Raw genomic sequence first — 57671 nt, forward strand, 5'->3', positions numbered from 1 at the left:
TTCAGCAACCGCGCATCCAGCGAACCCGCGTTCACACCGATCCGGATCGGCGTCCCCGCATCACTCGCGGCCCGCGCGATCTCCTTCACCTTGTCATCGAACTGCTTGATGTTCCCCGGATTCACCCGCACCGCCGCACAGCCCGCATCAATCGCCGCGAACACATACTTCGGCTGGAAATGAATATCCGCAATCACCGGAATCTGCGACTTCCTGGCGATCGTCGCCAACGCATCCGCATCATCCTGCGTCGGACACGCCACCCGCACGATCTGACAGCCGGACGCCGTCAACTCCGCGATCTGCTGCAACGTCGCACCGACGTCCGACGTACGGGTCGTGGTCATCGACTGCACCGACACCGGCGCATCCCCACCGACCGCCACAGACCCGACCTGGATGCGCCGCGAGTGGCGGCGCATCGCGAGGGGCCGGGCCGGCAACTCGGGGAGACCCAGTGCGACTGGTTCTCCAGCGGTCATGACGTCACCGGTTCCCGGAGGCGGTTTCCCGCGCGGCGCGCAGGGATTCCTTCAGCGACCCCATCGTGGCGAGGACCGCGGTCGGCTCGTAGCCGCAGTGCGCCATGCAGTTGGCGCAGCGCGGGTCCTTGCCGCGGCCGTACTTGTCCCAGTCGGTCTCCTCGATGAGTTCCCGGTACGTCGGGACGTACCCGTCGCTCATCAGATAGCACGGTCGCTGCCAGCCGAAGAGCGAGTAGTTGGGGATCGCCCAGGCCGTGCACGGGAAGTCCGCCTTGCCCTCCAGGAAGTCCAGGAAGAGCGGGGAGTGGTTCAGCCGCCAGCGGGCCCGGTTGCCGCCCGCGAAGGACTTCTTGAAGAGCTCGCGGGTCTGCTCGACTCCGAGGAAATGCTCCTGGTCGGGCGCCTTCTCGTACGCGTAGGCGGGCGAGATCATCATCTCGTCGACCTTCAGATCGTCATTGAGGTAGTTGAGGACCTCGATGACGGTCTGCGGGGTGTCTGTGTTGAAGAACGTGGAGTTCGTGGTGACCCGGAAGCCGCGCCGCTTGGCCTCCTTGATCGCCGCCACCGCCTCGTCGAACACGCCTTCCTTGGCGACCGATTCATCGTGCCGCTCGCGCAGGCCGTCGATGTGCACGGCGAAGGCGAAATACGGCGAGGGGGTGAATTTCTCGATCTTCTTGCGGAGCAGCATCGCGTTGGTGCAGAGGAAGACGTACTTCCTCCGTGCGACCAGTTGCCTGACGATTTCATCGATCTGAGGGTGCATCAGGGGTTCGCCCCCCGCGATGGAAACCATCGGGGCACCCGATTCCAGCACCGCGCCGACGGCCTGGGCCACCGGCATACGCTGTTTCAGGACTCCGGCCGGATGCTGGATCTTTCCGCAGCCCTCGCACGCCAGATTGCAGGCGAACAAAGGCTCCAGCTCGACAATCAGCGGGAACTTTTCCCGCTTGCGGAGCTTTTGTTCAATGAGGTACGTCGCAACCTTGATGGTCTGACGAAGCGGCATGGCCATCTAGCTCACCTCCTGGGGAGCAGCAAAGATCGGTGCCATTCATAGAAAGCCGGAAGGACGGCACGAAGAACACGGAAGGCTGATATTCCACCGCTTACTGTGCCGATGCGGACGAGCTCATGCTTTGGGGCGTCCACGACCACCCGTACAGCCGCAACCGGGCGCGGCCCGGTGCGCAGGGCGGTGCGAAGAGTGGCGGCGGACTCCATGTCCACCGCGATTGCCCCGGTGGCCCGCAACTCGGCCCGCTCATGTCCGCGTACGACATGGTCGGAACCGGTGAGCGGACCGGTGTGGACGGTGCGGCCCGGCACCGCCCTGGCGAGGGCCTCGGCGAGCAGACCCACGCCGGTACAGGCCGTCGAGTCCCCGGTGTCCCGGGTCTCGTCGGCGACCACCAGGTCCCCGGGGTGCATGTCGGGTGCGAGCCCGGCACAGAACCCGGAGGCGATGACCGCGGAGCCGTGCGCCCAGTCCTGGGCGAGCGCGCGTTTCACGGCCGTCTCGGCGGCTTTCGGGCCCATGCCCGTACGGAGCACGGTCACCGGGCCCGGGGCGTCGCCGGCCTTTCCTCTGCCGCTGCGCAGGGCGAGTTGCTCGATACCGAGCGCGCAGGCGATCAGCAGAGGTGCTGCGAAGCCGGGCGGCGGTCCCGGGGCATCGCCCATCAGGCCCCCTCGCGGGTGGCCGTGCGGGCGGCGAACGGGTCACCGTACACGTACCGCCCGAGCGCGGTGAGAGGGAAGACCTGACGGTAGAGGTGGTAGTTGATGGAGAAGTCCCAGGGGAACCCGGTGCCGGTGAAGTACGGCTCGTCCCAGGAACCGTCGGCCTGCTGATTCTCGGCCAGCCAGGCAATGCCGCGGGCCACCGCCGTGCTGTCCCGCCGGTCGGCGGCGAGAAGGGCGAGGAGGGCCCACGCGGTCTGGGAGGCGGTGGACGAGCCGTGCCCGATCCACTTCTCCTCCCGGTACGAGCGCAGGTCCTCACCCCAGCCGCCGTCGTCATTCTGCACGGACTCCAGCCAGCCGACAGCCCGGCGGATCGCCGGATGGGTGGTGCGCAGCCCGGCGGCGATCAGGGCGGGCACCACCGACCCTGTTCCGTAGACGTAGTTGACGCCCCAGCGGCCGAACCAGGCACCGCTCGCCTCCTGTTCGGCGAGCAGCCACTCGACGCCGCGCCGGGCGGCGGGGTGGTCGGACCGCCCCTCCATGGCGAGCATCTCCACCACGTGTCCGGTGACATCTGCGGACGGCGGGTCGATGACCTCTCCGAAGTCGCAGAACGGCAGCCGGTTGGGGAACGGGCTGGTGTTGTCGGCATCGAAGGCGCCCCAGGCGCCGTTGCGGGACTGCATGCCGACGTTCCAACGCACCCCGCGTTCGATGGCGGCCTCGATACTGGCCGGGTTGGGGTGCCGGACCCGCCGCAGCGCGAGAACCACCTCGGCGGTGTCGTCGATGTCCGGGTAGTTGTCGTTGTGGAACTCGAACGCCCATCCGCCCGGATCCAGTTGAGGTCGACGCACGGACCAGTCGCCGGGCCTGACGATCTCCTCACCGAGCATCCAGTCCGCCGCTTTCACGAGCGCGGGATGGTCGGGGCTGACTCCGGCATCGGCGAGCGCGATGGTGGCGAGGCAGGTGTCCCAGACCGGTGACTGGCAAGCCTCGATCATGCGGGCACCGTCCTCGCGCCAGACGGCGAACCGGTTCAGCGAATCCAGGCCGGCCCGCATCACCGGGTGGTCGAGGTCGTAGCCGAGGAGATGCAGGGCGATGACGGAGTACACGGCGGGCGGCTGGATGCCGCCCCAGCAGCCGTCGTTCTCCTGACGTTCGATGATCCAGCGGGCCGCCACGTTCATGGCGATCCGGCGCAGTCGGCGCGGGGCCACCTTGTGGTAGACGTGCAATGCTTTGTCGAGGCGCTGGAAGACGCCGTCCCAACTGGCCGCCGGGGCGGGGCGCTTGGGCGGGTTCGGGACGAGCGGGTCGGTGTGCAGTTCGTCGAGGGCGAAGGGCGCGGGCCGTACCGGCCGCTTCGCCGAGACCACGGTCAGCGGCACAATGGTCTGCCGGGCCCAGCAGCCGAAGTCGTAGATGTTGAGCGGGAGCCACTTCGGGAAGAACATCAGCTCCGGTGGGAGCTCCGGCAGGTCGTCCCACTTCCACCAGCCGAAGAGGGCCAGCCAGATGCGGGTGAAGACGCGGCTCTCCGCAATGCCGCCTTGCTCCCGGATCCATCCGGAGGCGCGAGCCATGTGCGGCTCGTCCGGCCGGTCTCCGGCCAGCCGCAGCGCGACGTAGGCCTCAATGGTGGCGGAGAGGTCTCCCGGGCCGCCGTAGAAGGTGGCCCAGGTGCCGTCGGCGAGCTGCTCGCCGCGGATGAAAAGTCCGGCCGCCTCGACGGTGGCCGGATCCTGAATGCCGAGGAACTGACGGAGCAGCAGATCCTCGGCGTCCATCGTGACGTTGGTGGCGAGGTCGCCCTTCCACCAGCCCTCGGCGTCCTGCCTGCCAAGGAGATGCTCCGTCGAACGTTCCGCGGCCCGCCGCGCGGCGGTGAGCACGTCGATTGCGGAGGTGGTTGATTCGGTCGGTTCGCTGGCCGAGGGTGCGCGGGGGTTCACAGCCCCGGTGCTTCCGTCGGTCGTCGCTGTCATGGCTTCCCCTTCGTGCAGTTGGTCCTCTGCTGTGCTGGGGTCTCCGTCGGCCGGCGCCCGGTACGGGCACCGGCCGGCGACTGCGAGTCATATGCGGATGGTGATCATCTCTTTCGTACGACGACGAAGTCCGCGAGCGCCGTGAGCTGCGCCCGCACGGTTTCCGGCATGGCGACAGCGTGCAGCGCCTCGATGGCGATCGCATGCTGCCGACGGGCCTCCTGGGCGGTCCACTCCCGGCCGCCCGCCTCCTCGATGAGCGCCGCCCGGGCGGCGAACTCCTCCTCGGAGAAACTGTCGAAGTCGCTGCTCTTGGCGTCCGCGGCGAGCAGTTCGCCGAGGCGCTCCGAGGCCGGTCCGCCCGCAGCGAGCGCGGCAACGACCGGCAGGGACTTCTTGCGCTGACGCAGATCGCTCCAGGTCTGCTTGCCGGTGGACTCCGGGTCGCCCCAGATACCGAGCAGATCGTCGACGGCCTGGAAGGCGAGGCCGAGGTGGTAGCCGTAGGCCTCCAGAGTGTCGGCGGTACGGTCGTCGGCGCCGCCGAGCACCGCGCCGATGGACACGGCGCAGGCAAGCAGGGCACCCGTCTTGTTGCCCTCCATCTCCAGGCACTCCTCGACGGTGACCCGCTCGCGGTGCTCGTAGGAGATGTCCTGGGCCTGCCCATCGATGAGCTTGCGGCTGGCGGTGGTCAACCGGCGGGCCGCGCGGCCCGCCTCGACCGTGCCGAGCTCCAGCAGGATCTCGTTGGCCAGCGCGAAGAGCGCGTCGCCGACCAGGATCGCCTGGGCGGGGCCGTGCACCTTCCACACGGTGTCGCGGTGACGGCGCTGCTCGTCGCCGTCCATCAGGTCGTCGTGCAGCAACGAGAAGTTGTGCACGAGTTCGACGGCGACGGCCCCGGGGATGCCGGCCTCGGCGGCGGCGCCCGCCGCCTCCGCGGACAGCAGGGCGAGCGCGGGACGGACGGCCTTGCCGCCGTCACCGTCGGCGGGGCGGCCCTGAGCGTCGATCCAGCCGAAGTGGTAGGCGGCGACGGTGTCCATGGGCGGTGCGAGCCGGTCAACGGCGGCCCGGAGCACCGGAGCGGACATGGCCCGTCCGCGCTCCAGAAGCGCGTTGACGTCCGCGGTGTCTGCCACGGTGTCGAAAGCCGGATTCGCCGGGGTCACTGACTCTCCTCTTGTTCCGGTGGTACTGCTCATGCCGCCTCCTGCAGCGGATGTTCATGGGTGCGGCCGAGCGAGGAGAGCGCGGCGCCTGCGGCGCTGAACCCACTGCGGACAGCGCCCTCCATCGTCGCGGGCCAGCCCGTGGCCGTCCATGCTCCGGCCAGGTGGAGGCCGGGCATACGAGTGCGGGTTCCGGGGCGCAGCCTGCCGACGCCGGGGGCAGGGGCGAAGGTCGCCGTCCGCTCCCGGGTCACGAAGAAGTCCCTGATGCCGGCTCCGCGGGCGGCGGGGAGCAGCCGCTCCAGTTCGGGCAGGTAGCGGCTGCGCAGTTCGGCGACGGGCAGGTCGATCTCGTCGTCGGCTGCGGACTGGGAGATCGCGAGGTACTGTCCGGGCCCGGTGAGCCCGGAGGCGTCCGTGCGGTCGAAGACCCACTGGACCGGGGAGCCGAGTGCGGCGAAGAACGGGCGGCGCAGCACCTTGCGGTCGTAGACGACGTGCACGTTGAGGATCGGCGAGGTGCCGATGTCGAGCAGCCTGTCCGGCGCTTCGAGTGCGCCCTCGGGCAGCAGGCCGTGGGTCTCGCGCTGCGGGACGGCGAGGACGACGGTGTCCGCCTCGATCCGTTCGGCGCCGGTGTCGACGATCCAGCGTCCGTCGTCGGTACGGGAGAGGCTGTCGGCCTTTGTCCGCAGCTCGGTTCGTACACCTGCGGAGTCGAGCGCCTTGCGGGCCAGGGTGTCGTGGACCTCGCCGAGCGGCACGCTCGCCCAGCCGATGTCGGCGGCGCCGGGCTCGGAGAGAAGTCCGGTCTTGAAGACCTTCGCGGCGAGGGCCAGCGAGGAGTTCGGTGCGGTGGCGTTGAGTGTGGCGACGCCGACCAGGTCCCAGAGGGCCTCGATGGTGCGCGGGGACTGTCCGTGCCGGGCCAGCCAGCTGCCGAAGTCGATGGTGTCGAGCGCCGGGTCGTCCGGGTCGAGGCGGCCGAGTGCCAGCGCGGCGCGCCCGACGGACGCCCGCTCGGCGAGCGAGAGGTGCGGATAGCCGGCGAGACCGGCGGCGAGGTGGAACGGGACGGGAAGCGCATTGCGGCGCAGCCGTCCGAGCCGGGGCCCCGAGGGGCGTCCGACGTCGAGAACGGGCACGTCCAAACGGTTTTGCAGGGGTGCCAGACGGGCACCGTCGACCCGGTCCAGGAACCAGCGGTAGGCGGTGCAGCAGCGCAGATAGACGTGCTGTCCGTTGTCGACCGTCAGTTCGCCGCGACGGAAGGAGAAGGCGAGTCCGCCGAGCCGGGGCCGCCCTTCGAGCAGGGTCACGTCAAGCCCGGTGTCGGCGAGACGGAGGGCCGCGGTGATGCCGGCGAGTCCGCCGCCGATCACGACGGCGTGGGAGGAGCGCAGGGCCTCGTCGGTCATGCGTCCCCCCTCCGCTTCCGCCGGGTCGAACCGGCCGGGCTGGTCATGTCGGTCAGGCACGTCGTTTCAGTCAGGGACGCGTCATCCCGTCGGAGGGTTGCCCGCCGCAGGGACCGATTGTCCGTGTCACACATGTTGCGCGAGTTGTCCGCGATACGCATCAGACACGCCCCCGGGCCGTCCGGCGCGAAATGTACCGCGCGTCCAGACCCGACAGGCCACGCACCGCGACGTACGCCTTCTCGTGGCCCGGCAGCGAGACCCGGCCGCGCAGCACCGCCTCGGGGTCGCGCTCGATCCGGTCGAGCAGCCGCCGGTAGATACCGGCCATGGCGGCGACGCAGGCGCCGCTGCGGCGGTCCAGCATCGGCAGCAGCCGGTACCCCTCGGCGAAGAGGGCGCGGGCGCGCCGGACCTCGAAGTGGACCAGGCCCACGAAGTCGGAGCCCGGCGGCGGTGTGGCCCGGTGGAAACCGGCGGAACAGCCGAACTTGGCGAGGTCGTCGGACGGCAGATATGTGCGCCCGTTGCCCGCGTCCTCGCGGACGTCGCGGAGGATGTTGGTGAGCTGCAGGGCGAGGCCGAGCGTGTCGGCGTACTCCGCGGCCCGGTCCGCGCCGGGCGCACCCGGTTCCGTCCCGAAGACCCCCAGGCTGAGCCGCCCGATGGCTCCGGCGACACACCGGCAGTAGACCTTGAGATCGTCCCACGTCTCGTACGTCGCGCCGCGCACATCCATCAGCACGCCGTCGATCAGCTCGTCGAGCCCACCGAGCGGCAGCGGAAACCGGCGTGCGGCGTCGGCGAGCGCGACAGCCACCGGGTCGGTGTCGTCCTCGTCGACCGCGCCGTCCCGGATCCGGTCCAGGAGTGTGCGGGTGCCCTCCAGCCGGGTCCGCTTGGTCTCCCGGTCCAGCTCTCCGTCGCCGATGTCGTCGACCCGGCGGGAGAAGGCGTACAACGCCGACATGGCCTGCCGCTTCTCGGCAGGCAGCAGCCTGATTCCGTACGCGAAGTTACGTGCCTGCTGTCCGGTGACGGCCTCGCAGTAACTGTATGCGGCCTGTACCGGCGCCGACATGTACGTCGTCTGTCCCTCCACGGTCCGGCTCACCCCTCTCTCCGCGCTCTTCGCAAGACAACTCCCACCTCGCGCAGCAGGCTGGGCTTGGCGGGCTTGGGCGGTCCGGGCAGTACGTCGAACCCGGCGGCCGCGATCGCGGTGAGGGCGGCACGCCCCCCTCCCACAAATCCGGCGAGAAGCAGCTTGAGCCTGCCGTGGACGCTACCCACCAGGAGGGTGCCTTCATTCAGCAGGTTCCGGGCGCGTTCTGCTTCGTATGCAACGAGTGCGCGCACCGATGCGCCCCCGGAGGGGGCTGCCAGGTCGGCCTCGGTGACATGGAACCGGGCCATGTCCTCGGCCGGCAGATAGATCCGGTCGCGGCCGAGGTCCTCGGTGACGTCCTGGAGGTGCTCGACGATCTGCAGGGCGGTGCAGACGGCGTCGGAGCGACGGATCCGCTCGGGGCTCGCGGTCCCGGTGATCTGGAGGACCAGCCGGCCGACGGGATTGGCGGAGAGCTCGCAGTAGGCGAGCAACTCCTCGTAGGTCCCGTACCGCCGGACCTTCTGGTCCTGCCGGTTCGCCTCGATGAGCCCGAGGAACGGCTCGGGGGTGAGCGAGCAGCGCCGCACGGTGGGGCGCAGTGCACGCAGCAGTGGGTGGCGCGGGCCGTCGCCCGCGGAGTCGAAGACGCGGTGCAGATCGGCCTCGAAGGCGTCGAGCATCGCGAGCCGGTCACCGGTCTGCGCCGGGTCGAGTCCGAGGTGGCGGGCGTCGGCGCCGCCGGCGGCGAGGTCGCCGTCGCCGATGTCGTCGACGAGGCGGGCGTATCCGTACACGGCCATCAGATCGTTACGCCACACGCGTGGCAGAAAGAACGGGGCCACAGGGAAGTTCTCGTCCGCGGCCTTGTCGAGCGTGGCGGGTACGGCGGCGTCATGGCGCGCCTGCCGGGCACGAGTCACCACGGACCGCCCGGCGCGGGGACGGCATATACACGTCGGAGCTGGAGATTTTCCGTCATTGCCGTCACATCTCCCGTTCTACACTGCTGACCTAAAACATCCCATTCCGGACACGCCGCCCGCTCTCCCGAGTGCGGTGGACCGTCTAGGGTCGGTACTCCCAGGCGGTATCGCCCCACTTGCCACGAATCAGCACCGGTACAGCTTACGTTGTACAACCTTCAGCCATACGCGCGGGTGCAGTGCACACTGCAACAACGCCGTCCTTCCCGCCAACCTTCCCCGTACGCAAGGAAATTGACGTCATCCGGCGGGAGGAGATCGCCCCTGGCGTGGCGCAGAGCCCGCTGCACGCCCGCCGGGTGCCCACGATCCGGACATCGCAGCGGCCCCTGCCGGAGTGCTCCGGCAGAGGCCGCTGCGATGAGGGAGGATGGCGGAGGTCCTACTTTCCGGTCTCCCGCTCGTACGCCTTGAGGACCTCGTCGGTCGGGCCGTCCATCAACAGCTCGCCCTTTTCCAGCCAGAGCACCCGGTCGCAGGTGTCCCTGATGGACTTGTTGCTGTGGCTGACCAGGAAGACCGTGCCGGCCTCCTTGCGCAGTTCGCGGATGCGCTTCTCGGAGCGGATCTGGAACTTGCGGTCACCGGTGGCCAGCGCCTCGTCGATCATGAGAACGTCGTGGTTCTTGGCGGCGGCGATGGAGAACCTGAGCCGGGCGGCCATACCTGAGGAGTACGTCCGCATCGGGAGGGTGATGAAGTCGCCCTTCTCGTTGATGCCCGAGAAGTCGACGATCTCCTGGTAACGCTCGCGGATCTCCTCGCGCGTCATGCCCATCGCGAGCCCGCCGAGCACCACGTTCCGCTCGCCGGTCAGATCGCTCATCAGCGCCGCGTTCACACCGAGCAGCGACGGCTGGCCGTCCGTGTACACCTTGCCGCTCTCGGTCGGCAGCAGACCGGCGATGGCCCGCAGCAAGGTCGACTTGCCGGAGCCATTGGTGCCGATGAGGCCGATGGCCTCGCCCCGGTAGGCGGTGAAGGAGACACCGCGTACGGCGTGCACCTTCCGGACTCCCCGCACCTCGCCCTTGCCGCGGCGCAGTATCCGGCTCAGCGCCGCGGTGGCACTGCCCTTGCCTCCGCCGGCGCCGTTGACCCGGTACACGATGTGCACATCGTCGGCGATGACGGTGGGGATGCGCCCCGACGTGTTGTCCTCAGCCACGGCCGTACCGTTCCTCTGCCTTCCAGAAGTACACAAAGCCCGCGAGGCCGATGAAGACCGCCCAGGCGAGCCCGACGATCCACACATGCGGCGGCAGGTTCTCGGAGCCGTAGCCGTCGATCAGCGCGAAGCGGATCAGGTCCATGTAGATCGCCGCCGGGTTGTACTGCAGCATGCTCGCGATCCACTCCGGCTTGTCCTTGAGCATGACCGGAATGGAGAACATGACACCGGACGCGTACATCCAGGTGCGCATGATGAACGGCATCAGCTGGGCGAGGTCGGGGGTCTTGCTGCCGAGCCGGGCCATGATCAGGGCCAGGCCGGTGTTGAAGACGAACTGCATGGCCAGCGCGGGAACGATCAGCAGCCAGGCGAGCGACGGGTAGCTGCCGAACCCGATCGCCACGAGCGCCAGCACGATCATCGAGTACAGCAGCTGCTGGAGCTGCTGCAGCGAGAACGAGACGGGCAGCGACGCGCGGGGGAAGTGCAGGGCTCGGACCAGTCCGAGGTTGCCCGAGATCGCCCGAACGCCAGCCATCACCGAGCTCTGCGTGAAGGTGAAGACGAAGACGCCCGTCACCAGGAAGGGGATGAAGACCTCCAGGGTCATGCCCCTCCTGGTGCCCAGGATCAGCCCGAAGATCAAGTAGTAGACCAGGGCGTTGAGCAGAGGCGTGGCCACCTGCCACAGCTGGCCGAGCTTGGCCTGGCTGTACTGGGCGGTCAGCTTGGCCCGGGAGAACGCCATGATGAAGTGGCGGCGGCCCCAGAGCTGCTGGACGTACTCGAACAGCCCGGGCCGGGCGCCGCTCACCGTCAGGCCGTACTTGCCTGCCAGCGCGGCGGCGCTCAGGCCGTCGTCGGCGGATGGCGGGGTGCTCAGCGCGACCGCACCGTCATGGGTTGTGTCACTCACCAGATGAAACTCTCGTATTCAAGATGCGCAGCCAGTCGCGGTCGCGGTTCAGGCGGACAGGTCCCGTAAGAAATAAATACGCCCCATGCTCTCAGAGGAGAGCTTGTCAGATCACGGGAGGTCGGCCGAGTCTGGTCAGCCGCCACACCGTGCGCCACTTCATCGGACGGCGTGGTCCGCAGGGCTTGGTCCAGCCTTCCCGGAAGCCGCCGAACCATGCCTTCAGCGCAGGGCCCGAGGGCTTGCGCAGCAGCGTCAGCAGCAGCCAGACGCCGAGGTAGACGGGGATCAGGGGCGCGGGCAGATTGCGGCGCGCCAGCCAGACCCGGTTCCTGGCCACCATGCGATGGTAGACCGCGTGCCGGGACGGGGCGGTGGTCGGGTGGTTGAGGACCATGTCGGCGCGGTAGTCGATCATCCAGCCGGCGTCCAGTGCCCGCCAGGCGAGATCCGTCTCCTCGTGCGCGTAGAAGAAGTCGCCGGGCAGCCCGCCGACCTCGGCGAGGACCTGGGTACGGACGGCGTTGGCGCCGCCCAGGAAGGTCGTCACCCGGGACGAGCGCATCGGGTCGGCGGCGCGCAGCCGTGGCACGTGGCGGCGCTGGGTCACGCCGGTGTCCGGGTCGGCGATCCGGAAGCTGATGATTCCCAGCTTCGGGTCCTGCTCGAACGCCTGCCGGCACAGCTCGGCGGTGTCGGTCAGCGGCAGCAGTCCATCGTCGTCGAGGAAGAGCAGCGCGTCGACGTCGGCGCCGGACGGGCCGAACGCCTCGATGCCGACGTTGCGGCCGCCGGGGATGCCGAGGTTCTCGGGGAGCTCGACGGTCCGTACCCCTGCGGGGACGTCCGGGACCGGGGCGCCGTTGCCGACGACCACCACCTCGATCCGGTCGCCGTCCTGCTTGGCGACCGAATCGAGGAGGGCGCGCAGCTCGTCAGGACGGTTGCCCATCGTGATGATGACCGCGCCGAGCTTCATGGGGGTGCTCACTTCAGCCTGCTCGATGCCAGGACCGACACCAGGTGCAGCAGCGTCTGTACAAGGGCGATACCGGCCAGTACGGCAACGCCGAGCCGGGAGAAGAACAGGTCGCCCCTGACCGCGTCCAGGATCGCCAGGACCAGGATCAGCAGGGACGCCTCGATCCCGAGCACCAGGCGGTGGAACTTCAGTGCCGCGGCGGCCTTGCGGGCCAGCGCCAGACCGGACGAGCGCGGCTCCGACGCCGCCTCCTTGACGGGCGGCAGTCCGCCCTGGTGACGCGCGACGCCGACGAGGTCGGTCTCGGCCTTGATCAGAACAGCGCCGAGGGCGGCAAGGGTGCCGAGGAAGGCCCACAGCCAGTCGATCCGCCCGGAGCCCCACAGATCAGCCGCGCGCAGGCCGAAGCCGACCAGCACCGCGGCGTCGCAGAGGTAGGCGCCGACACGGTCCAGGTAGACGCCGCCGAGCGAGAACTGCTTCTTCCAACGGGCGATCTCGCCGTCGATGCAGTCGAGCAGCAGATAGAGCTGGACCATGACCACCCCGAGGACGGCACCCGCGATCCCGGGCACCAGCAGGGCCGGGGCGGCGAGGACGCCGCAGACCGTCATCAGGTAGGTCAGCTGGTTCGGCGTGATCTTGGTGTTCACCAGGTACCGGTCTATGCGCAGCGAGATCTCCCGCATGTACATGCGCCCGGCCCAGTGTTCACCGCTGCGCCGGTCCTTCACACCCTCCGGGTGAACGACCGGACGGAGTTCAGCTACTGATGGTCTTGGCATAGTCGGCGTACGCGTCCCTGATCTGGTCGGTGGACAGGTTGAGGTGTTCGAGGATCGTGAAGCGTCCCGGACGTGTCTGCGGGGCGTAGTCGACGGCCTGGACGAACTCGTCGGCGGTGAAGCCGATGTCTTCGGGCAGGACCGGCAGCCCGTGCCGACGCAGGGTGGTCACCATGAGCTGCGACTCCTCGCGCGCACCTCGCAGATACATGGCGAAGCAGGCGCCGAGGCCGACCTGCTCGCCGTGGCTGGCAGCGCGCTTGGGAAAGAGCAGGTCGAAGGCATGACTGATCTCGTGGCAAGCGCCGGACGACGGCCGGGTGTCCCCGCTGATCGAGATCGCGATGCCAGAGAGCACCAGCGACTCGGCCAGGACGGTGAGGAACTCGTCGTCGGCCACGGTTCCGGGGTGGCGCAGGACGGCTTCGCCGGCCGTGCGGGCCATGGCGGCGGCCAGTCCGTCGATCTCCTCGTCATTGATCTGGTGCGAGAGCTCCCAGTCGGCGATCGCCGAGATGTTGGAGATCGCGTCACCGATGCCGGAGCTCACGAAGCGGACCGGGGCCTCGCGAATGACGGAGAGGTCGATGACCATCGCGATCGGCGTCGGCACCCCGTAGGAGCCGCGGCCGTTGTCGTTGTCCAGCGTCGCGACCGGCGAGCACAGACCGTCGTGGGCGAGGTTCGTGGCGACGGAGACCAACGGCAGGCCGACCCGGGCCGCGGCGTACTTCGCCACGTCGATGATCTTGCCGCCGCCGAGGCCGACCACGGCGTCGTACCGCTTGCCCTTGATGTCGTCGGCGAGCTTCACGGCGGAGTCGATGTTGCCGCCGGCCACGCAGTACCAGTCGGCGCCGGGCAGGAACGGCGAGAGCTTCTCGCGCAGCGCCTGTCCCGAGCCGCCGCTTATGGCGATGGCGAGCCTGCCGGAGTTGGAGATCCGCTGGTCGGCGAGGAGGCCGGCCAGGTCGTCCAGGGCGCCGCGGCGGATGTCGACGACGACCGGGGACGGGATGAGCCGGGTCAGTACTGGCACGCGATCTCACGGCCCTTCGCGAGGTCGTCGTGGTTGTCGATCTCGACCCACGTCACTTCGCCTATGGGGGCCACGTCGACGGTGAAGCCGCGGTTGACAAGCTCCTGGTAGCCGTCCTCGTAGTAGAGGTCGGGGTCGCGCTCGAACGTCGCCTTCAGGGCGTCGGCGAGCTCCTCGGCCGCCTCGGGCTCGATGAGGGTCACGCCGATGTACTCGCCGGTCGCCGTGGCCGGGTCCATCAGCTTGGTGATCCGCTGGACGCCCTTGTCGCCGTCGGTGATGACCTTCATCTCCTCATCGGCGAGGTTCTTCACCGTGTCGAGGGCGAGGATGATCTTCTGTCCGTTGCCGCGGGCGGCGAGGAGCGTCTTCTCCACGGAGACCGGGTGCACGGTGTCGCCGTTGGCGAGGATGACGCCCCGCTTCAGGACCTCACGGGCACACCACAGGGAGTAGGCGTTGTTCCACTCCTCGGCCTTGTCGTTGTCGACGAGGGTGAGCGTCAGGCCGTACTTCGCCTCCAGCTCGGCCTTGCGGTCGTACACGGCTTCCTTGCGGTAGCCGACGACGATCGCGGCCTCGGTGAGACCGATCTCCGCGAAGTTCGCGAGCGTCAGGTCGAGCACGGTCTTCTCGCCGTCGACCGGCACGAGGGCCTTCGGAAGCGTGTCGGTGTAGGGGCGCAGACGCCGTCCTGCACCGGCTGCGAGTACGAGGCCGATCATGCGGGTTCTCCTTCGTCGTGAACGGCAGGTGCTCCGGAGGACACCCAGAAGCGGATGGACTCGGCGAGCACCACCACGGCCACGGCCACCGCGAGAGCGGTGAGTGCCACGGTGAAACCTGAATGCTGAGTGAGTACGGCGGCGAGTACGGCCACCACCAGGGTCCGGCCCTCGTGCCCACCGATCGTTCGCACCAGCCACCGGGGCGGCGCGCCGGTGCCCCCGCGAATGCGGTACACCGTGTCGTAGTGATGGTAGGCGACGGCCGAAATCAGGCCGAAAGCCGCAGGAAGGGCTTGGTCGACATCGCTGCGGGCGGCCAGAGCAAGGATCGAGCAGTACTCCGCCGCCCGGAATATCGGGGGCACGAGCCAGTCGAGTGCGCCCTTGAGGGGGCGGGCGACGGCGACGCCGGAGCAGACCGCGTAGAACACCGCGGCAACGATCATCTGCCGGCTGCCGAACGGCTGCAGCAGAGCGGCGCTGATCAGGGCGGTCGCACCGACGAGAGCCACCACCGGGGCGGCCCACCCGCCTCGGATGCGGGGTCCCCTCGCCGCGACGAGGCCGGCCAGCGGCCCGGAGTCCGCGAGGTCGGCAAGCGCCTGGGCGGCCCGGTCGGTGCGCTGTGCCTTGCGGGTCAGCGAGCGCAGCAGGCGGCCGGCGGTGGTGTAGCAGGCGGCGACGGAGCAGCCGATCAGCAGAGCGTAGAAGACGATCCGCGGAGTCGTCACTGCGGTCAGCACGGCGATCATCGCCCAGCGCTCGCCGATCGGCAGCACTATCATCCGGCGCAGCCAGACCGTCCAGCCGACGCTGTCGAGCTTGTCGGAGAGGGCTGCCGTCGGGCTCGAATTGGCGACCGCGTCGTGGTTGGCCTCGTTGAACGAGAAGTCGACGACATGGCGGCAGGTCTGCAGCACCATCGCGCCGAGGGCGAGCGCCCATACGTCGTCGCCGTTGCGAGCCGCGCCGAGGGCGAGGCCCGCGTAGTACGCGTACTCCTTGGCCCGGTCGAACGTGGCGTCCAGCCAGGCGCCCATCGTCGAGTACTGCAGCGAGTAGCGGGCGAGCTGCCCGTCGGTGCAGTCCAGGACGAAGGAGAGGAGCAGCAGCAGTCCGGCAGCGACGTACCCGCCGCGGCTGCCGGTCGCCGCGCAGCCCGCCGCGATCAGCGCGGTGAGCAGGGAGGCGGTGGTGACCTGGTTCGGGGTGAGACCGCGGCGCGCGCACCAGCGGGCGATGTAGCGCGAGTACGGGCTGATGAAGTAGGTGGTGAAGAAGCCGTCGCGGGCCTTCACGGCGCTGCGCAGCCGAACCGCCTCGTCGTCGACCGCGGCCACAGCGGACTGCGCGGTGGCGCGGGCGGCCTGGTCGACGGGGACGGCCGCGACGAGCGAGCCGAGCTCCGGGCGCTGCACGGCGGTGCCCTCGGCCTCCAGTGCGACGGCGAGACGGCCCGGCACGGTGCGGTCGGTGACGGGCATGGTGTCCGCGGCGCCGTCCGGCCCCAGGGCGACGCCCGCAGTGACGGCCGCGGTGGCGGTGCGCAGGGCGCGGGCGAGCGCGGGGCGCGCCTCCGGCTGTGCGGTGAGCGCACCGGGGACGGTGGCGGCGGGAAAGCGGGGGTCGGTCAGTCCGAGCCGGAGGGCGTGAACATGTCCGACGAAGCGGGGATCGACGAACGCGACGCGGGCGTCGGCGGGAGCCGCGGAGAACAGCTCGGCGGCCTCGGTGACATCAGCGGCGGCCTGCACGTCGAAGCCCAGTGACCTCAGATCGTCCGTGAGCGACGATCCGGGTACCGGTGCACCGGTGAGGATGGCGGTCGACAGACGAACTCACTCCTTGGTGCTGACAGGGTCGGCGCGCGACAGTGCGGCCCGGATGCGGGCCGGCGGCACGTCGGCAGAGGCTATCGGATGAACGGAAGCGGGAGTTCACTGCCCGTTTGTGCTCCGTTCGGGGCGGACCGGCATCATGCGGCGCCGCCCGCGATCATCATCGTCGATCCCGGCCCCGGCTCACAAACCGCGGGGGTACCGGGCTCCGCCTCGGCGCACGCGCCGCATGGGCATAGACCTAGGCTGACGGGTATGACATGGCTGATCACAGGCGGAGCGGGCTATATCGGGGCACATGTGGTGCGGGCCATGACGGCCGCCGGGGAGCGGGTGGTCGTGCTCGACGACCTGTCGACCGGCATCCGCGACCGGCTCCCGGCCGATGTACCGCTGATACGCGGCTCGGCCGCCGACCGCGCGCTGCTCGACCGTACACTCGCCGAGCACGCGGTGACGGGTGTGGTGCATCTCGCAGCGAAGAAACAAGTGGGCGAATCCGTCGAGAAGCCGCTGCTCTACTACCGGGAGAACGTGTCGGGGCTGACCGTCCTGCTGGAGGCCGTGGTCGCAGCCGGTGTGCGGAGCTTCGTCTTCTCCTCCTCGGCCGCGGTGTACGGCGTACCGGACGCGGATCTCGTCACCGAGGAGACTCCCTGCGCACCGATCAATCCGTACGGTGAGACCAAGCTCGCCGGGGAGTGGCTGGTCCGGGCGACCGGGAGGGCGCACTCCCTGTCCACCGGCTGTCTGCGCTACTTCAACGTGGCGGGCGCGGCCGAGCCGGAACTCTCGGACACGGGCGTCTTCAACGTCATTCCGATGTTCTTCGACCGGCTGACCCGTGGCGAGGCCCCCCGGATCTTCGGCGACGACTATCCGACGCCGGACGGGACCTGCATCCGCGACTACATCCACGTCGCCGATCTCGCCGACGCGCATCTCACGGTGGCCCGCAGACTCGCCGAGCAGGACGGTCCCGGGGACCTGACCGTGAACATCGGCCGCGGCGAGGGCGTCTCGGTGCGCGAGCTCGCCGATCTGGTGGGCGAGGTCACCGGCCACCGGATCGAGCCGGAGACCGAGCCGCGCCGGCCCGGCGATGCGGCCAGGGCCGTGGCCTCCGTCGCACGGATGTCCGAGGACCTGGGCTGGACGGCCCGGCGCGGGGTGCGGGAGATGGTCGAGTCGGCCTGGGAGGGCTGGTGCCTGCGCCACCCCGGGGCACTCGCGGACTGATCCGCACCTGGCCTCTCCACCGCCCTGACCTGCAATCGTTTCCGCAGGTCAGGGCATATGACAACGGTGTTCAGTACCGTGTTGCCGGATACCCCCTACCCGTAGTTCACTGGCCTTCTCGGGCCGATACCGGTCCGGTTCCGCAAGACGATCCGGAGGCGTCTCCATGGGGGCTGGGCACGATCACGGGCACTCGCACGGCGGGCCACCGCCCACCGGCACCGCGGCCGCCGCGTACAAGGGGCGGCTGCGGATCGCGCTGTGCATCACACTCACCGTGATGATCCTGGAGATCATCGGTGGCCTGCTCTCCAACTCGCTCGCACTGATCGCCGACGCCGCCCACATGGCGACCGATGCCCTGGGCCTCGGCATGGCGCTGCTGGCGATCCACTTCGCCAACAAGCCGGCCGGGCTCAACCGCACCTTCGGCTATGCCCGGGCCGAGATCCTCGCCGCTCTGGCCAACTGCCTGCTGCTGCTCGGCGTGGGCGGCTATCTGCTCTACGAGGCGGTCGAGCGCTTCATCACGCCCACCGAGACGCGGGGCGGACTGACGATCGTCTTCGCCCTTGTCGGCCTGGTCGCGAACATGATCTCCCTGTCGCTGCTGGTGCGCGGGCAGAAGGACAGCCTCAATGTGCGCGGCGCCTATCTGGAGGTGCTTGCCGACGCGCTCGGCTCGGTCACCGTGCTGGTCTCGGCCGGCATCATCCTGGCCACCGGCTGGCAGGGCGCCGACCCGATCGCTTCGCTGCTGATCGGTCTGATGATCGTCCCCCGTACGGTCAAGCTGCTCCGGGAGACGCTCAATGTGCTGCTGGAGGCGGCCCCCAAGGGCGTCGACATGGGCGAGGTACGGGCCCACATCACCGCCCTGCCCGGGGTGCTGGACGTCCATGACCTGCATGCCTGGACCATCACCTCGGGGATGCCGGTGCTCTCCGCCCATGTGGTGGTGCAGCAGGAGCTGCTCGACTCGATGGGGCACGAGAAGCTGCTGCACGAGCTGCAGGGCTGTCTCGGCGACCACTTCGACGTCGAGCACTGCACGTTCCAGCTGGAGCCGAGCGGGCACGCGGAGCACGAGGCCGGACTCTGCCACTGAGCGGCGATTCAGCGCGGTACCCGAACTGCCGTCCGGGCGCGGGTGTAGGGTCCTGCGCAGAGGTATACGTACCTCCCCCTGCCTGAGAGAGGAGCTGAGGTTGATGACCGTCGCGACGGCGCCTGCCCGGCGCGGCATCCGGTCCTTCTTCAGCTCCCGGGTTCCGGGCTAGCACCCCGACTCACGCACGCCGAGTCGCCACGTTGGCCGGAACCCTCTCACTCAAGGGTTTCCCACGTTGACCGACAACGATCACACCGCCCGTCACGAGGCGTTCTTCTCCCTGCACCACCACCTGCCCCGGCAAAGCCCCGGCTCCGACGCCACCACCCGGTGGCTGCTCGCCCGCACCGGCCCGCTGCCGCGGCGTCCGCGCGTCCTCGATCTGGGCTGCGGTCCCGGCCGTGCCGCGCTGCTGCTCGCCGCCGAGGCCGGCGCCGAGGTAACGGCCGTCGACACCCATCAGCCGTTCCTCGACGAACTGCGCGCGTCCGCCGAGGCGCGCGGGCTCGGCGACCGGATCCGTACCGTCCACGCCGACATGGGCAGGCTGTCCGGCCCGGGTACGCCGGACTTCGCGGACGGATCGTTCGATCTGGTCTGGGCCGAGGGGTCCGCGTACATCATCGGCTTCGACACCGCGCTGCGGGACTGGAAGCGGCTGCTCTCCCCGGGCGGCTCGCTGGTCGTCAGCCATTGCGTCTGGACGACGGACGCACCGTCGGACGAGGCGCGCGCCTTCTGGGACCAGGACGGTCCGATGCTCCCGGTGTCCGCACAGACGGCGCAGGCCGTCGCGGCGGGCTATCACGTCCTCGGGGCGCGGGTGCAGCCCGAGAGCGACTGGGACGAGTACTACGTGCCGCTCGCCGAGAAGGTCGCGGTCACCGATCCGTCGGTGCCCGGAATGGCGTGGGCGCTCGCGTCCACCCGGGAGGAACTGGCCATGCGCCGCGACCACGGGACGGAATACGGCTATGCCGCGTACGTCCTGCGCCCGTCCGACCCCCGCTGGACCACCCGGCCGGAGACGACGGCGGACATCGGTGCGGTGCACGCGGTCAATGCGGCAGCCTTCCCTACTCCGGACGAGGCCCGTCTCGTCGACGCGCTGCGCACCGATCCGGGGGCCTGGCTGCCCGGTCTGTCCTATGTGGCGCGGGAATCCGAAGGGACCGGGGACATCGCTGCGTACGCACTGCTGACCCGGTGCCGGGTCGCTGACGCACCGGCGCTCGCGCTGGCCCCCGTGGCGACGGCCCCGGACCGCCAGCGGCAGGGTGCGGGGCAGGCGGTGGTCCGGGCCGTGCTGGATGCGGCCCGGCTGCGGGGTGAGTCGCTCGTGCTGGTGCTCGGGCATCCCGACTACTACCCGCGGTTCGGCTTCGTACCGGCGTCCCGGTACGGGATCCGGGCGGGATTCGAGGTGCCGGACGAGGCGATGATGGCTCTGGTCCTCGACGATTCCGTGCCCGTGCCGACGGGCACGATCCAGTATCCGGCGGCATTCGGGATCTGACGTGCCGTCCGGTCCCGCCGCATCCACCAGGTGCGGCGGGACCGGACATGCCAGGACCCGAAGTACGGACAAGCCGCTTTTGTACGGCAGACTTGAGCAGACTCGAGGGGACCGGCGCACGAGGCCGGGCACCATAGCGAAGGATGGGTATGCCGACCACACCAGCCACCGCGGCGAACAGCTCGTCGAACGGCACAGCAGAAGCGATCATGCTCGAACTGGTCGACGAGAACGGCACCACCATCGGCACGGCGGAGAAGCTCGCCGCCCACCAGGCACCCGGTCAACTGCACCGGGCGTTCTCCGTGTTCCTCTTCGACGAGCAGGGCAGACTGCTGCTGCAGCGCAGGGCGCTCGGCAAGTACCACTCCCCCGGTGTCTGGTCGAACACCTGCTGCGGCCACCCGTACCCGGGCGAGGCACCCTTCACCGCCGCCGCCCGTCGCACGCACGAGGAGCTCGGGATCTCGCCCTCGCTGCTGGCCGAGGCGGGCACCGTCCGCTACAACCACCCCGACCCGGCCTCGGGCCTGGTGGAGCAGGAGTTCAACCACCTCTTCGTCGGGATGGTGCAGGCGAGCCCGGACCCGGACCCGGAGGAGGTCGGTGAGACAGCGTTCGTGGCCGCCGACGAACTGGCGAAGCGGCATGCCGAGGCACCGTTCTCGGCGTGGTTCATGACGGTGCTCGATGCCGCGCGCCCGGCGATCAGGGAGCTGACCGGCCCGTCCGCGGGCTGGTAGCGGCGACCCGAACGGCGGGCGCGGGACGGGCGGAGGCGGTCAGAGGTACGGGTTCAGCGGCAGCGCGGCCCAGATGATCTTTCCGCCGCCTGCGGTGTGCTCGACATCGCAGGTGCCGCCCGCCTCGTTCGCGATCTCCCGGACCAACAGCAGCCCGCGCCCGCCCGTCTGCGCATAGTCCGTCTCCAGCGCCGTGGGCCGGTACGGGTGATTGTCCTCGACGGAGACTCTGACCCATTCGGCGCCGACGGCCACTTCGACGGCGAGCTCCGGGGAGAGCAGCGCGGCGTGCTTGACCGCGTTGGTGACCAGCTCCGAGACGATGAGCAGCAGGCCCTGGGCGATGCCTTCGTCCATCGGCACGCCCTGGCGGTTCAGCAGATCACGTACGGCGTGCCGGGCCTGCGGTACGGAAACGTCGACGGCCGGCGCGGTGAACCGCCAGACTCCCTCGTACGACACGGGCCTGGCGGGGACACTCCCGCGGCTCTCCATAGTTCCCGCACCCGCTCTCGACTCGACAGTCACTGCACGTCGAAGTACAGAGTGCGGGGAGTAGTCGGTCCAGGCTGTGCTACTGAACAGAAGTCGACTTCTATCGACAGAATTTTTTTCGACCGAGTATGACAGCGTCACTTCTTGGACTGGTTCTGATCTTCTCCTGAGGGCTTGTCCGGCAGTGTCCCGGCCGCCAACGTGGTCCGAGCAGCAAGCTCTGCCGGTCACGCACTCCGGCCCGCTCTACGGGCGGACGACGCAAATTTCGAAACACGCCCTAGACCGGCGAGACGGCGCGGCGGCCACCGACCCCGATCCCGATCAGGCTCAGCCCGTCGAAGAGCAATGCCAGCGAGAAGAACAGGCCCAGCACATAGAGGCTGCTGTGCGGCCAGTCGAAGAGCACCAACAATCCCAGAAGCAGCCCGAAGGCGCCCTGCAACAGCGTCCAGCCGAAGTGCGGCCCGCGCACCACGAGGCTTCCCACCAGCCGGAACACCCCACCGGTCAGGAAGAGCAGCGCGGCGAACATGGTGAGTGCCTCGGCCGTGCCGTGCGGATGATGAATCACGACGACACCTGCGGCGATGTACAGCGCGGCGACCACCACACCGAGCCAGAAGTAGTCGGTGCCGCGGGACTGGATCGCGTGGAGCAGACCGATGAGGCCGCCGATGAGCAGCAGCCAGCCGAAGAGGAGCATCGAGGTGAGCGTGGCGGCCTCGGTGTAGACGAGACCGACCAGGCCGGCCACGACGAGCAGAGCGCCGAGCACGACGAGCCCGCTGAAACCGCGGCTCAGTTTCCTGGCCCGGAGTTCGGGACCGGGCATCTGACAGCTCCTCACGGTGCGTGCCTGCTTCCGACCCCCTTGTTGATCATAGGTTCGAAGGGGACGGATAGCATCCGGCGCATGGACCGTACGGAACCGCAGCTGCAGCTCACCGTCGCGGACGGCATCGCCACCGTCGTGATCAGCAACCCGGCCAAGCGCAACGCCATGACGGCCGCCATGTGGCAGGCGCTGCCCGGACTGCTGGAGCGGACGGCCGCCGACCCCGCCGTGCGCGCCCTGGTTCTGACCGGCGCCGGGGACACCTTCTGCGCGGGCGCGGACATCTCCTCGCTGCGGGACCGGGCAAGCGGCCCGGCGTACGATCCGCAGGCTCTGGCAGTGGCGGCCGAGGAGGCCCTGGCCGCCTTCCCCCGGCCGACGCTCGCCGCGGTGCGCGGCTACTGCGTGGGCGGCGGCAGCCAGCTGGCGGCCGCCTGCGATCTGCGGTTCGCCGAGGAAGGCGCTTCCTTCGGCGTCACCCCGGCCAGGCTAGGGATCGTCTACGCCGCGTCTTCGACCCGGCGGCTGGTCTCGCTGATCGGACCGGCCGCGGCAAAGCATCTGCTGTTCTCCGGCGAGCTGATCGGCACCGAACGGGCGCTGCGGACCGGACTGGTGGACGAGGTACTGCCGGCCGGCGAGCTGGACAAGCGGGTGGAGGCGTACGTACGGATCCTGGCATCGCGCTCACAGCTGACACAGGCGGCGGCGAAGGAGTTCGCCACGGGGCGGGAGGACCGGGACGCGTACTGGGTGGAGCAGGCCCGCCGCAGCGGCGACACCACGGAGGGTGTCGCCGCCTTCCTGGAGCGGCGGGCGCCACGCTTCACCTGGACGACCTGAGCGTCGGCCGTGATCACCGGACATCCCGTAGGGGCGTGTCCGCAGAGTTCCGCCCGGCCCGCGGCGGCCACGCCTTCCGGGCGGACGGCGTCACTGTGCGGCCACCCCCTAATGGAGGATGAAGCGGCTCTTGGTGCGGAATTCCTCGACGAGCGCGGCCGGAGCCTTCTCCGGTGATCCCGCGTCGTACGGCGGCTGGGGGTCGTACTCCGTCAGCAGCTGTACGGCCTGGGCGTGCTCGTCGCCGGCGATCCGGCCGAGCAGGGTGAGCCCCATGTCGATACCGGACGAGACGCCGGCGGCCGTCACGTACTTGCCGTCGATGACGACACGTTCGCCGGTCGGCTCCACTCCGAAGGTCTTGATGAGGTCCAGGGCAAGCCAGTGCGAGGTGGCGCGCCTCCCCTCCAGCAGACCGGCCGCGGCGAGCAGCAGCGAGCCGGTGCAGACGGAGGTCGTCCAGGTGCTGGCTGCATCCGCGGCGCGCAGCCAGCCGAGCAGCGTCTCGTTCTCCATCTGGGCGCTCTGGCCGGGGCCGCCTGGGACGATCACCACATCCGGGGCGGGTACATCGGCGAGGGTCCGTTCGGCGACGAGAGCGAGGGTGCCGCTGTCGTTGCGCACGGGGCCGGTCCGCTCGGCGACGAAGACGGTCTCGGCGCCGGGGGTGCGGGAGAGGACCTCGTAGGGGCCGACGGCGTCGAGTGCCGTGAAGCGGTCGAAGAGGACGATGGCGATCTGCATGGTGTTCCTTTCAGTTGACTCTGGTGCTCGTGCTGGTCAGGGGCTGGGGGCGGAAGCGGCGCCGGTATTCGGCGGGGGCGGTGCCGAGGGCCTTGACGAAGGCGCGGCGCATCGCTTCCGGCGTGCCGTAGCCGCAGGTCCGCGAGATCCCGGCGACCCCGTCGGTGGTGTCCTCCAGGAGCCGTCTGGCGTGTTCGAGCCGGACACGGTCGACGTATCGGCCCGGGGTCATACCCGTCTCGGTCCGGAAGGCACGGGCGAAGTGGCGGGGTGAGAGACGGGCGCGGGCGGCGAGCGCGTCGACGGAGAGGTCGTCGTCGAGGTGCTCGGTGATCCAGTGCTGGACCTCGCGCAGCGGTTCGCGGTCCGCGGTCTGTGCGGTGAGCTGGGCGCTGAACTGGGCCTGGTTCCCGGGTCTGCGCAGAAAGACCACGAGGTGGCGGGCGACGGTGAGCGCCACCTGCCTGCCGAAGTCCTCCTCGACGAGAGCGAGGGAGAGATCGATGCCCGCGGTGACACCGGCGGAGGTGGCCAGCTTCCCGTCGCGTACGAAGATCGGGTCCGGGTCGACCTCGACGGCCGGATAGGCCCGGGCGAGGTGCTCGGCGACCACCCAGTGGGTGGTCACCCGGTGCCCGTCCAGCAGGCCGGCGGCGGCGAGCAGCAGAGCTCCCGTGCAGACCGAGACCAGCCGTTCGGAGCGCGGGGCATGGGTGCGCAGCCAGTCGACGAGTGCCGGATCGGGGTGACGGGTGCCCTGGCCGCCGGGGACGAGGAGGGTGTGGGGCGGTTCGGCGGCGGCGAGACTGCCGTCCGGAACGAGGGTGAGGCCGACGCTCGTGCGGACCGGTTCCCCGTCGAGGGAGGCGGTGCGGAGCTCGTACGTGACGTCCGGGAATCTGGAGGCACCGGCGAAGACCTCCATGGGCCCGGTCACGTCGAGGCTCTGAACGCCGTCGAAGAGGACGACGAGTACGGATCGCTGCGTCATACCTGCCATCGTGGGTGGCCGCGACGTCGGCTGCAATGACGAAAAACCCACCTTTCATGCCATGCGGGTCCCGGTCGAGAATGCGCGCGGCCCGGGGGTTACGAAGCGTACCGACCAGTCGGTAACGTGCGGGCATGAGCACTCTGCCGCCGCGCGCCGGACGCCGCTGCCACAACGCCATCAACCCGCTGCACTCGACGGTCTACTTCTCCCCCGACCTCGGCAAGGAGCTCGGGGAGCTAGGCATCCACGACTCGAACGCCGCCTACTTCGCCGCCCGCGGAGCGGCGCTCGGCGCCGTCGGACCAGGCACGGTCACCGCCACCTTCTACAACTTCAACCACGAACTCGTTGCCCGGCACCTCCCCGCGGTGTGGTCCGTCGCCTCGCCGCAGGCGGTCCTGGACGCCCGGCTGCGGGCCGCGGACACGACGCTGCGCCGGCTGCTCGGCCCGGAGATCATCGAATCCCCCGGGCTGGCCGAAGCCGCGGAGCTGGCGCTGCGCGCCGCCGAGGCGTGCACGCGACACGCCCGGCCGCTCTACGCCGCCCACGCCGATCTGCCGGTGCCGGAGCAGCCGCACCTGGCGTACTGGCACGCCGGGACGCTGCTGCGCGAACACCGCGGTGACGGCCATCTCGCCGCGCTCCTCGCCGCCGGTCTCGACCCGGTCGAGGCCCTGGTCAGCCACACCGCAACCGGAAAGGGAATGTCCCCGCGCTGGGTGCTCGCCACCCGCGGCTGGCGCCGCACGGACTGGGAGGACGCGGCCGAACGGCTGCGCGGGCGCGGACTCCTGGACGGCGAGGGCGAGTTGACGGAGGCGGGCGTCGCACTGCGGGCGGAGCTGGAGGACACCACGGACCGGATGGACCTGGCACCGTACGAGCATCTGGGAGCGGAGGGCGTGGAGCGGCTCACCGGGCTGGCGCGCGGATTCCTCCTCACGGCGGCTTCTGCGGGCGCGTTCCCGGCCGATCTGATGGGCAAGGGCTGATCCCGCCGACCCGCCGACCGGCGGACAAGTGGGGTGGTCGGGCGACACGGCGCCCGACCACCCGGCACAATGCAGACGGACGGGGCCCCGCCCCGGTAAGCACAGCCAGTACGAGAAGGCGAGTCGGTAGAACCGTGACGACGTCCATCGAAGGCAGGATCGCCGAGGAGCTCGGCGTACACGAGCGGCAGGTGAAGGCGGCCGTAGAGCTGCTCGACGGCGGGTCGACCGTGCCGTTCATCGCGCGCTACCGCAAGGAAGCGACCGAGATGCTCGACGATGCGCAGCTGCGCACGCTCGAGGAGCGGTTGCGGTACCTGCGGGAACTGGAGGACCGGCGGGCGGCGATCCTCGACTCCGTACGCGAACAGGGCAAGCTCGACGAGGCCCTGGAGGCGCAGATCCGGGCCGCCGACACCAAGGCGCGGCTCGAGGACATCTATCTGCCGTTCAAGCCGAAGCGGCGGACGAAGGCACAGATCGCCCGGGAAGCAGGGCTCGAACCGCTCGCCGACGGCCTGCTGGGCGACCCGTCCGTCGAACCGCTCGCCGCTGCGGCCGCCTTCGTCGACGCCGGCAAGGGTGTCGCGGACGCAGCCGCGGCCCTGGAGGGCGCCCGTGCCATCCTCACCGAGCGGTTCTCGGAGGACGCCGACCTGATCGGCGAACTGCGTGAGCGCATGTGGTCGCGCGGGCGGCTGGCCGCGAAGGTGCGGGACGGCAAGGAGGAGGCGGGTGCGAAGTTCGCCGACTACTTCGACTTCGCCGAGCCGTTCACCGCGCTGCCCTCGCACCGGGTCCTCGCGATGCTCCGGGGCGAGAAGGAGGACGTGCTCGACCTGGTCCTGGAGCCGGAGGAACCCTCGGAGACACCGGGCCCTTCGACGTACGAGAACACGGTCGCCCGCCGTTTCGGCGTGGCCGACCGGGGCCGCCCGGGCGACAAGTGGCTCGGCGACACGGTGCGGTGGGCGTGGCGGACCCGGATCCTCGTCCACCTCGGGATCGATCTGCGGCTGCGGCTGCGGACGGCGGCGGAGGACGAGGCGGTACGGGTCTTCGCGTCGAACCTGCGCGATCTGCTGCTCGCCGCACCGGCCGGCACGCGGGCCACACTGGGGCTCGACCCCGGGTTCCGTACGGGTGTGAAGGTGGCCGTCGTCGACGCGACCGGCAAGGTCGTCGCGACCGACGTCATCTACCCGCACGTCCCGGCGAACAAGTGGGACGAGTCCCTGGCCAAGCTGGAGCGGCTGGCGAAGGAGCACTCCGTCGATCTGATCGCGATCGGCAACGGCACGGCGTCCCGCGAGACGGACAAGCTCGCGGGTGAACTGTGCGAGAGGCACCCGGAGCTGAAGCTCACCAAGGTGATGGTGTCCGAGGCGGGCGCCTCGGTGTACTCGGCCTCCGCCTTCGCCTCGCAGGAACTCCCCGACATGGACGTGTCGCTGCGTGGTGCGGTGTCGATCGCCCGGCGTCTGCAGGACCCGCTGGCCGAGCTCGTGAAGATCGACCCGAAGTCGATCGGTGTCGGCCAGTACCAGCACGACCTGTCCGAAGTGAAGCTGTCGCGCTCACTGGACGCGGTCGTCGAGGACTGTGTGAACGGCGTCGGTGTCGACGTCAACACCGCGTCGGCCCCGCTGCTCTCGCGGGTCTCCGGCATCGGCTCCGGTCTCGCCGAGAACATCGTCGCGCACCGGGACACGAACGGGCCGTTCCGGTCCCGGAAGGCGCTGAAGGACGTGGCGCGGCTGGGCCCGAAGGCGTACGAGCAGTGTGCGGGCTTCCTCCGGATCCGGGGAGACGACCCGCTCGACGCGTCGAGCGTGCACCCGGAGGCGTACCCGGTGGTGCGGCGGATGGCGAAGACGGTGGGCGGGGATGTCGCGTCGCTGGTCGGCAACTCGGGTGTGCTGCGGTCGCTGCGGGCGGACGACTTCGTGGACGAGAAGTTCGGGCTGCCGACGGTCACGGACATCCTGAGGGAGCTGGAGAAGCCGGGTCGCGACCCGCGGCCCGCGTTCAAGACGGCCACCTTCAAGGAGGGCGTCGAGAAGATCGGTGATCTGGCCCCCGGGATGGTGCTGGAGGGAGTCGTCACGAATGTCGCCGCGTTCGGGGCGTTCGTGGATGTCGGCGTGCACCAGGACGGTCTGGTGCACGTGTCGGCAATGTCGAAGACCTTCGTGAAGGACCCGCGGGATGTCGTGAAGCCGGGCGACATCGTGAAGGTGAAGGTCATGGACGTCGACATTCCGCGGAAGCGGATCTCGTTGACGCTGCGGCTGGACGACGAGGCGTCGGAGGGACAGTCGTCGCAGGGCGGCGGAACGAAGCGGGAGCGGGGCGGCCAGGGCGGTCGGCCGCCGCGGCAGCGGCAGGGCCAGGGTCAGGGTCAGGGCGGTCAGGACCGTGACCGGCGCGGTGGCGGTGGTGGCGGCTCTGCGCGTCAGGCGCCGGCGCCGGTGAACAGCGCCATGGCGGATGCGTTGCGGCGGGCGGGGCTCGCAGATCCGAAGCAGGGCGGAAGGAAGCGCTGACGGTGGGGGCGGGTGAGGGCGGTCCGCTGCGCGGCTGTCCCCCACCCGCCCCTTCCCGAATCGGGGGGCTTCGTCACCGAACCCCTTTGTGTCCTCGATCGCCGGACGGGCTCGGTCTTTCGCCTGCTCGGGCTTGACCGGGTCAGGCCTCGGTCAGCTTGCCGTCGGCCACCTCGACGCGCCGCGTCGTCCGCACCGCCTCCAGCATCCTTCGGTCGTGCGTGACCAGCAGCAGCGTCCCCGTGTACGAGTCGAGCGCCGACTCCAACTGTTCGATCGCGGGCAGGTCGAGGTGGTTCGTCGGCTCGTCCAGGACGAGGAGGTTCACGCCCCTGCCCTGGAGAAGGGCGAGGGCCGCCCGGGTCCGTTCGCCCGGGGAGAGGGTCGTGGCGGGCCGCATCACATGGTCCGCGCGCAGCCCGAACTTGGCGAGCAGCGTGCGGACCTCGGCCGGTTCGGTCTCGGGGACGGCTGCGCAGAACGCCTCCAGCAGGGTCTCCGAGCCGTGGAACAGCTTCCGTGCCTGGTCCACCTCGCCCACCACCACGCCCGAGCCGAGCGTCGCATGGCCCGAGTCCAGCGGCAGGCGGCCGAGCAGCGCCGCGAGGAGAGTGGACTTGCCGGCTCCGTTGGCGCCGGTGATCGCCACCCGGTCCGCCCAGTCGATCTGCAGCGACGCCGGCCCGAACGCGAAGTCGCCGCGCACGACCTGCGCCTCGCGGAGCGTGGCGACGACCGATCCGGAGCGCGGGGCTGTGGCGATCTCCATCCGCAGCTCCCACTCCTTGCGCGGCTCCTCGACAACCTCGAGCCGTTCGATCATGCGCTGCGTCTGCCGGGCCTTCGCGGCCTGCTTCTCGCTCGCTTCGCTGCGGAACTTGCGGCCGAGCTTGTCGGAGTCGGTGGCCTTGCGGCGGGCGTTCCTGACGCCCTTGTCCATCCAGCCGCGCTGCATCTGGGCGCGGCCTTCGAGGGCGGAGCGCTTGTCGGCATACTCCTCGAACTCCTCGCGGGCGTGCCTGCGGGCCCGGTCGCGCTCCTCCAGATAGGCCGCGTACCCACCGCCGTAGAGGTTGATCTGCTGCTGGGCGAGATCGAGTTCGAGGACCTTGGTGACCGTACGCATCAGGAACTCGCGGTCGTGGCTGATGACGACGGTGCCGGCGCGCAGCCCGGAGACGTACCGCTCCAGTCGCTCCAGTCCGTCCAGGTCCAGATCGTTGGTGGGCTCGTCGAGGAGGAAGACGTCGTACCGCGACAGAAGCAGCGAGGCGAGTCCGGCGCGGGCGGCCTGGCCGCCCGAGAGCGCGGTCATCGGCAGGTCGAGGCCCACGGTCAGACCGAGGTCGGCGGCGACCTCCTCGGCACGCTCGGCGAGGTCGGCGCCGCCGAGGGCCAGCCAGCGTTCGAGGGTTTCGGAGTACGCGTCGTCCGCCCCCGGTGCCCCGTCGACTAGGGCCTGGGTGGCGGCGTCCATCGCCGTCTGGGCGTCGGCGACGCCGGTCCGGCGGGCAAGGAAGTCCCGCACGGTCTCGTCCTGGCGGCGCTCCGGCTCCTGCGGGAGGTAACCGACGGTGGCGGTGGGCGGGGAGAGCCGCAGCTCGCCCTCCTCCGGCCGGTCGAGCCCGGCGAGCAGCCGGAGCAGGGACGATTTTCCGGCTCCGTTGACTCCGACGAGACCGATCACGTCACCGGGTGCGACGACGAGGTCGAGACCGGCGAAGAGAGTGCGGTCGCCGTGTCCGGCGGCGAGGTCCTTGGCGACGAGAGTGGCAGTCATCAGGGTGTCGATCCTAATCGGCGGACGGCTTCCGCTGTGGCCCGGGTGAACGCGTGACGCACCGCAGCGCGCGGTGATGGTCGAACTCCTCTCGTACCGCGAGCGCATCGTCGACCATTTCACTGACCAGGACTTTCCGTTAGCGTCCGGCCATGAGCGACACACGGGCAGAGGTGACGGGGCGGAGGGACGTGCCGGACGTGATCGTGGTGGGTGGTGGGATCATCGGGCTGACCACGGCCCTGGTGCTGGCCGAGCGCGGACACCGGGTGCGGGTCTGGTCCCGGGAGCCGGCTGCGGCGACGACGTCGGCGGTGGCGGGGGCGTTGTGGTGGCCGTACCGGATCGAGCCGGAGGAGTTGATCGGCGACTGGTCGCTGACATCGCTCCGGAGATACGAGGAGCTGTCCGGGCGCCCGGACAGGACGGGGGTGCGGCTGGTCTCCGGTCTGCACGGGGGCGAGCGACTCGCCGCTCTCGGTCCGTGGGCGGGGCAGTTGAAACACGTGACCGAGGTCGCGGAGGGGCTGCGGGTCCGGCTGCCGTTGATCGACATGCCGGTACATCTGAGCTGGCTGGAGCAGCAGTTGGCGGCTGCCGGTGGCGTTGTCGAGCGGCGTACCGTCACCTCGTTCGACGAAGCCGCTGCCGAGGCGTCGACGGTGGTCAACTGCACCGGTCTCGGGGCGCGAGAACTGGTCCCCGATGCCGGGGTGCACCCGGTCCGCGGCCAGCTGGTGCTGGTGGAGAACCCGGGGATCGAGGAGTGGTTCACGGAGGCGGACCCTGCCTCGGACGCGACGACGTACTTCTTCCCGCAGCCCGGGAGGCTGGTTCTCGGCGGCACAGCCGAGGTGGACGACTGGAGCACGGAGCCCGACCCACGCACCGCGGAGGAGATCGTGGCCCGGTGTGCCCGGATCCGGCCGGAAGTCGCGGGGGCGCGGGTCATCGGGCACCTGGTGGGTCTGCGTCCCGCACGCGACACCGGTGTGCGCATCGAGGCGGAACCACTGCCGGGTGGCGGGCGGTTGGTGCACAACTACGGGCACGGGGGTGCGGGAGTGACGGTGGCCCTCGGCTGCGCGCGGGCGGCGGCCGATCTCCTGACCTGAACCGGACCGCGAGGCGGGGGCGCGGGCGGCCCGGCGACGGGCAGCCGGGCGGCCGGGGCCCCCGGCCGCCCGTCCTCCGTTCGCCCTGCGACGCGAGTGGCACCTTTCACGGAAGCTGAGTTTCGCCCTCCGTAGGCAGTACCACACGCGTCACATGGTTCATGGGATCAACAAGACGTATCGGCTTGACCACTTGTGAGGTGATATGTCGCGCGCTCGTCCAGGAGGAGCGGAATCAGGTTCCGGGCCGACTGCCGCAACGGTACGTACGCTCCGTCACCTTCGGGCCGGGACGTGACGCCGTGCAGGGCGAGTTCGTCCTTGACGTCGGCGAACTGCGCGGCGCTCAGGCGGTAGCCGCACGGCGGGTCCTGAAGGATCTGGACCGGTTCGGCCGGTTCGTTGTCCGCGCCCCCGAGGTAGACGGGACCGCGGTCGGCGTACCCAGCCGCACGGGACGCCGCTGCGGCGGCGCCGATGGGACCGCGTCGTTCGTCGGTGAAGCGGAACAGGCCGTCGAGCGCGACGAGTTGCGAGTCGACGCGGCGTCGGCTGTTGAGGGCCGGGTCGGCCTTCTCGGCGGCGGTGAGCGCGTCGACGCGGGACTCGATGAGCAGACCCACCGCGTGCTTGATGCCTGAGGTGTTGCGCAGGATGCGCTCCTGTCCGTCGCCTGCCGTCTGCTTGATCGGGTCTCCGGTGACCGGGTCGGTCCAGATCCCGTAGAGACCGCTGCTGTAGCCGGCGTCCTTGGCGGTGGGCCGCACATACTGTTCCGCCAGGGTCTGCGATTCGTTGTGGACCCGGTCGGTGGCGTTGAGGTTGCGGGGCCAGAGGACGAACAGGTCCTTGTCGTAGTACTTCGGGGTGGCACCGTACTCGTGCAGGTCGTAGATCACCTCGGGCTTCCGGTCGCGGATGACCGCTGCCATGGCGCGCGCCTCGGCGGTCTGCAGGGCGATGTGGTCGCGGTTGATGTCGACGCCGTCGGAATTGCCCCGGGTGTTCGCGGCACGCCCGTCGGGGTTGGCGGTGGGCACCACGAGGACATCGGTGTGCGAGAGGAAGGTGCGGGTCGCCCGGTCCTCGGCGTACGCGAGATCACGAATGGTGGTCAGACACGCCTCGCGGCCGGACGGCTCATTGCCGTGCTGACTGCAGATCAGCAGGACCGTGGTGGCCGCGTGCTGGTTGCCGATGCGGACGAGTTGGAGCGGGCGGCCCTGTTTCGTCGTGCCGATCCGGTCGACGGAGACCCGGTCGCTGCCCCGGTCGACGGCGGCGAGGAAGGACTGCTCCTCGGGCTGGCCGGTCCAGTGCGCCCCGTTGCTGGTTTCGAAGCCGGTCCGGGGCGGGGTGGGCGCGGCCTCGGCCGGCGCGGCGGCCAGGGGGACGGCCAGCGCCGTCGCGGCGACGGCGATGGCGAGGTTGCGGGCGAGCGGGATACGGGGTGTCATGAGCGGCTGCCTCCCGGGATACGGAGTGCGGGACGCGGCGGTGCCACGCCTTCGGGACGGGATGCGTGGGGGGTGGCTACCGCGTGCGCGGGGCCCGCGGTGGCGCGTACGAACGCTGCGGTGCCGCCGACGAACGGCAGCTTCGCGGACGTGCGCGCCAGATCGAGGGTGAGCGTGGGGGTGGAGGCCGGCGGATCGATGAGGTCCTGGTCGGTGCCCGCGACGATCAGGGCGAGGCGGTGTCCGGCCGGCACCACGTGATCGCTCGCGGCCAGATCGACGGTGATCGTGTAGCGCTTGCCCGGGGTGAGCGGGCGGCCCTTGCCTGCGGAGGCGTACGTACCGAGGTCGGCCCAGCCGCGGCTGAAGACGGTCCGGTCGACGGCGGTGGTCCTGGCCGTCGTCGCCTTGAAGCAGGAGCTGTCGCCTGCCGTGCTCGCACCCCAGCAGGTGCGGTCGGTGAGGGTTCTGATGCCTTCGCCGGATGCGCCGTAGTCCCGGATGGTGTCGGGGCCGACATCGACGAGGACAGCCGAGAGGTGGGCGGTCGAGGTGGTCGGGGTCGCGGTGACAGTCACCTTCGACGAGCCGGAGAGCCGCAGGTCGTGGGCGAGCGGCGGGGTGAGGAACCCGGCCTTGGCGTCCGTGGACCGGTCCAGGTCGGCGGCCCAGTCCGTCTCGCTCTGCTTCGGGTCGTCGGTGAACGTCTCGGTGGCGCCGGGCCGGGCGGTCCTCCGGGTGAGGGTGCCGACACCGGGTTCGGTGCCGGTGCCGGGGTGCACGGTGGTGGCGGCGGTGCTGCGCGGCGGCCAGACCTTGTCGGTGGACCACTGGTCGGGGTGGCGTTCGATGTCGGCCATCGGTGCGTGGTCGATGCCGTTGTCGTAACCGAGGAGGTAGTGGTCGAACCAGCGGTGCAGTGTGTCGACCCACTCGGCGCGCCGGAAGTCGAACGGGTCGACATGGCCGGTCTGGGAGAGCCAGATCTTGCGCTCCACACCCTGCGCGGCAAGCGCGTCCCACCAATGGCCGAGGTGCTTGGTGCGGACGTTGAGGTCCTGCATCCCGTGCACGGCGAAGACGCTGGCCTTCACCTTGCTGGCGTCCTTCACGTAGTCGCGCTCGCTCCAGAGATTCGTCCAGTCGCCGGTATGGGGCGCCTCGTCGACGAGTTTCTGCTGCACGGCCGCGCAGCGCGCCCGCGCCCCGGGGCTCTCGACATAGTCGGAGAGCCATTCGGGACCACTGTCGTAGAGGGGGGCGCCCTGGGCGAAGTAGTAGTCGTACCAGGAGGAGATGGAACCGATCGGGACGATGGTCCGCAGCCCGTCGACACCGGTCGCCGCCACACCGTTGGCGATGGTGCCGTCGTAGCTCTTGCCGATCATGCCGGTGCGGCCGTTGGACCAGCCTGCCGAGGCGCGTTCGGTGCCGGTGCGGGTGGTGTAGCCGCGGGCCCGGCCGTTCAGCCAGTCGATGACGGCTGTCGCGGACTGGATGTCGGAGCGGCCACCGACGTCGACGCAGCCGTCGGAGCGATTAGTACCGGCCAAATCCACGGCGACGAAGGCGTAGCCGCGCGGGACGAAGTAGTTGTCGTAGTAGAGCGGGAACTGGACGGGGTCGCCGTTGGTGTCGTACGTCTTCAACTGGCTCTCATTGCCCCGCCCGCAGCACGAGTAGTAGGGGCTGGCGTCCATGATCACAGGTATCTTGCGGCCCTGTTGTGCGGGTTCGCGCGGCCGGACGATGTCGACGGCGACGCGGTCGCTCTTCCCGTCTCCGTCGCCGTCCAGGCCCGTGTCCACCCAGACGGACTCGCGGACGGCGTTCCCGTACGAATAGACGACTCTGCTCTCCCGCGGGCTCGAGCCCTGAGCACCTGCCGGCGAGAGCAGGACGGTCATCAGGGCGGCCGAGGCCGCCACCACCAGCGATCTGTACGTCAAGCGGGTGCCCCGCGCGCGTATCGGCATCTGCGGAAGGTACCCCGGTCAACTCCTGTGCGACAGGGGGCGATCGCACGCCGATGTGACGGAAAGGAAGTCAAGGTGTCATGTCGGCCGAATGGCGATCATGTGACAGGGGTGGCCATGGACACGACCAGGCCGGGGAACGCTGAATAGAGTCGAAAGACCGGCCGGAAAGATCATCCGCCCCGAAGACTTGGAGCATTCGTGCACCGCAGACTCATCGTCCCGAGCGCACTCGCGGCCCTCATGCTGCTGGCGATCCCGGCATCGGCCGCCCAAGGCACCGCGGGCGCCCCGGGTATCGGCGACCCCTATTACCCGGCCAGTGGCAACGGCGGCTACGACGTGTCCCACTACGACTTGCGGCTGAAGTACCAGCCCGCGACCGACCTCCTGGAGGGCACGGCGACGATCCTCGCCACCCCCACCAAGGATCTCTCGCGCTTCAACCTCGACTTCGGGCTCGACGTCTCCGAAGTGCGGGTGAACGGGAAGACGGCGCGGTACGCGAAGAGCGGAACCCAGGAACTGGAGATCACGCCGGCCGGCACCCTGGCGAAGGGCCGATCTGTCTCGGTGGTCGTGCGGTATGCCGGGAAGCCGTCCGAGCTGAAGATCGACGGCTGGACCGCCTGGGCCCGCACCCCGGACGGTGGCGTGGCCGCGCAGGAGCCGGAGTCGGCCGTGTGGTGGTTCCCCAGCAATGACCACCCGTTGGACAAGGCTACGTACGACGTGTCGGTGTCCGTCCCGGACGGGACCCAGGCGATCAGCAACGGCGTGCTGCAGTCGCAGAGTTCGAAACTCGGCTGGACGCGCTTCAACTGGCGCTCCAACAAGCCGCAGGCCACATACCTGGCGACGCTCGCGATCGGCAAGTTCGACATCACCAAGGACACGACGGCGGACGGGCTGCCGGTCCTCAACGCGTACAGCAAGGACCTCGGCGACAACGACGGGGCGGCGCGCGCCAGCATCGAGCGGACCACCGAGGTCGCCGAGTGGCTCACGGATGTCTTCGGTCCGTATCCGTTCAACGCGCTCGGCGGCTACGTGCCCAACGTGACCAGCGGTTTCGCTCTGGAGACGCAGACCCGGCCGTTCTACAGCCCGAAGCAGTTCGCCAATGGCGCGAATGTCTCGGTGGTCGTCCATGAGCTGGCGCACCAGTGGTATGGCGACAGCGTGTCCGTCGACGGCTGGAAGGACATCTGGATCAATGAGGGCTTCGCCCGGTACAGCCAGTGGCTGTGGTCGGAGAAGGAGGGAGAGGGAACGGCGCAGGAACTGGCGGACTACACGTACGCCCTCCATCCGGCCGACGACGCGTTCTGGACGGTGAAGCCCGGAGACCCGGGTCCGGACAACCAGTTCCACGGGGCCGTCTACGACCGTGGGGCGCTGGCCCTCCAGGCGCTGCGGAACAAGCTGGGTGACGAGACCTTCTTCGCGCTGCTGAAGGGCTGGCCGGCCGAACATGCCTACGGGAACGCGAAGGTGAGCGACTTCGTGACATACGCGGAGCGGGTGTCGGGCACGCCGCTCGCCGGATTCTTCGACACCTGGCTGTACCAGCCGTCGCGGCCGGAGGCTCCGGCGCCGGGCGCGGCACGGACCGTGCGGAGCGCCGGGCAGCCCGCCTCCTGGAAGAAGATCGCCGCTACGAACACGATCCACGACCGGGGCTGATCCACCGGCACACCGTCGGCGCCGTCATCCCCGGGCGGGGGTGACGGCGCCGGACAGGCCGACAGGGTTCGTGCCGGTCCGGCGTCCCCGGGCGCTCGCGGGGATTCCAGGATCACGCCGAACGAACTCATCGAGTGGGTATCCGCCTGTCGCCAGGCCCGACGGGCGGCGCCGACCAGGCCGCCCGCTCACTCCCGAGGACCTTCATCGAGAAGCGCGCCGGACCGCTCTGCGGTGCTCCGCCCGCGCCTCGCGGGCGAACCGCAGATAGCGCAGCCGCTCAGGCAGCACGGGCACCACGACCCGGACGACACCGCAGAACCGCCGCAGCTTCCGCTCCTGCGCGTCCGTCCACTCCAGACCGATCGCCTCGCGGGCGTCCGGCGGCATCAGCCCGATGGTGATGAACCTGCGGAACCGGGCCAGCGGCGGGAACAGGACCGGCCACAAGGCCTTGAGCAGCAACCTGACGGGCAGCGGGCCCCGGTCCGGCGGCGGTACCGGCCGGTCGGTGGCGACCAGTTCCTCGACGACGACGGTCGCCTCGATCTCGTCGGCGAGCATCTTGCGAAAGTACGGCCAGAACTCCTCGATCGACTGCGGCATGTCCCGGTCGTGGATGCCGAGGACCCGGCCGACCTGGAGCCATTCCCGGTACAAGGCCCGTTCCTGCGCCTCGGTGAGGGTGCGAACGAGATAGCGTGTGGCGTACCGGTAGACGGGGAAGCCGGTGGCGTGCACCCATGCGTAGTTCTCGGGTGACAGTGCGTGATAACGGCGCCCTCGGCTGTCCGTGCCCTGGATGGTGCGATGCAGCTTCCGCAGCCTGCGCCCCTCCTCGGCTGCTTCCTCTCCCCCGTACACCCAGAGCTGGAGAGAGCGCAGGGACCGCTCGCCGCGCCCCCACGGGTCCGTACGGAACACCGAGTGCTCGTCGACGCCCGCGCCGACCGCCGGGTGCGCGACCTGGAGGGTGAGAGCCGCGGGCAGCATCAGCAGGGCGCGGACGTCCCCGGCGAGGCCCCACAGCACTCCGCCGGGCGGCGGCGGCTCGGGGTCCCGCTCCCGGTCCCTGTCCCGGGGTGCTTCGCTGCTCATGCGGGTGCTCCCAGCGCTCGGTGGGCGTGCGGGCCGGTGCCCGGCTGGTGTGTGTTCCAGTATGCGATCGCGGGCGAACCGGCGAGCGGCAGGGGCGGCGGGGCCGGTTTCGGCCGGCGTCCGCTGTGTGCACAGGAGGCCGCGCCCTCCGTCACCGCCAGCCGGCGGCTTCCAGCACCGCGGCCGCGGCCTCGTCGACGGATCGGCCGGTTGCCTCGACCGTGAAGTCCTCCACCCGGGCCCGGTCGAGGATCCGGTCCAGCTCCCCCGATCGGTCCAGATGCCAGCGCAGCGCCTCGGGCTCGTCCGCATGACGCCGGGTCAGACGCTGCCGGACCACCGGCAGCTCGACCTGGAGCCGGCACACGGACAGGCCGACACCCACCGCCTCGCCGCACTGCTTGCGGCCCTCCGAGTCCTCGACGACGCCTGCGAGAACGAGCCGGGTGACGCCCGCATCGAGGTAGTTGCCGACCACGCACCGCAGATTGCGCAGCAGCAGGGCGAAGTTGAAGCGGTCGTCGGCGGGCGCGGGCCAGGTCCGGCGCAGCCAGTCCATGTCGATGACGGCGTTGGGTATCCCGGCGTCGGTGAGCAGATGACCCGCAGCGTCAGCCACCGACGTCTTGCCCGCCCCGACGGTGCCGGTGATCAAAAGAGCGCGGGCTTCCGGAGTGCTGTCGGTTCGCATGACCGGAAGCCTACGGTGGGCGATGGCCCACCGGTGGCGCGGGCTGAGGGCTGTCCCGTAATCCCTGGTGGACCAGCCGTCCGCGCCATCGGCCTGACCGTGCGGGTCCGTTCCGGGGTGGGACTGCGCTTCGATGCTGTCGGACACTTTCACAACAGTGGTGAGACAGCAATACTGTTGAACCGGATGGATGCAACGGATACGGCCGCGCCCAGCGGTCAGCAGCGAGGAGCGGACATGGCGACCGGAACCGAGGAGCCGACGCTCACCGTCGACGAGCTGGCGGCGCGCGCCGGAGTCACCGTACGCACCGTACGTTTCTACAGCACGCGGGGGCTCCTGCCGCCGCCCGTGATCGGACCGCGCCGGGTCGGTCACTACGGGCGCGAACACCTCTCGCGGCTGGCGCTGATCGAGGAGCTTCAGCACCAGGGCATGACCCTCGCCGCGATCGAACGCTATCTGGAACAACTGCCGCCCGATCTGAGCGCACACGACCTGGCGATCCACCGGGCGCTGGTGGCGTCCTGGGCGCCGGACTCGGCGGAGCACGCGACCCGGGCGGAGCTGGAGCGGCGGGCAGGACGGGCGCTGGCCGAGGGGGACATCGACCGGCTGGCCGCGATGGGTGTCCTGGAGCGTGCGGAGGCGGTGGCCGGCAGCTACCGGGTCGATCCCGGGCTGCTGCGTCTCGGCGTCGAGCTGCTCGACGTACCGATCGCGCACGAGACGATCCTCGCGGCCCGCACGGTACTGCTGGAGCACACCCGTTCCGTCGCGCACGAGCTGACGCGACTGTTCCGGGACGAGGTGTGGAATCCGTACCGGGAGCGGGAGTCGGACCCGGAGCAGGTGGCGGCGATGAAGTCGCTGTCGGCCCATATGCAGCCGCTGGTGCTGCAGGCGCTGGTGACCGCGTTCCAGCGGTCACTCAAGGAAGAGCTGCGGGCGGCGTTCACAGCGGAGTGAGCCCCGCCGCAGGCGGGGGCTCACTACCGGTGGACGGTCCGTTACGAGGCGTCGTCCCACAGGTCGGTGCTGTGGGCGTCGATGAGCGCGCCGATCCGTTCGAGGAAGACGTCGGCGGGCTGCGGGTCGAGGCGGCGTCCGTCGCGCAGCCGTACGGCGACGTGGTCGTCGACGGCTTCCCTGGCGCCGATCACGGCCTGGTACGGCACCAGGCGGTCCTCGCGGATGCGTGCGCCCAGGGTGCCGCGTTCGGGTCCGGCGACACCGGCCCGCAGCCCGAGGTCGGTGCAGCGCCGGGCCAGCGCCTCGGCGTGGGGCAGCTCTGCCTCGGAGATCGGGAGGATCGCCAGCTGGGTCGGGGCGAGCCAGGCCGGAAACGCGCCGCCGTGTTGTTCGATGAGATGGGCGACGGCCCGCTCCACGCTGCCGATGATGCTGCGGTGGACCATGACCGGCCGGTGTTTCGCACCGTCCGCGCCGATGTAGTGCAGGTCGAACTGCTCGGGCTGGTGGAAGTCGACCTGGACGGTGGACAGGGTGGATTCCCTGCCCGCACCGTCGGTGACCTGGACATCGATCTTCGGGCCGTAGAACGCGGCCTCGCCCTCCGCCGAGTCGTACGGCAGGCCGGAGCGGTCGAGTACCTCGGTGAGCAGGGCGGTGGACCGCCGCCACTTCTCGGGCGCGGCCACGTACTTGCCGCCGGGGCCGGGGAGGGAGAGCCGGTAGCGGGCCGGGCGGATGCCCAGCGCCTCGTACGCACTGCGGATCATCTCCAGGGCGGCCCGCGCCTCGTCGGCGACCTGCTCCAGGGTGCAGAAGATGTGCGCGTCGTTCAGCTGGATGGCGCGGACACGGGTCAGTCCGCCGAGCACACCGGAGAGTTCGGAGCGGTACATGCCACCCAGTTCGGCCATGCGCAGCGGCAGCTCGCGGTAGCTGTGGGAACGGGAGCGGTAGATCACCGCGTGGTGGGGGCAGAGGCTCGGCCGCAGGACGACCTGTTCCGAGCCCAGGTCCATCGGCGGGAACATGTCGTCGCTGTAGTGCGCCCAGTGCCCGGAGATCTCGTACAGCTCCCGCTTGCCCAGCACCGGCGAGTACACATGCCGGTAGCCGGCCCGCCGCTCGGCGGCGCGGATGTACTCCTCCAGGGTGTGCCGCACGGTCGCCCCGTCGGGCAGCCAGTAGGGAAGTCCCGCGCCGATCAGCGGGTCGGTGTCGAAAAGGCCCAGCTCGCGGCCGAGCTTGCGGTGGTCGTGCATGGCGGTCTCCTCGCGGTCATCGGACGAGTGACCACAAGCCGAAGCCCCGGGGCACTCGCCCCGGGGCTTCGGACTGAGACATCTGTCAGCGCGCCGGGACACTCTCCGGCGTCGTCGTCATGGCAGCGCGCTTCATGGCGTTGACGCTAGCAGGGTGTCCCGCTGTCCACTCGGTATTTTCCGCCCGGCGGGTGCGGATAGCGCAGCCTCCGGGCGGTATGTGGTCCGCGGGGGCGCCGGTCAGTCGTGGAAGGTCTCGCCCTTCTCGGCCTTCTCCACCAGCAGCGCGGGCGGCAGGAACCGGTCGCCGTACTTCTCGGCGAGTTCCAGGGCGCGCGCCACGAAGCCGGGCAGGCCGCCCTCGTACCCGTTGATGTACTGGAGCACGCCCCCGGTCCACGGCGGGAAGCCGATGCCCATGATGGAGCCGATGTTGGCGTCGGCGACCGAGATGAGGACGTTCTCCTCCAGGCAGCGGACGCTGTCCAGTGCCTCTGAGAAGAGCATCCGCTCCTTCATGTCCTCGAACGGGACACCGGCATCCGTCCTGGTGAAGTGCTCGCGCAGCCCCGGCCACAGCCCGGCCCGCTTGCCGTCCTCGTCGTAGTCGTAGAAGCCCGCGCCGCCGCTGCGTCCGGTGCGTCCGAACTCGTCGACCATCCGGTCGATGACCGCGTCCGCGGGGTGCCCGGCCCAGGTGCCGCCCGCCTCCTCGACCGCGCGCTTCGTCTCGTTGCGGATCTTGCGCGGCAGGGTCAGCGTCAACTCGTCCATCAGCGAGAGGACCTTGGCCGGGTAGCCGGACTGCGCCGCGGCCTGCTCGACCGACGCGGGCTCGACGCCCTCGCCGACCATGGCGACGCCCTCGTTGATGAACTGGCCGATGACGCGCGAGGTGAAGAAGCCGCGCGAATCGTTGACGACGATCGGCGTCTTCTGGATCCGGCGGACCAGGTCGAAGGCGCGTGCCAGTGCCTCGTCGCCGGTCTGCTCGCCCTTGATGATCTCGACCAGCGGCATCTTGTCGACGGGCGAGAAGAAGTGCAGGCCGATGAAGTCGGCGGGGCGCGTGACGCCCTTGGCGAGGACCGTGATCGGCAGGGTCGAGGTGTTGGAGCAGAGCAGCGCGTCGGGTTCGATGATGTCCTGGATCTCCTGGAACACCTTGTGCTTGAGCGCGGTGTCCTCGAAGACCGCCTCGATGACGGCGTCGCAGCCCGCCAGATCGGCCGGGTCACCGGTCGGGGTGATGCGGGCCAGCAGTTCGTCGCGCTTCGCCTCGGTCGTACGGCCCCGGGAGAGCGCCTTGGCGAGGAGCTTCTCGCTGTATGCCTTGCCCTTGACGGCCGCCTCCATGGAGACGTCCTTGAGGACGACGTCGATGCCGGCGCGGGCGCAGGAGTACGCGATCCCGGCGCCCATCATCCCGGCGCCGAGGACGGCGACCTTGGTGACCTGGCGCTCCGCGATGCCCTTGGGGCGGTTGGCGCCGGAGTTGACGGCCTGGAGGTCGAAGAAGAACGCCTGGATCATGTTCTTCGAGATCTGGCCGGTGACGAGCTCGGTGAAGTACCGGGCCTCGATGGTCAGCGCGGTCTCGAAGTCGACCTGGGAGCCCTCGACGGCGGCGGCCAGGATGTTACGGGGCGCGGGCATGGGGGCGCCCGCGAGCTGCTTCTTCAGGTTGGCCGGGAAGGCGGGCAGATTGGTCGCGAACTTCGGGTTCGACGGGGTGCCACCGGGGATCCGGTAGCCCTTGACGTCCCACGGCTGCTGGGACTCGGGGTGGGCGTCGATGAAGGCGCGTGCCTTGTCGAGCATCTCCTCGGGCGTGGCCGCCACCTCGTGGACGAGGCCGTTCTCCAGGGCGCGCTTCGGGGTGTACTGGGTGCCCTGGAGAAGGACCTTCAGCAGCGCGTCGGCGACGCCCATGAGGCGTACGGTGCGGGTGACTCCGCCGCCCGCGGGCAGCAGGCCGAGGGTGACCTCGGGCAGGCCGATGCGGGAGCCGGGCGCGTCGAGGGCGATGCGGTGGTGGGAGGCGAGCGCGATCTCGTAACCGCCGCCGAGGGCCGCGCCATTGATGGCGGCGACGACGGGGATGCCGAGGGTCTCGATGCGGCGCAGCGAGTTCTTGATGGCGGTCCCGACGTCGAAGGCGTCCTGGGCGTTCTCGGGACCGACCTTGATCATGTCCTTGAGGTCGCCGCCCGCGAAGAAGCTCTTCTTGGCGGAGGTGAAGATGATGCCGCGGATGGATTCCTTCTCGGCTTCCGCGCGGTCGGCGATGGCCGCGATGGAGTCCTTGAAGGCCTGGTTCATCGTGTTGGCGGACTGGTTGGGGTCGTCGAGTACGAGGGTGACGACGCCGGTCTCGTCCTGTTCCCAGCGGATGGTCGTGCTCTCGGTCATTGCTGTGTTCTCCGTAAGCAAGGGGTGGCCGGGGACGGTCAGAGACGCTCGATGACGGTGGCGATGCCCATGCCGCCGCCGACGCAGAGGGTGGCGAGGCCGTACCGCTTGTCCTGGCGCTCCAGTTCGTCGATGAGCGTGCCGAGGATCATCGCGCCGGTGGCGCCGAGCGGGTGACCCAGCGCGATGGCCCCGCCGTTGACGTTGATCTTGTCGAGGGAGAGCCCCATGTCCCGGGCGAAGCGGAGGACGACACCGGCGAAGGCCTCGTTGATCTCGACGAGGTCGATGTCGTCGATGGTGAGTCCGGCCTTGGCGAGCGCCTTGCGGGTGGCGGGCGCGGGACCGGTGAGCATGATCGTCGGCTCGGATCCGGAGACCGCGGCGGAGACGATCCGGGCACGCGGCGTGAGCCCGTACCGCTCGCCGGTCTCCTTGTTGCCGATGGCGACGAGTGCGGCGCCGTCCACAATGCCGGAGGAGTTGCCCGCGTGGTGGACGTGGTCGATCTTCTCGACCCAGTGGTACTTCTGCAGCGCCACGGCGTCGAAGCCGCCCAGCTCGCCGATGGTGGCGAACGACGGCTTGAGCGCGGCCAGCGAGTCGGCGGTGGTGCCGGGGCGCATGTGCTCGTCGCGGTCGAGGACGACAAGACCGTTGCGGTCCCTGACCGGGACCACGGAACGCGCGAAGCGGCCGTCCTTCCAGGCCTCGGCGGCCCGCTCCTGGGAGAGCGCAGCGAACTCGTCGACGTCGCGGCGCGAGAAGCCCTCGATGGTGGCGATGAGGTCGGCGCCGACGCCCTGCGGGGCGAAGCCGGTCTCGTAGTTGGTCATCGGGTCCATCGCCCAGGCACCGCCGTCGGAGCCCATCGGCACCCGGGACATCGACTCGACACCGCCCGCGAGGATCAGGTCCTCCCAGCCGGAACGGACCTTCGCGGCAGCCAGGTTGACGGCTTCCAGACCGGAGGCACAGAACCGGTTCTCCTGGACGCCCGCCACCGAGTCCGGGAGTCCGGCGGCGATGGCGGCGATCCGGGCGATGTCGGAGCCCTGGTCGCCGAGCGGGCTGACCACGCCGAGGACGATGTCGTCGATGGCGGCCGGGTCCAGGCCCGGGAAGCGGCTGCGCATTTCGTGGATGAGGCCGACGACGAGGTCGATCGGCTTGGTGCCGTGCAGGGCGCCATTGGCCTTGCCGCGGCCGCGCGGGGTGCGGATCGCGTCGTAGACAAACGCTTCGGTACTCAAGACAGCAGCCTTTCGAGGGTGGTCGATCGTCAGGGGGTCAGGCAAGCAGCGAGCGGCCGATGATCTCCTTCATGATCTCGGTCGTACCGCCGTAGATGGTCTGGATGCGGCCGTCGGTGAACGCCTTGGCGACCCGGTATTCCGCCATGTAGCCGTAGCCGCCATGGAGCTGGAGGCAGCGGTCGGCGACGCGCTTCTGCAGTTCGGTGGCCCACCACTTGGCCATCGACGCGTGCACGGCGTCGAGCTTCTTGTCCGAGTGGTCGACGATGTACCGGTCGAGGAAGGCCCGGGTGACGGCGCACTCGGTGGCCATCTCGGCGATCTCGAAGCGGATGTGCTGAAGCTTGGAGAGCGGCCGCCCGAAGGCCTCACGCTCCTTGACGTACTGGGTGGTGATCTCCAGGAGGTACTCGGCGGCGGCGATACCGGCGACCGCTATGCCCATCCGCTCCTGCGCCAGATTGGTCATCAGGTGGATGAACGCGCCGTCGCGCTCACCGAGCAGGTTCTCCTTGGGGACGCGGACGTCATGGAAGAACAACTCGGCCGTGTCCTGGGACTTCTGGCCGATCTTGTCGAGGTTGCGGCCCCGCTCGAAGCCGTCCGCACCACGTTCGACGACGATCAGCGAGAGCCCCTTCGCGCCGCCCTCCGCAGTGGTCTTCGCCACGACGATCACCAGGTCGGCGAGAATGCCGTTGGAGATGAATGTCTTGGAGCCGTTGAGCAGCCAGTGGTCGCCCTTGTCCTCGGCGGTGGTCCGGATGCCCTGGAGGTCGGAGCCGGCGCCGGGTTCGGTCATCGCGATGGCGGTGATGATCTCGCCGCTGCAGAAGCCGGGCAGCCAGCGCCGCTTCTGCTCCTCGGTCGCGAGGCCGGTGAGGTAGGGGCCGATGACGTCGTTGTGCAGGCCGAGCGCGAGCCCGGGGGCGCCGGCCCGGGTGAACTCCTCGGCAAGGACGGCGCTGTAGCGGAAGTCGGCGGTGCCGCCGCCCCCGTACTCCTCGGGCACGGCGAAGCCGAGCAGTCCCTGCCGGCCGGCCGCGAGCCAGGCCTCGCGCGAGACGATGCCGTCTCTCTCCCACTGCTCGTAGTGCGGAAGGACTTCCTTGGTCAGGAAGGTCCGGACGGTCTCGCGGAAGGCGTCGTGCTCCTCGGTGAAGATCTGCCGCTGCACTGTGGGCCCCCTAGAGCCAGTTCTTGACGGTGGAGATCAGCCGGGCCGGATCGGGACCCGTCGGGATGACGTCGAGCATGGTGACGCCGGAGGCCTCACGCGGGTCGCCCGCGCAGTTCGGCGGCAGGGAGAGTTCCATCAGTCGGCGGGGTCCTTCCGGGGCCGGTGGATGCTCGGTACGTCCCAGTCCCGGGCGACGCCCTCGGTGTCAGCGCCGGGCTGGGCGGGTCCGCTGCGTACGGAGACGGGGGTGGCGGAGAAGCGGGGTGCGGGTGCGGGCTGGGTCAGGCCGCTGTGTTCGACGAAGGTGGAACGGGCCGCGAGGTGCGGATGGTGCGGGGCCTCGCGGAGCGACAGGACCGGGGCCACACACGCGTCCGTGGCCTCGAAGACCTCGGTCCACTCCGCGCGCGTCCGGGTCCTGAACCGGTCGGCGACGACCCTGCGCAGCTCCTCCCAGCGGGTGACATCCCTGCGGTCCGGGGCCTGATCCTCGATGCCGAGGAGCTTGATGAACTCGTCGTAGAACTGCTGCTCCAACGGGCCGACCGCCATGAACTGGCCGTCGGAGGTCTCGTACGCCCCGTAGAACGGGCAGCCGCCGTCCAGGAGGTTGGAGCCGCGCCGGTCCTGCCAGCCGCCGGCCGCCAGCATCCCGTGGATCATCGTGGCGAGATGGGCGGCGCCGTCGACGATCGCCGCGTCCACGACCTGGCCCGCGCCGCCGGTGGTGCGGGCGTGCTGGAGGGCGGCGAGGACACCGACGACGAGGTAGAGCGCGCCGCCGGCGTAGTCGCCGACCAGATTGGCGGGGACGGTGGGCGGCTCGCCGGGCTTGCCGATCATGGAGAGGGAGCCGGTCAGGGCGATGTACGCGATGTCGTGCCCGGCCCGTTCGGCGAGCGGCCCGTCCTGGCCCCAGCCGGTCATCCGCCCGTACACGAGCCGGGGGTTGCGGGCGAGGCAGGCGTCGGGGCCGACGCCGAGGCGCTCGGCGACGCCCGGCCGGTAGCCCTCGATCAGGATGTCGGCGCGTTCGACCAGGTCCAGGACGCGATCCGGGCCGTCCTCGGCCTTGAGGTCGACGAGCACCGAGCGTTTGTTGCGGTTGGTGAGGTCGTACGCGGGGTCGATACCGAGCCCCGCACCGCCGGGCCGGTCGACCCTGACGACGTCGGCGCCGAGGTCGGCCAGCAGCATCGCGGCGAACGGGCCGGGTCCGATGCCCGCCAGCTCGACCACGCGCACACCCGCCAGCGGGCCGTGCTCTGTCGTTGCCATCGAACCCCCAGCGGTATGACACAACTGATGTAACAGCGACGATGCTAAGAATGCTCCGCACTCCGCACAACCCTTTTGACTGAGCAAGCGCTTAGAGGAGCCAACAAAATGGGAGTCCGATCAGCTCGCGGCGTCTGGTGCGTGCGATCCGGTAACGCAGCGAGCGTGCGTGCCAGACGCCGCGAGCCGGGCGCCCATTTTGTTAGCTCCTCTTAGGGCGTGTTTCGAGGATCCTCCCCCACGAGCGCCGCCCGACTGCACACCGCCACGAACCCCTCCGCTAACCTCTGCCTGCTACATCGGCGCCGGCCCCTGCGGAGGCACTCGTGAACAGGCAGAACGGGGCACAACGCCCCTATGACATAGTCCTCTTCGGCGCCACCGGCTTCGTGGGTGCCCTCACCGCCGAATATCTCGCCGCCCACGCACCCGACGGCTGCCGCTGGGCGCTGGCCGGCCGCAACCCGGCCAAGCTGCAGAAGCTGCGCGAACGCCTGGCCGCCATCGATCCGCGCTGCGCGGACCTTCCACTGCTGCACGCCGACGCCGACGACCCCGGTTCACTGCGCGCACTCGCCGAATCGGCCCACGTAGTGGCCACCACGGTGGGCCCCTACGTCTGGTACGGCGAGCAACTGGTCGCCGCCTGCGCGGAGGCAGGGACGGACTACACGGACCTGACCGGCGAGGCGGAGTTCGTGGACCGGATGTTCCTGGAACACGATGCGCGGGCCCGCGAGACGGGGGCACGGCTCGTGCACGCCTGCGGCTTCGATTCCGTACCGCACGACCTCGGCGTCTACTTCACCGTCCAGCAGCTGCCGCAGGATGTGCCGCTGACCATCGACGGGTTCGTCCGCAGCAGCGCCTTCTTCTCCGGCGGTACGTTCGCCTCCGCGCTCACCGCGATGGGCCGCGGCCCGCAGATACTGCGCGCCGCGCAGGAGCGCCGACTGCACGAACCGCGCCTGGTCGGACGCCGCGCCCGCGCCCGCTTCGGCACCCCGCACTTCAGTGCCGGGACCGGCACCTGGGCGCTGCCCCTGCCGACACTGGACCCGCAGGTCATCGAGCGCTCGGCGCGGGCGCTCGCACGGTACGGCCCCGACTTCCGCTACCGCCACTTCGCCTCGGTGAAGACGCTGCCGATGGCGCTGGGTGGCACGGCCGCGATCGGCGCCCTCGTGGGCGCCGCGCAGCTGCCCGCCGCGCGAAGCTGGCTGATGGATCGGTACGAGCCGGGTGTAGGCCCGGACGCGGAGCGCCGGAAGCGGAGCTGGTTCACGGTGCGGTTCGTCGGGGAAGGCGGCGGGCGCCGGGTCTTCACCGAGGTCTCCGGCGGCGACCCCGGCTACGACGAGACGGCGAAGATCCTCGCCCAGTCCGCGCTCTGCCTCGCCCTCGACGAACTCCCGCCGACATCCGGGCAGGTCACCCCGGCCGTCGCCATGGGCGATGCACTGCTGGAGCGGCTGCGCGGGGCGGGGCTGCGCTTCCGGGTCGCGGCGACGCGCTGAGCGGATCCGCGTGGGGACGGCCGCGGCCGGCGGGCCGTCCCCGCCTCAGAACATCCAGGACACGAGCGTGCAGATCATCGAGACGGTCCAGACGACCCCGGCAAGGACACCGAGAGTCAGCCCTATGGCAACGCGCCGCTGGGCGACGTAGACGGTTCCGGGGCGCGTGGACGTTCGATGCTCAGTCATACGCACCAGCGTGCCGTTCATGATCGGCACGTGGTATCCGTACGCATACTCAGATAATCGGACGCGGGCGCCGTCGGACGCTCAGGCGGCCGCCTCCCGGAGGACCCGCCTGCACAGTGCGTCGGCCCTGCGGGTGGTCTCCGGCTGGCGGAAGTCCCTGGCCAGCAGGAGTGTGTGCGCGCAGGCGTTGTCCAGACGGGTCCGGTGGCCGACGGACACGTACACCGGCTTGGTGCCGACCTGGGTGCGCAGCGCCCGGCCCACCTCCTCGTCCCCGTCGACGAGCGGGGAGAAGTCGCCGCGCCGAGGACCCGGCTGTTCGTACGTGAAGGTGAACGGGTTCTTGGCGACGCCGATGACCGGCAGTCCGGTGAGGACGCCGAGGTGGCTGGCGAGCCCGAACCGGCGCGGGTGCGCCCTGCCGTAGCCGTCGCAGACGACGAGGCCGGGGTCGACCGGGAGGGATTCCAGCGCGGCCAGCACGGTCGGTATCTCCCGGAAGGCGAGCAGTCCCGGGATGTACGGGAAGGTCACTCGGCCAGTGGCGGTGGCCTCGGCGACGACGTCGAGGGTGGCCGCGTCGAGCACGACCGCCGCCGCCACGACGAGGTCGCGCTCGTCGTCGTAGGCGACGTCCACACCGGTCACCCGTCCGGTACCGGGCGGCGGTCCCGGCTCGTCCAGCACCACGCGGGCGCGGAGGGTGTCCTGGATGGCGCGGGCTTCGGCTGCGTCGGCCGGCGTGCGGAGCGTCGTCATAGTGCCATCCAGCTTAGGCCGACCGGCAATTGGGGGGCGGCCCAAGCTCTCAGCTTCGTTCGAGCAAGGGAGACCCCACCCAGAGACTTCCGCCCGCCTTGCGACCGCACGCACTGGACGACGCCCGGCCCGCCCGACGGGCGGGCCACGCTTCTTTCGAAACACGCCCTAGTTCATCCGGGCGATCCGCCCCTTCTCCCCCGCCGCCCAGCAGCCGCCGTCCTGCGTGCAGTCCACGGTGTCGTACGAACCCGTGTCGACGGTGCGCCAGGTGCGCCCGCCGTCCGTCGTCAGGTCCGTCCCGGTCGGCCCGACGGCGAGTGCCGTGGAGCGGGTGTGCGGGACCCAGGAGACGCCGGAACGGTAAGCGGTCGGCGGTGTGGATGACCGCTGCCAGGTCCGGCCTCCGTCGCCCGTGACGGCCGCGGCGTCCGGAGAGGCCTGGCCGGCGCGGTAGTCGCCGCCGACGGCAATGCCGTGCGTACGGTCGCGGAAGGCGAGACCGAAGACGCCGCGGGCCGGGTCCCCGGCCGGGATCGTCGATTCGGTGGCCGTCCAGGTCAGCCCCCGGTCGGCGGAGTGCAGCACCCGTGCGGTGGCCGCTCCGCCGGTCGCCAGCCAGACGTCCTTCGGCCCCGAGCTGACCAGGCACTGGCCGCTGGCGGCGAAGCCCGCCTCGCCCTCCTGGGCGGCCGGCATTCCCGCTGTGGGCAGTACGTTCCAGCTGCGGCCGCCGTCGGCGGTGGACAGGATCCGGTACCTGCCGTCGACCGGATCGCTCATGGCGAGCCCGTGGCGGTTGTCGAAGAAGGTGAGGCAGTCGTAGAAGGCACGGGCATCGGTATTGCGGAAGGACTCGGTCCAGGTCGTTCCACCGTCGTCCGTACGGAACACCCGCGACGCCTCGCCCTCACCGATGGCCAGCGCCACCGCACGCCGCCCGTCGAACGCTTCGATGTCACGGAATTCCATTGCCGCCTCCGCCGCTCCCGCCGGCGACACGTCGCTCCAGTGATGGCCGCCATCGGTGGTGCGCAGCACCGTGCCCTTCGATCCGGCAGCCCAGGCGATGCGCCGGCTGACGGCGGAGAGGCCACGGAAGCGGGCGCCGGTTCCCGTCTCCGTGAGTGTCCAGCCCGTCCGGTCGCCGGGTTCCTGCCGCTGCCCCGGCGCTGCCTGCGCTGTCGACGTGACCAGTGCCGCGGTCAGCGCCGCCCCGCACAGTCCCCATGCCATCAGTCGTTTCGTCTTCCCCTTGGGCCTCATGGCGCAGGAAGCTAGCCCACAGGCAGTACGCCGTCCAGAGTGCGCCGCCACCACGCGAGCACGTGCATCGAAGGGAGTGCGGTGCGGTGACGCAGCTCACTCCCCCGCCCAAGCACGGATCGGGAAGTTCCGTCGTCTCTGCGAGTGCCGGGAACCGTTCATCTGGCCGCAAGAGGGAGCAGGTCTTGTCCAGCGTTATAGAGCAGTCCGTGCAGGTCCGCATGGTCGCATCCGCGCCGCGGATGGAGACCCTTCCCGCCACCTTGCAGTACGACTGCAGGGATCCGTTCGCCGTGCGCATGGCCTTCCCTGCCCCGGCAACCCTGGAGGGCACCGAGGTGTCCTGGGAGTTCTCCCGCGAACTGCTGGCGGCAGGAATGGACGGAGCGGCCGGGGTCGGGGACGTACGGATCAGGCCGTTCGGCTACGACCGTACGGTCCTGGAGTTCCATGCCGCCGAGGGCATCGCCATGGTGCATGTCCACACGGCAGAGCTGCGTCGCTTCCTCGGGCGCGCCGAGGAACTGGTTCCGTCGGGGCAGGAGCACCGGTTCCTGGATCTCGACCGGAGTCTGACGGACCTGCTCGGCGGAGCGTGCTGAGACCGGTCAGTCTCTCGTCACGGCTTTGACCTCCACCAGGTTCCGGCCGTCGCAGTACATCAGAGCGTCCTGGTCGGCTTCCGGTCGACGCGGGCGGCGCCGTCGGTGCGGCCGGGGGGCGAGGATCTGGTCCGAGGAGCCCCTGCCGTCCGCCGCGAGCACGTGCGCCCCTTCGGCGAGTCGCCGGAGAGTGGTGCTCCGGGCCGAAGTACGGGTCGAGGACCAGGGCGCCGCCCCGATCGGGCAGCACCAGGTCGTAGGCGGTGCTGGCTTCGCGGCACGCCCAGCCCGTCGGCGCAGCACGGGGTCCTTGCCCGGTACGCCCCGGGATCCGGCGGCTCCATTGCCGTGTCCCGCGGTGATGTCCCAGGCGGTGAAATCGTTTGCCGTGGCGCGAGGTCCCGTCGTACCGTTTGTGACGTCCTTGTTGTCGTCGGATCGGAGAAGGACGTTGCTCGTCTGAGGTCATGAGACACCGCGTTGCGCGCCGTGTCCGGACAGTGCATGCCCGTTCAGGTCTGTCATGTCTGCCATGTCTGCGCGCCCGAGTGTGACCTCAGCTCTTCGAGCCGTCCTCCGCAACCGGGGCTCCTCCTTGGCCATGTCCGTGGAACGCCCGTGACCGGTGTCTCGCCCGTTGCCCCCGCCCTTCCTCGCAACCGGGAGATCCATATGTCTACCCCCATGACTCATATCGCCTGCTCGTCTCTCTCCTTCACGTGGCCCGACGGCAGTGAGGTCTTCGACGACTTCCAGCTGGCCGTGGGTCCCGGCAGGACCGGGCTCATCGGCCTCAACGGCTGTGGAAAGTCAACCCTGTTGCGGCTGATCGCCGGTGAACTCACCCCTGCCGATGGCCACATCCGGACCCGGGGCGAGATCGGATATCTCCCGCAGAATCTGGTCCTGGACACGGCGCTTCGGGTCGATGCGGCCCTGGGTATCGCCGGCACCCGGGCCGCTCTGCACGCCATCGAGGCGGGTGACGTCCGCGAGGAGCAGTTCGCGGCCGTCGGTGACGACTGGGACGTGGAGGAGCGCGCCCGCGCGACGCTCGATCAGCTCGGCCTCGGTCACATCGGTCTCGACCGCACGATCGGCGAGATATCGGGCGGCGAGTGCGTGCTGCTGCGCCTGGCCGCACTGTTGCTGGCCCGACCCGGGGTGCTGCTGCTCGACGAGCCCACGAACAATCTGGATCTGTACGCGCGCAGGCGGCTCTACGATGCGGTCGACGCGTGGGCCGGTGTCCTGGTCGTCGTCAGTCATGACCGTGAACTCCTGGAGCGGGTCGACCAGATCGCCGATCTGCGGGACGGGTCGGTCACCTGGTACGGCGGGAATCTCTCGGCGTACGAGGAGGCGCTCGCCGTCGAGCAGGGGGCGGCCGAGCGCATGGTGCGGGTCGCCGAGGCCGATGTGCAGCGACAGAAGCGTGAACTGGCGGACGCACAGGTCAAGTTGGCTCGGCGCAAACGCTACGGACAGAAGATGTCGGACAACAAGCGCGAGCCTAAGATCGTCATGGGCAACCGCAAGCGGGCCGCCCAGGAATCGGCCGGCAAGCATCGAATCATGCACGCCGGGAAGCTGGCGGAGGCGAAGGAGCGCCTCGACGACGCTGTCGAGGCGGTGCGGGACGACGACGAGATCAGGGTCGAACTGCCGCACACCAAGGTGCATCCGGGCCAGGGTGTGCTCGTACTGCGCGATCTGGAACTCGCGCACGGGGCACGGGTGAGCGGCGGGTTCGAACTGCGGGGCCCTGAGCGGATCGCACTGGTGGGCCGCAATGGCGCGGGCAAGACAACGCTGTTGCGGACCATTGCCGGCGAACTGGCACCGGTGTCCGGCGAGGCGACACCCCAATTGCCCCTGGGCTTTCTGCCGCAGCGTCTGGATGTACTCGACGACGGCCTGAGCGTGGTGGAGAACGTGGCGCGATTCGCACCGAATGCCACGGACAATCGGATCAGGGCGAGACTGGCGCACTTCCTGTTCAAGGGGGCTCGGGCGGACCGCCCCGTGGGGACGCTGTCGGGCGGGGAACGATTCCGTGCGGCACTGGCGGCGCTGCTGCTGGCCGAACCGGCACCGCAGTTGCTCATGCTGGACGAGCCGACGAACAATCTGGACATGGCGAGCGTGCGCCGGCTGACGGCGGCTCTGGAGTCGTACGAGGGAGCGCTGATCGTGGCAAGCCACGATGTGCCGTTCCTGGAATCGCTCGGCATCACACGCTGGCTGCTCCTGGACGGTGAGCTGCGCGACACCACGGCCGAGGCGGTGGCTACGGAGCTCTGAGCCGTGCGGAGTGTGGGGGAAAGCGGGCGGCCGGAGCCGTCGGTGGAGCAAGGCCCGGTTCTCGCAGCCGTCGGCCGAGTCAGTGCGGGAGCGAACTCCGGCCCCACCTCCGCCCTGCGAGTCGACCGTGGCGGCGAGCAGCCATATGCTCCCGCTGCGGCGCTCGCGGCATTCCTCGGACTTCTCGGCCGATCCGCAGGACGGTCGCCGGTCGTGGAGGATGATCCGCAGCGCATCGAACTGCCAGTGTCCCCGGATCAGCATGTCCCGGTCCGGCGTGGCCCGGCGCCGCAGCGCCTCGGCTCGGCACGTCGGAGCTCGACTCCTGGCACGGCTCGATGCCGCTCGACTCCTCGCACATCTCGAAGCTGCTCGATACCGATATTCAACTGCGTCGCTACCGGGCATTGTCGGAGCGACTGCGGACACTTGCTCCGCCGCTCCAGGAGTCCCGCGACTTCATCCGGTGCATGGCCAAGGTGGCCGGCCCGCACCCACCCCGAAACCCTACGGAGGGAACTACCCGTGCCCAGCAGAAAGGCCCTGGTCCGCCGCCCCGGCCCGCGTCTCGCCGAGGGTCTCGTCACCCATGTCGAGCGCACCCCTGTCGATGTCCGCCTCGCGGTCGAGCAGTGGGAGCGGTATGTCGCCGTCCTCGGCGAGTACGGATGGGAGACGGTCGAGGCGAAGCCGGCGGACGGATACCCGGACAGCGTGTTCGTCGAGGACACCGTGGTGATGTTCCGGAACGTGGCGCTCATCGCCCGGTCCGGCGCGGAGTCCCGCCGGGGCGAGACCGCGGCCGTGGAGGAGGCACTGACCGGGCTCGGCTGCTCGGTGAACCGGGTGAAGGAGCCGGGCACGCTGGACGGCGGCGACGTCCTGAAGATCGGCGACACGGTCTTTGTCGGGCGCGGCGGCCGGACGAACGCGGAGGGGGTGCGGCAGCTCAGATCCGCGTTCGAGCCGCTGGGCGCCCGTGTCGTAGCCGTGCCGCTGACCAAGGTGCTGCACCTGAAGTCCGCGGTGACGGCACTGCCGGACGGCACAGCCGTCGGGTATCCCCCCCTGATTGACGAACCATCTCTTTTCGACCATTTCCTTCCGGTTCCGGAGGAGGCGGGCTCGCACGTGGTGCTGCTCGGTGGCGGGAATCTACTGATGGCCACGAGTGCACCGAAGACCGCGGAATTGTTCACCGGGCTCGGATATCACCCTGTATCAGTAGATATCAGCGAGTTCGAGAAACTGGAAGGCTGCGTGACCTGCCTCTCCGTACGCCTGCGCGACCTGCAGACATAACGGTACGTAGTCGGACTTCGCGCGCCCCGGCTTGGCGGTGGGCTTACTCCCGCTTTAACCTACGGTCTCGTAACCTACGAAGCCGTAGGTAATTCTCCCGTCCCCAGGAGCCCCCGTGACGATCACCTCTCCCCACCTCGGCAGTTCAATGGCGTGGACCGACGCCCAACTGCTGTACGCCCTGGAGGAGGTGGTGGAGAAGGAGCTCAACCGCCATCTCAAGGTCGCCAAGGACTGGATGCCACACGAGTACGTCCCCTTCTCGGACGGCCGGAATTTCCCCGGCATCTTCGAGGACGGTGAGGCGTGGCAGGCCGACCAGTCCAAGGTCACCGACATCGGCAAGATCGCACTGGTCGTGAACCTGCTGACCGAGGACAACCTTCCCAGCTACCACCACGAGATCGCCTCCCTGTTCGGCCGTGACGGCGCCTGGGGCACCTGGGTGCACCGCTGGACCGCCGAGGAGGGCCGGCACGGCATCGTGATGCGCGACTACCTGCTCACCTCGCGCGCCGTCGACCCGGACAAGCTGGAGCAGTTCCGCATGGCGCACATGGCGGATGGGTTCGAGTCCGACAACCGGCACTCGATGCTGCACTCCGTGGCGTACGTCGCCTTCCAGGAACTCGCGACCCGCGTCTCGCACCGCAACACGGGTCACCAGTCGGGCGACCCGGTCTGCGACCGCATGCTGGCCCGGATCGCCACCGACGAGAACCTGCACATGGTTTTCTACCGCAACCTGCTCGGCGCGGCCTTCGAACTCGCGCCGGACCTGACGATGCAGGCCGTGCGTGACGTCGTGGTCAACTTCCGGATGCCCGGTCACGGCATGCCCGGCTTCGAGCGGGCCGCGGCGCAGATGGCGATCGGCGAGATCTACAACATGCGGATCCACCACGACGACGTGATCCAGCCCGTGCTGCGCTACCTGAAGGTCATGGACATCGACGGGCTCGGTCCGGACGGGCTGAAGGCGCAGGAGGAGCTGGGGCTCTACATGGGTGGGCTGGACCGCGAGGCGGCCAAGTTCGACGAGAAGCTGGCCGCGCGCAAGGCACGGATGGCCGCCCGCGCGAACGCCTGACCCACAAGCCGCGCAGCACCCGGTGACCCACGAGCCCGCTCACTCGTGGGCCACCGCGTCTGTGTATCGCGGCATCACGCACATCGGGACCGCAGCGCATACCCGGGGCAGCACATCGAGCGGCGTGGCGCCCACGGTGACGTGCGAGCCCTCGCCCGACGGCCGGCAACCGCCACGCGCCGAGCGGTCCGAAACAGACGGGCACCCTCGTCGTCATCGATCTCCCGCCCCTGCACCCCCTCGGCAAGGCCGAACAGTCTGGACCGAACGCGCCGGCCGGGAACGAGTTCCGTCCAGCGCGCCGGGCACTGCGCTCTCGTGTCAGCTCAGATGCCGGGCGAAGAACCTCAGCGAGCTGTCCACTTCGAACGCCGGCACATCCCCGTGCTTGCCGGGGTTGGCGTGCAGCGTCTTCTGAGCCGAGGCCAGGGAGTCGAACAAGGCCAGGCTCTGGTCTCGCGGTACCAGCTGGTCGTCCCACTGGACCAGGAACTGCACCGGCACGGTGATCCGCGCGGCGTCCTCGGCCAGCCCGTGCGCGCCGAGCAGGCCCAGCACTGCGGCGCGTATCCGGGGCTCTGCGGCAATGAGCGGGATGCCGAGCCCGCAGCCCATAGACATGCCGCAGTAACCCACCGGGCCGATGCCGACCTGGTCGAGGCGCTGGACCGCAGTCAGGACCGCCTGCCAGTCCGCGACAGCCTGACCGGCCAGATAGCTGTGCATGCCGGCGACCAGCGCGCCCGGATTCTCACCGGCGGCCATGCCGGCCCGCATCTCGGCCGCGACCCGGCCGAATTCCTCGTCCTTGGGCCGGTCGCCGTGGTTCGGCGCGTCGATCGCGACGACCGCGAAACCCTCGACGGCATAGCGGCGCGCGCGGGACACGGTGCCGGGGGCCGTCTTGTGCTGCCCGCCGCCGTGGCCCAGCAGAATCAGGGGACGGGTACCGGAAGCGTCTTCCGGCGTCCACAGCACGCCGGGGATCTCATCAAGGGTGAAGAACTGTTCGGTGACGCCGTCCGACGACGTCTGGGAAGTGAAGCGCATCAGCGTTTCAAGCCTTTCGGGATGCCTTGTGCGGGCGCTCCCTAGGCCATGCAAAGAAGGGAGCCCCAACCTGTCGCAGCGTTGATCGGTCTCACCTCCTTGGATTCACCATGGTGCACGGCGACGCCGAAAATATCACGAAGATCATCACTCGCGCCTCGCCGGGGCGAACGCCGCCTGACGCGATAGCTGCCCGTCCGCAGGGAGGCCAGCAGGAGCGGGAGCAGCCGGCCGCACCCGACTCGCCGAGCGCGACCCGGACCCGTGAGGTCCTCGGAGAGTCGCGCGGCCGGCACGCAGCTGGCCGATCCCGCCACGACGTTGTCATCCTCACCCAACTCGGCTCCCTGGAGACGCTGCCTCCGGGCTACGGAGGGCCGAATTGTGGTACATGCAGGGGGAGTTCAGGCCCGGTCGCGCTCAACTCTGCGCAGCCGTTCCCGCTCCTTCTCCGAGAGTCCGCCCCAGACACCGAACCGTTCGTCGTTGTCGAGGGCGTACTCCAGGCAGGCCACCCGGCCCTCGCAGGCGTTGCACAGCTGCTTCGCCTCACGTGTGGAGCTGCCGGGGGCAGGGAAGAAGAACTCTGGTCCCGCTTGCGCGCAGAGCGCCGTCTCCTGCCAGGCGAGTGCGGGGTCGGTCACGGTGTTGATCAGCATGGCGCACACAGTGCCCGGTCGCGATAAACGACTGCTCAACGCCGCATCAATGCGGCGCCGTACGCCCTCCGGTCAGCTTTCCGACGTGTCCGAGCTCTTGATCACGGCGAACTGCGCCCCGTACGGATCGGCGACGTTGGCGAACTTGCCCACGCCTTCCATGTCCATCGGCTCCAGCGTCAGCTTGCCGCCCAGCCGCTCGACGTCCGCGACCGTGGCGTCGCAGTCTTCGACCTCGAAGTACGGCAGCCAGTGCGGTCCCAGAACGCCCTGCGTCGCGACGGCGTCGAGAGGTACGAGCCCGCCGAAGTCGGCGCGCTCGCCTCCACCCTTGGTGCGGATCAGAGTGTAGGACCCACCGCCGCCTGGGTACGCCACCTGTT

51 protein-coding genes (1 of these 51 running past the window's edge) are annotated in these 57671 nt (G+C 69.9%); 15 read left to right on the top strand and 36 right to left on the bottom strand.

What is annotated here, in order from left to right:
* The 15 genes from ACNPQM_RS06490 to ACNPQM_RS06560 form a co-directional block, all read right to left on the bottom strand.
* On the bottom strand, positions 1-482 hold a 482-nt coding region (locus ACNPQM_RS06490), incomplete at its 3' end, for a flavodoxin-dependent (E)-4-hydroxy-3-methylbut-2-enyl-diphosphate synthase (protein ID WP_418083227.1).
* 4 nt (positions 483-486) lie between these two features.
* Entirely contained in the window at positions 487-1506 is a 1020-nt protein-coding gene (hpnH, locus tag ACNPQM_RS06495) for an adenosyl-hopene transferase HpnH (protein WP_358859776.1), read from the bottom strand.
* A 5-nt stretch (positions 1507-1511) separates the two neighbouring features.
* Positions 1512-2174 carry a 1-hydroxy-2-methyl-2-butenyl 4-diphosphate reductase gene (locus ACNPQM_RS06500; protein WP_418083228.1) on the bottom strand — a complete coding sequence of 221 codons (663 nt, stop codon included), beginning with the start codon at positions 2172-2174 and terminating at the stop codon, positions 1512-1514.
* Positions 2174-4174 (bottom strand): squalene--hopene cyclase, encoded by a 2001-nt coding sequence (gene shc / locus ACNPQM_RS06505; RefSeq protein ID WP_418083229.1) that lies wholly within the window; start codon positions 4172-4174, stop codon positions 2174-2176. Before shc ends, ACNPQM_RS06500 begins: the two co-directional genes overlap by 1 nt.
* A gap of 104 nt (positions 4175-4278) precedes the next feature.
* Positions 4279-5382, bottom strand: coding sequence for a polyprenyl synthetase family protein (locus ACNPQM_RS06510; protein WP_418083230.1), 1104 nt, complete (start codon positions 5380-5382; stop codon positions 4279-4281).
* The gene (gene hpnE / locus ACNPQM_RS06515; protein ID WP_418083231.1) at positions 5379-6767 is read right to left on the bottom strand and encodes a hydroxysqualene dehydroxylase HpnE; all 1389 of its coding nucleotides are present in this window, start codon (positions 6765-6767) and stop codon (positions 5379-5381) included. The genes ACNPQM_RS06510 and hpnE overlap by 4 nt, the downstream gene beginning before the upstream one ends.
* Positions 6768-6927: 160 nt before the next feature.
* Complete coding sequence (hpnD, locus tag ACNPQM_RS06520) at positions 6928-7881, bottom strand: presqualene diphosphate synthase HpnD (RefSeq protein WP_418083232.1); 954 nt, start codon at positions 7879-7881, stop codon at positions 6928-6930.
* Positions 7878-8798 carry a squalene synthase HpnC gene (gene hpnC, locus ACNPQM_RS06525; RefSeq protein WP_418083367.1) on the bottom strand — a complete coding sequence of 307 codons (921 nt, stop codon included), beginning with the start codon at positions 8796-8798 and terminating at the stop codon, positions 7878-7880. Before hpnC ends, hpnD begins: the two co-directional genes overlap by 4 nt.
* Positions 8799-9243: 445 nt before the next feature.
* Positions 9244-10029, bottom strand: a complete 786-nt coding sequence (locus tag ACNPQM_RS06530) for an ABC transporter ATP-binding protein (RefSeq protein ID WP_418083233.1) — start codon at positions 10027-10029, stop codon at positions 9244-9246.
* On the bottom strand, positions 10022-10951 hold the full coding sequence (locus ACNPQM_RS06535) for an ABC transporter permease (RefSeq protein ID WP_418083234.1): 930 nt from the start codon (positions 10949-10951) through the stop codon (positions 10022-10024). The genes ACNPQM_RS06530 and ACNPQM_RS06535 overlap by 8 nt, the downstream gene beginning before the upstream one ends.
* Before the next feature lie 106 nt (positions 10952-11057).
* Positions 11058-11942, bottom strand: a complete 885-nt coding sequence (locus tag ACNPQM_RS06540) for a glycosyltransferase family 2 protein (protein ID WP_418083235.1) — start codon at positions 11940-11942, stop codon at positions 11058-11060.
* Positions 11939-12718 carry a CDP-alcohol phosphatidyltransferase family protein gene (locus tag ACNPQM_RS06545; protein WP_358859785.1) on the bottom strand — a complete coding sequence of 260 codons (780 nt, stop codon included), beginning with the start codon at positions 12716-12718 and terminating at the stop codon, positions 11939-11941. Before ACNPQM_RS06545 ends, ACNPQM_RS06540 begins: the two co-directional genes overlap by 4 nt.
* On the bottom strand, positions 12696-13757 hold the full coding sequence (locus tag ACNPQM_RS06550; protein WP_358859786.1) for an iron-containing alcohol dehydrogenase family protein: 1062 nt from the start codon (positions 13755-13757) through the stop codon (positions 12696-12698). Before ACNPQM_RS06550 ends, ACNPQM_RS06545 begins: the two co-directional genes overlap by 23 nt.
* Positions 13745-14482 (bottom strand): phosphocholine cytidylyltransferase family protein, encoded by a 738-nt coding sequence (locus ACNPQM_RS06555; protein ID WP_345516359.1) that lies wholly within the window; start codon positions 14480-14482, stop codon positions 13745-13747. Before ACNPQM_RS06555 ends, ACNPQM_RS06550 begins: the two co-directional genes overlap by 13 nt.
* Entirely contained in the window at positions 14479-16239 is a 1761-nt protein-coding gene (locus ACNPQM_RS06560; protein ID WP_418083236.1) for a DUF5941 domain-containing protein, read from the bottom strand. Before ACNPQM_RS06560 ends, ACNPQM_RS06555 begins: the two co-directional genes overlap by 4 nt.
* A gap of 339 nt (positions 16240-16578) precedes the next feature.
* Here ACNPQM_RS06560 and galE point away from each other — a divergent pair, with 339 nt between their 5' ends.
* The 4 genes from galE (at position 16579) to idi (ending at position 20932) form a co-directional block, all read left to right on the top strand.
* A complete protein-coding gene (gene galE, locus ACNPQM_RS06565; protein ID WP_418083237.1) occupies positions 16579-17562 on the top strand; it encodes a UDP-glucose 4-epimerase GalE in 984 nt (327 codons plus the stop codon).
* A gap of 166 nt (positions 17563-17728) precedes the next feature.
* Positions 17729-18670, top strand: a complete 942-nt coding sequence (locus tag ACNPQM_RS06570; protein WP_358859789.1) for a cation diffusion facilitator family transporter — start codon at positions 17729-17731, stop codon at positions 18668-18670.
* Between the two features lie 238 nt (positions 18671-18908).
* Positions 18909-20189, top strand: a complete 1281-nt coding sequence (locus ACNPQM_RS06575) for a bifunctional class I SAM-dependent methyltransferase/N-acetyltransferase (protein ID WP_418083238.1) — start codon at positions 18909-18911, stop codon at positions 20187-20189.
* A gap of 149 nt (positions 20190-20338) precedes the next feature.
* Entirely contained in the window at positions 20339-20932 is a 594-nt protein-coding gene (gene idi, locus ACNPQM_RS06580; RefSeq protein WP_418083239.1) for an isopentenyl-diphosphate Delta-isomerase, read from the top strand.
* A 39-nt stretch (positions 20933-20971) separates the two neighbouring features.
* On the opposite strand, the gene ACNPQM_RS06585 is transcribed toward idi, so the two are convergent.
* Both ACNPQM_RS06585 and ACNPQM_RS06590 read right to left on the bottom strand, forming a co-directional pair.
* Positions 20972-21427, bottom strand: coding sequence for an ATP-binding protein (locus ACNPQM_RS06585; protein ID WP_358859792.1), 456 nt, complete (start codon positions 21425-21427; stop codon positions 20972-20974).
* A 280-nt stretch (positions 21428-21707) separates the two neighbouring features.
* Positions 21708-22262: an HdeD family acid-resistance protein gene (locus tag ACNPQM_RS06590; protein ID WP_418083240.1), complete on the bottom strand. Its 555-nt coding sequence runs from the start codon at positions 22260-22262 to the stop codon at positions 21708-21710.
* Between the two features lie 81 nt (positions 22263-22343).
* On the opposite strand from ACNPQM_RS06590, the gene ACNPQM_RS06595 reads away from it, so the two are divergent.
* Positions 22344-23108 (top strand): enoyl-CoA hydratase/isomerase family protein, encoded by a 765-nt coding sequence (locus ACNPQM_RS06595; protein ID WP_418083241.1) that lies wholly within the window; start codon positions 22344-22346, stop codon positions 23106-23108.
* 108 nt (positions 23109-23216) lie between these two features.
* On the opposite strand, the gene ACNPQM_RS06600 is transcribed toward ACNPQM_RS06595, so the two are convergent.
* Both ACNPQM_RS06600 and ACNPQM_RS06605 read right to left on the bottom strand, forming a co-directional pair.
* The gene (locus ACNPQM_RS06600; protein WP_358859795.1) at positions 23217-23852 is read right to left on the bottom strand and encodes a DJ-1/PfpI family protein; all 636 of its coding nucleotides are present in this window, start codon (positions 23850-23852) and stop codon (positions 23217-23219) included.
* A gap of 10 nt (positions 23853-23862) precedes the next feature.
* Positions 23863-24843 (bottom strand): GlxA family transcriptional regulator, encoded by a 981-nt coding sequence (locus ACNPQM_RS06605; RefSeq protein ID WP_358859796.1) that lies wholly within the window; start codon positions 24841-24843, stop codon positions 23863-23865.
* 134 nt (positions 24844-24977) lie between these two features.
* Here ACNPQM_RS06605 and ACNPQM_RS06610 point away from each other — a divergent pair, with 134 nt between their 5' ends.
* Together ACNPQM_RS06610 and ACNPQM_RS06615 are read left to right on the top strand one after the other, a co-directional pair.
* A complete protein-coding gene (locus ACNPQM_RS06610; protein ID WP_358859797.1) occupies positions 24978-25841 on the top strand; it encodes an SCO6745 family protein in 864 nt (287 codons plus the stop codon).
* 134 nt (positions 25842-25975) lie between these two features.
* Positions 25976-28387, top strand: coding sequence for a Tex family protein (locus ACNPQM_RS06615; RefSeq protein ID WP_418083242.1), 2412 nt, complete (start codon positions 25976-25978; stop codon positions 28385-28387).
* 142 nt (positions 28388-28529) lie between these two features.
* Here the strand turns inward: ACNPQM_RS06615 and ACNPQM_RS06620 are convergent, their stop codons facing one another.
* Positions 28530-30167 (bottom strand): ABC-F family ATP-binding cassette domain-containing protein, encoded by a 1638-nt coding sequence (locus tag ACNPQM_RS06620; protein WP_418083243.1) that lies wholly within the window; start codon positions 30165-30167, stop codon positions 28530-28532.
* A gap of 152 nt (positions 30168-30319) precedes the next feature.
* Here ACNPQM_RS06620 and ACNPQM_RS06625 point away from each other — a divergent pair, with 152 nt between their 5' ends.
* Positions 30320-31282, top strand: a complete 963-nt coding sequence (locus ACNPQM_RS06625; protein ID WP_418083244.1) for an FAD-dependent oxidoreductase — start codon at positions 30320-30322, stop codon at positions 31280-31282.
* A 167-nt stretch (positions 31283-31449) separates the two neighbouring features.
* Here ACNPQM_RS06625 and ACNPQM_RS06630 read toward each other — a convergent pair whose 3' ends face one another.
* Positions 31450-32739 carry a M14 family metallocarboxypeptidase gene (locus tag ACNPQM_RS06630; RefSeq protein WP_418083245.1) on the bottom strand — a complete coding sequence of 430 codons (1290 nt, stop codon included), beginning with the start codon at positions 32737-32739 and terminating at the stop codon, positions 31450-31452.
* Entirely contained in the window at positions 32736-34715 is a 1980-nt protein-coding gene (locus tag ACNPQM_RS06635) for a Xaa-Pro dipeptidyl-peptidase (protein WP_418083246.1), read from the bottom strand. The genes ACNPQM_RS06630 and ACNPQM_RS06635 overlap by 4 nt, the downstream gene beginning before the upstream one ends.
* Before the next feature lie 201 nt (positions 34716-34916).
* On the opposite strand from ACNPQM_RS06635, the gene ACNPQM_RS06640 reads away from it, so the two are divergent.
* Positions 34917-36401, top strand: coding sequence for a M1 family metallopeptidase (locus ACNPQM_RS06640; protein WP_418083247.1), 1485 nt, complete (start codon positions 34917-34919; stop codon positions 36399-36401).
* Between the two features lie 204 nt (positions 36402-36605).
* Here the strand turns inward: ACNPQM_RS06640 and ACNPQM_RS06645 are convergent, their stop codons facing one another.
* Both ACNPQM_RS06645 and ACNPQM_RS06650 read right to left on the bottom strand, forming a co-directional pair.
* Positions 36606-37499 (bottom strand): oxygenase MpaB family protein, encoded by an 894-nt coding sequence (locus tag ACNPQM_RS06645; RefSeq protein WP_358859804.1) that lies wholly within the window; start codon positions 37497-37499, stop codon positions 36606-36608.
* Between the two features lie 151 nt (positions 37500-37650).
* Positions 37651-38190 (bottom strand): hypothetical protein, encoded by a 540-nt coding sequence (locus tag ACNPQM_RS06650; RefSeq protein WP_418083248.1) that lies wholly within the window; start codon positions 38188-38190, stop codon positions 37651-37653.
* 237 nt (positions 38191-38427) lie between these two features.
* Between ACNPQM_RS06650 and ACNPQM_RS06655 the strand changes: the two genes are divergently transcribed.
* Positions 38428-39159, top strand: a complete 732-nt coding sequence (locus ACNPQM_RS06655) for a MerR family transcriptional regulator (protein WP_418083249.1) — start codon at positions 38428-38430, stop codon at positions 39157-39159.
* Between the two features lie 41 nt (positions 39160-39200).
* Here the strand turns inward: ACNPQM_RS06655 and thrS are convergent, their stop codons facing one another.
* The 6 genes from thrS to ACNPQM_RS06685 form a co-directional block, all read right to left on the bottom strand.
* Entirely contained in the window at positions 39201-40526 is a 1326-nt protein-coding gene (gene thrS, locus ACNPQM_RS06660) for a threonine--tRNA ligase (RefSeq protein ID WP_418083250.1), read from the bottom strand.
* Positions 40527-40664: 138 nt separating this feature from the next.
* Positions 40665-42836, bottom strand: coding sequence for a 3-hydroxyacyl-CoA dehydrogenase NAD-binding domain-containing protein (locus ACNPQM_RS06665; protein ID WP_418083251.1), 2172 nt, complete (start codon positions 42834-42836; stop codon positions 40665-40667).
* A gap of 38 nt (positions 42837-42874) precedes the next feature.
* Complete coding sequence (locus ACNPQM_RS06670; protein WP_418083252.1) at positions 42875-44089, bottom strand: acetyl-CoA C-acetyltransferase; 1215 nt, start codon at positions 44087-44089, stop codon at positions 42875-42877.
* A gap of 37 nt (positions 44090-44126) precedes the next feature.
* Positions 44127-45269, bottom strand: a complete 1143-nt coding sequence (locus ACNPQM_RS06675) for an acyl-CoA dehydrogenase family protein (protein ID WP_418083253.1) — start codon at positions 45267-45269, stop codon at positions 44127-44129.
* A gap of 10 nt (positions 45270-45279) precedes the next feature.
* Positions 45280-45408: a hypothetical protein gene (locus ACNPQM_RS06680; RefSeq protein ID WP_358859811.1), complete on the bottom strand. Its 129-nt coding sequence runs from the start codon at positions 45406-45408 to the stop codon at positions 45280-45282.
* Positions 45408-46550 (bottom strand): CaiB/BaiF CoA transferase family protein, encoded by a 1143-nt coding sequence (locus ACNPQM_RS06685; RefSeq protein ID WP_358859812.1) that lies wholly within the window; start codon positions 46548-46550, stop codon positions 45408-45410. The genes ACNPQM_RS06680 and ACNPQM_RS06685 overlap by 1 nt, the downstream gene beginning before the upstream one ends.
* Before the next feature lie 326 nt (positions 46551-46876).
* Here ACNPQM_RS06685 and ACNPQM_RS06690 point away from each other — a divergent pair, with 326 nt between their 5' ends.
* Positions 46877-48067, top strand: coding sequence for a saccharopine dehydrogenase family protein (locus ACNPQM_RS06690; protein WP_418083254.1), 1191 nt, complete (start codon positions 46877-46879; stop codon positions 48065-48067).
* Positions 48068-48112: 45 nt separating this feature from the next.
* On the opposite strand, the gene mmpA is transcribed toward ACNPQM_RS06690, so the two are convergent.
* The 3 genes from mmpA to ACNPQM_RS06705 all read right to left on the bottom strand — a co-directional run bounded on the left by mmpA (position 48113) and on the right by ACNPQM_RS06705 (position 50251).
* On the bottom strand, positions 48113-48256 hold the full coding sequence (mmpA, locus tag ACNPQM_RS06695; protein ID WP_358859814.1) for a morphogenic membrane protein MmpA: 144 nt from the start codon (positions 48254-48256) through the stop codon (positions 48113-48115).
* Positions 48257-48337: 81 nt separating this feature from the next.
* A complete protein-coding gene (locus tag ACNPQM_RS06700; RefSeq protein WP_358859815.1) occupies positions 48338-49015 on the bottom strand; it encodes an endonuclease V in 678 nt (225 codons plus the stop codon).
* Positions 49016-49183: 168 nt separating this feature from the next.
* Positions 49184-50251, bottom strand: coding sequence for a WD40/YVTN/BNR-like repeat-containing protein (locus ACNPQM_RS06705; protein WP_418083255.1), 1068 nt, complete (start codon positions 50249-50251; stop codon positions 49184-49186).
* 215 nt (positions 50252-50466) lie between these two features.
* Between ACNPQM_RS06705 and ACNPQM_RS06710 the strand changes: the two genes are divergently transcribed.
* From ACNPQM_RS06710 to ACNPQM_RS06725, 4 genes are all read left to right on the top strand, one after another.
* Positions 50467-50883, top strand: a complete 417-nt coding sequence (locus ACNPQM_RS06710) for an SsgA family sporulation/cell division regulator (protein WP_418083256.1) — start codon at positions 50467-50469, stop codon at positions 50881-50883.
* A 672-nt stretch (positions 50884-51555) separates the two neighbouring features.
* A complete protein-coding gene (locus ACNPQM_RS06715) occupies positions 51556-53187 on the top strand; it encodes an ABC-F family ATP-binding cassette domain-containing protein (RefSeq protein WP_418083257.1) in 1632 nt (543 codons plus the stop codon).
* A gap of 525 nt (positions 53188-53712) precedes the next feature.
* The gene (gene ddaH, locus ACNPQM_RS06720) at positions 53713-54489 is read left to right on the top strand and encodes a dimethylargininase (protein ID WP_418083258.1); all 777 of its coding nucleotides are present in this window, start codon (positions 53713-53715) and stop codon (positions 54487-54489) included.
* 115 nt (positions 54490-54604) lie between these two features.
* Positions 54605-55579: an acyl-ACP desaturase gene (locus ACNPQM_RS06725; RefSeq protein ID WP_418083259.1), complete on the top strand. Its 975-nt coding sequence runs from the start codon at positions 54605-54607 to the stop codon at positions 55577-55579.
* A 321-nt stretch (positions 55580-55900) separates the two neighbouring features.
* Here ACNPQM_RS06725 and ACNPQM_RS06730 read toward each other — a convergent pair whose 3' ends face one another.
* The 3 genes from ACNPQM_RS06730 to ACNPQM_RS06740 form a co-directional block, all read right to left on the bottom strand.
* On the bottom strand, positions 55901-56629 hold the full coding sequence (locus ACNPQM_RS06730; RefSeq protein ID WP_418083260.1) for a dienelactone hydrolase family protein: 729 nt from the start codon (positions 56627-56629) through the stop codon (positions 55901-55903).
* A 404-nt stretch (positions 56630-57033) separates the two neighbouring features.
* Positions 57034-57288 carry a WhiB family transcriptional regulator gene (locus tag ACNPQM_RS06735; RefSeq protein ID WP_327243128.1) on the bottom strand — a complete coding sequence of 85 codons (255 nt, stop codon included), beginning with the start codon at positions 57286-57288 and terminating at the stop codon, positions 57034-57036.
* Between the two features lie 72 nt (positions 57289-57360).
* A protein-coding gene (locus ACNPQM_RS06740) for a VOC family protein (protein WP_418083261.1) crosses the window boundary here: on the bottom strand, positions 57361-57671 show its 3' end. Its footprint extends 490 nt past the window's final position; only the last 311 of its 801 coding nucleotides appear in the window; its start codon lies beyond the right edge, outside the window — the gene reads right to left on this strand; the stop codon is at positions 57361-57363.

This window comes from Streptomyces sp. NPDC056231, assembly GCF_048270745.1.
Lineage (GTDB): Bacteria > Actinomycetota > Actinomycetes > Streptomycetales > Streptomycetaceae > Streptomyces.

Coding starts and splice junctions, on each gene's coding strand:
- ACNPQM_RS06685 (WP_358859812.1), bottom strand. CDS start 46,550: ATGGCAACGACAGAGCACGGCCCGCTGGCGGGTGTGCGCGTGGTCGAG.
- ACNPQM_RS06545 (WP_358859785.1), bottom strand. CDS start 12,718: ATGCCAAGACCATCAGTAGCTGAACTCCGTCCGGTCGTTCACCCGGAG.
- hpnE (WP_418083231.1), bottom strand. CDS start 6,767: ATGACCGACGAGGCCCTGCGCTCCTCCCACGCCGTCGTGATCGGCGGC.
- ACNPQM_RS06665 (WP_418083251.1), bottom strand. CDS start 42,836: ATGACCGAGAGCACGACCATCCGCTGGGAACAGGACGAGACCGGCGTC.
- hpnH (WP_358859776.1), bottom strand. CDS start 1,506: ATGGCCATGCCGCTTCGTCAGACCATCAAGGTTGCGACGTACCTCATT.
- ACNPQM_RS06610 (WP_358859797.1), top strand. CDS start 24,978: ATGAGCACTCTGCCGCCGCGCGCCGGACGCCGCTGCCACAACGCCATC.
- ACNPQM_RS06680 (WP_358859811.1), bottom strand. CDS start 45,408: ATGGAACTCTCCCTGCCGCCGAACTGCGCGGGCGACCCGCGTGAGGCC.
- ACNPQM_RS06730 (WP_418083260.1), bottom strand. CDS start 56,629: ATGCGCTTCACTTCCCAGACGTCGTCGGACGGCGTCACCGAACAGTTC.
- ACNPQM_RS06635 (WP_418083246.1), bottom strand. CDS start 34,715: ATGCCGATACGCGCGCGGGGCACCCGCTTGACGTACAGATCGCTGGTG.
- shc (WP_418083229.1), bottom strand. CDS start 4,174: ATGACAGCGACGACCGACGGAAGCACCGGGGCTGTGAACCCCCGCGCA.
- ACNPQM_RS06705 (WP_418083255.1), bottom strand. CDS start 50,251: ATGGCATGGGGACTGTGCGGGGCGGCGCTGACCGCGGCACTGGTCACG.
- ACNPQM_RS06645 (WP_358859804.1), bottom strand. CDS start 37,499: ATGAGCAGCGAAGCACCCCGGGACAGGGACCGGGAGCGGGACCCCGAG.
- ACNPQM_RS06590 (WP_418083240.1), bottom strand. CDS start 22,262: ATGCCCGGTCCCGAACTCCGGGCCAGGAAACTGAGCCGCGGTTTCAGC.
- ACNPQM_RS06700 (WP_358859815.1), bottom strand. CDS start 49,015: ATGACGACGCTCCGCACGCCGGCCGACGCAGCCGAAGCCCGCGCCATC.
- galE (WP_418083237.1), top strand. CDS start 16,579: ATGACATGGCTGATCACAGGCGGAGCGGGCTATATCGGGGCACATGTG.
- ACNPQM_RS06735 (WP_327243128.1), bottom strand. CDS start 57,288: ATGCTGATCAACACCGTGACCGACCCCGCACTCGCCTGGCAGGAGACG.
- ACNPQM_RS06605 (WP_358859796.1), bottom strand. CDS start 24,843: ATGACGCAGCGATCCGTACTCGTCGTCCTCTTCGACGGCGTTCAGAGC.
- ACNPQM_RS06620 (WP_418083243.1), bottom strand. CDS start 30,167: ATGACTGCCACTCTCGTCGCCAAGGACCTCGCCGCCGGACACGGCGAC.
- ACNPQM_RS06715 (WP_418083257.1), top strand. CDS start 51,556: ATGTCTACCCCCATGACTCATATCGCCTGCTCGTCTCTCTCCTTCACG.
- ACNPQM_RS06595 (WP_418083241.1), top strand. CDS start 22,344: ATGGACCGTACGGAACCGCAGCTGCAGCTCACCGTCGCGGACGGCATC.
- ACNPQM_RS06570 (WP_358859789.1), top strand. CDS start 17,729: ATGGGGGCTGGGCACGATCACGGGCACTCGCACGGCGGGCCACCGCCC.
- ACNPQM_RS06500 (WP_418083228.1), bottom strand. CDS start 2,174: ATGGGCGATGCCCCGGGACCGCCGCCCGGCTTCGCAGCACCTCTGCTG.
- ACNPQM_RS06630 (WP_418083245.1), bottom strand. CDS start 32,739: ATGACACCCCGTATCCCGCTCGCCCGCAACCTCGCCATCGCCGTCGCC.
- ACNPQM_RS06510 (WP_418083230.1), bottom strand. CDS start 5,382: ATGAGCAGTACCACCGGAACAAGAGGAGAGTCAGTGACCCCGGCGAAT.
- mmpA (WP_358859814.1), bottom strand. CDS start 48,256: ATGACTGAGCATCGAACGTCCACGCGCCCCGGAACCGTCTACGTCGCC.
- ACNPQM_RS06650 (WP_418083248.1), bottom strand. CDS start 38,190: ATGCGAACCGACAGCACTCCGGAAGCCCGCGCTCTTTTGATCACCGGC.
- ACNPQM_RS06625 (WP_418083244.1), top strand. CDS start 30,320: ATGAGCGACACACGGGCAGAGGTGACGGGGCGGAGGGACGTGCCGGAC.
- ACNPQM_RS06585 (WP_358859792.1), bottom strand. CDS start 21,427: ATGGAGAGCCGCGGGAGTGTCCCCGCCAGGCCCGTGTCGTACGAGGGA.
- ACNPQM_RS06600 (WP_358859795.1), bottom strand. CDS start 23,852: ATGCAGATCGCCATCGTCCTCTTCGACCGCTTCACGGCACTCGACGCC.
- ACNPQM_RS06555 (WP_345516359.1), bottom strand. CDS start 14,482: ATGATCGGCCTCGTACTCGCAGCCGGTGCAGGACGGCGTCTGCGCCCC.
- ACNPQM_RS06655 (WP_418083249.1), top strand. CDS start 38,428: ATGGCGACCGGAACCGAGGAGCCGACGCTCACCGTCGACGAGCTGGCG.
- idi (WP_418083239.1), top strand. CDS start 20,339: ATGCCGACCACACCAGCCACCGCGGCGAACAGCTCGTCGAACGGCACA.